This is a genomic window from Sorangium sp. So ce590 (assembly GCF_051521365.1).
In the GTDB taxonomy this organism is placed as follows: Bacteria; Myxococcota_A; Polyangia; order Polyangiales; family Polyangiaceae; genus Sorangium.
Map to the genome: position 1 here is coordinate 4413602 of NZ_CP150346.1, position 57179 is coordinate 4470780.

At 70.3% G+C, this 57179-nt stretch carries 48 protein-coding genes and 1 pseudogene (1 of these 49 cut by a window edge); 28 read left to right on the forward strand and 21 right to left on the reverse strand.

Annotated features, from left to right (window positions below):
- Positions 1-148: 148 nt before the first annotated feature.
- Positions 149-349: a hypothetical protein gene (locus tag WMF28_RS16540; protein WP_437603203.1), complete on the reverse strand. Its 201-nt coding sequence runs from the start codon at positions 347-349 to the stop codon at positions 149-151.
- Positions 350-518: 169 nt separating this feature from the next.
- Between WMF28_RS16540 and WMF28_RS16545 the strand changes: the two genes are divergently transcribed.
- From WMF28_RS16545 to WMF28_RS16575, 7 genes and pseudogenes are all read left to right on the forward strand, one after another.
- Positions 519-1481: a hypothetical protein gene (locus WMF28_RS16545; protein ID WP_437603204.1), complete on the forward strand. Its 963-nt coding sequence runs from the start codon at positions 519-521 to the stop codon at positions 1479-1481.
- A gap of 336 nt (positions 1482-1817) precedes the next feature.
- Entirely contained in the window at positions 1818-2738 is a 921-nt protein-coding gene (locus WMF28_RS16550) for a transposase (protein ID WP_437603205.1), read from the forward strand.
- Between the two features lie 500 nt (positions 2739-3238).
- Positions 3239-3635 (forward strand): annotated as a pseudogene (locus WMF28_RS16555) (OsmC family protein).
- Positions 3636-3651: 16 nt separating this feature from the next.
- Complete coding sequence (locus tag WMF28_RS16560; protein ID WP_437603206.1) at positions 3652-4572, forward strand: pirin family protein; 921 nt, start codon at positions 3652-3654, stop codon at positions 4570-4572.
- A 140-nt stretch (positions 4573-4712) separates the two neighbouring features.
- Positions 4713-5579 (forward strand): helix-turn-helix domain-containing protein, encoded by an 867-nt coding sequence (locus tag WMF28_RS16565; RefSeq protein ID WP_437603207.1) that lies wholly within the window; start codon positions 4713-4715, stop codon positions 5577-5579.
- A 253-nt stretch (positions 5580-5832) separates the two neighbouring features.
- A complete protein-coding gene (locus WMF28_RS16570; RefSeq protein ID WP_437603208.1) occupies positions 5833-6426 on the forward strand; it encodes a DUF1349 domain-containing protein in 594 nt (197 codons plus the stop codon).
- A gap of 422 nt (positions 6427-6848) precedes the next feature.
- Positions 6849-8327, forward strand: a complete 1479-nt coding sequence (locus WMF28_RS16575; protein WP_437603209.1) for a serine/threonine-protein kinase — start codon at positions 6849-6851, stop codon at positions 8325-8327.
- 296 nt (positions 8328-8623) lie between these two features.
- Here WMF28_RS16575 and WMF28_RS16580 read toward each other — a convergent pair whose 3' ends face one another.
- Positions 8624-9898, reverse strand: coding sequence for a glutathionylspermidine synthase family protein (locus WMF28_RS16580; protein WP_437603210.1), 1275 nt, complete (start codon positions 9896-9898; stop codon positions 8624-8626).
- Positions 9895-10746 carry a DUF350 domain-containing protein gene (locus tag WMF28_RS16585; RefSeq protein ID WP_437603211.1) on the reverse strand — a complete coding sequence of 284 codons (852 nt, stop codon included), beginning with the start codon at positions 10744-10746 and terminating at the stop codon, positions 9895-9897. The genes WMF28_RS16580 and WMF28_RS16585 overlap by 4 nt, the downstream gene beginning before the upstream one ends.
- Positions 10747-10909: 163 nt before the next feature.
- On the opposite strand from WMF28_RS16585, the gene WMF28_RS16590 reads away from it, so the two are divergent.
- From WMF28_RS16590 to WMF28_RS16600, 3 genes are read left to right on the forward strand one after another with little or no spacing between them, the layout of a single operon-like run.
- Complete coding sequence (locus tag WMF28_RS16590; protein ID WP_437603212.1) at positions 10910-11857, forward strand: hypothetical protein; 948 nt, start codon at positions 10910-10912, stop codon at positions 11855-11857.
- Positions 11854-13212 carry a hypothetical protein gene (locus WMF28_RS16595; protein WP_437603213.1) on the forward strand — a complete coding sequence of 453 codons (1359 nt, stop codon included), beginning with the start codon at positions 11854-11856 and terminating at the stop codon, positions 13210-13212. The genes WMF28_RS16590 and WMF28_RS16595 overlap by 4 nt, the downstream gene beginning before the upstream one ends.
- 2 nt (positions 13213-13214) lie before the next feature.
- Positions 13215-13787 carry a hypothetical protein gene (locus WMF28_RS16600; protein ID WP_437603214.1) on the forward strand — a complete coding sequence of 191 codons (573 nt, stop codon included), beginning with the start codon at positions 13215-13217 and terminating at the stop codon, positions 13785-13787.
- A gap of 153 nt (positions 13788-13940) precedes the next feature.
- Here WMF28_RS16600 and WMF28_RS16605 read toward each other — a convergent pair whose 3' ends face one another.
- Entirely contained in the window at positions 13941-14723 is a 783-nt protein-coding gene (locus WMF28_RS16605; RefSeq protein WP_437603215.1) for a hypothetical protein, read from the reverse strand.
- 173 nt (positions 14724-14896) lie between these two features.
- On the opposite strand from WMF28_RS16605, the gene minC reads away from it, so the two are divergent.
- The 3 genes from minC (at position 14897) to WMF28_RS16620 (ending at position 18704) form a co-directional block, all read left to right on the forward strand.
- Positions 14897-15715, forward strand: a complete 819-nt coding sequence (minC, locus tag WMF28_RS16610) for a septum site-determining protein MinC (protein WP_437603216.1) — start codon at positions 14897-14899, stop codon at positions 15713-15715.
- A 619-nt stretch (positions 15716-16334) separates the two neighbouring features.
- Positions 16335-16889 carry a hypothetical protein gene (locus WMF28_RS16615; protein ID WP_437603217.1) on the forward strand — a complete coding sequence of 185 codons (555 nt, stop codon included), beginning with the start codon at positions 16335-16337 and terminating at the stop codon, positions 16887-16889.
- Between the two features lie 225 nt (positions 16890-17114).
- Positions 17115-18704: an MSCRAMM family protein gene (locus WMF28_RS16620; RefSeq protein ID WP_437603218.1), complete on the forward strand. Its 1590-nt coding sequence runs from the start codon at positions 17115-17117 to the stop codon at positions 18702-18704.
- 28 nt (positions 18705-18732) lie between these two features.
- Here the strand turns inward: WMF28_RS16620 and WMF28_RS16625 are convergent, their stop codons facing one another.
- Positions 18733-20460: an ABC transporter substrate-binding protein gene (locus WMF28_RS16625; protein WP_437603219.1), complete on the reverse strand. Its 1728-nt coding sequence runs from the start codon at positions 20458-20460 to the stop codon at positions 18733-18735.
- A gap of 316 nt (positions 20461-20776) precedes the next feature.
- Here WMF28_RS16625 and WMF28_RS16630 point away from each other — a divergent pair, with 316 nt between their 5' ends.
- A complete protein-coding gene (locus WMF28_RS16630) occupies positions 20777-21448 on the forward strand; it encodes a cyclase family protein (RefSeq protein ID WP_437603220.1) in 672 nt (223 codons plus the stop codon).
- Between the two features lie 75 nt (positions 21449-21523).
- Here the strand turns inward: WMF28_RS16630 and WMF28_RS16635 are convergent, their stop codons facing one another.
- Complete coding sequence (locus WMF28_RS16635; protein WP_437603221.1) at positions 21524-22489, reverse strand: DUF4423 domain-containing protein; 966 nt, start codon at positions 22487-22489, stop codon at positions 21524-21526.
- 109 nt (positions 22490-22598) lie between these two features.
- Between WMF28_RS16635 and WMF28_RS16640 the strand changes: the two genes are divergently transcribed.
- Positions 22599-23288, forward strand: a complete 690-nt coding sequence (locus WMF28_RS16640) for a hypothetical protein (protein WP_437603222.1) — start codon at positions 22599-22601, stop codon at positions 23286-23288.
- 26 nt (positions 23289-23314) lie between these two features.
- On the opposite strand, the gene WMF28_RS16645 is transcribed toward WMF28_RS16640, so the two are convergent.
- On the reverse strand, positions 23315-23758 hold the full coding sequence (locus WMF28_RS16645) for an NADAR family protein (RefSeq protein WP_437603223.1): 444 nt from the start codon (positions 23756-23758) through the stop codon (positions 23315-23317).
- Between WMF28_RS16645 and WMF28_RS16650 the strand changes: the two genes are divergently transcribed.
- A complete protein-coding gene (locus WMF28_RS16650) occupies positions 23757-23921 on the forward strand; it encodes a hypothetical protein (protein ID WP_437603224.1) in 165 nt (54 codons plus the stop codon). The genes WMF28_RS16645 and WMF28_RS16650 overlap by 2 nt on opposite strands.
- Positions 23922-23958: 37 nt before the next feature.
- On the opposite strand, the gene WMF28_RS16655 is transcribed toward WMF28_RS16650, so the two are convergent.
- From WMF28_RS16655 to WMF28_RS16665, 3 genes are all read right to left on the reverse strand, one after another.
- The gene (locus tag WMF28_RS16655) at positions 23959-25089 is read right to left on the reverse strand and encodes a sugar ABC transporter substrate-binding protein (protein ID WP_437603225.1); all 1131 of its coding nucleotides are present in this window, start codon (positions 25087-25089) and stop codon (positions 23959-23961) included.
- Between the two features lie 230 nt (positions 25090-25319).
- The gene (locus tag WMF28_RS16660) at positions 25320-25700 is read right to left on the reverse strand and encodes a hypothetical protein (RefSeq protein WP_437603226.1); all 381 of its coding nucleotides are present in this window, start codon (positions 25698-25700) and stop codon (positions 25320-25322) included.
- The gene (locus WMF28_RS16665) at positions 25697-26197 is read right to left on the reverse strand and encodes a hypothetical protein (protein ID WP_437603227.1); all 501 of its coding nucleotides are present in this window, start codon (positions 26195-26197) and stop codon (positions 25697-25699) included. The genes WMF28_RS16660 and WMF28_RS16665 overlap by 4 nt, the downstream gene beginning before the upstream one ends.
- 772 nt (positions 26198-26969) lie before the next feature.
- Here WMF28_RS16665 and WMF28_RS16670 point away from each other — a divergent pair.
- From WMF28_RS16670 to minE, 5 genes are all read left to right on the forward strand, one after another.
- Complete coding sequence (locus WMF28_RS16670; protein WP_437603228.1) at positions 26970-27452, forward strand: hypothetical protein; 483 nt, start codon at positions 26970-26972, stop codon at positions 27450-27452.
- Positions 27449-29599, forward strand: coding sequence for an ATPase domain-containing protein (locus WMF28_RS16675; RefSeq protein WP_437603229.1), 2151 nt, complete (start codon positions 27449-27451; stop codon positions 29597-29599). Before WMF28_RS16670 ends, WMF28_RS16675 begins: the two co-directional genes overlap by 4 nt.
- Before the next feature lie 10 nt (positions 29600-29609).
- Entirely contained in the window at positions 29610-32375 is a 2766-nt protein-coding gene (locus tag WMF28_RS16680) for a sensor histidine kinase (RefSeq protein WP_437603230.1), read from the forward strand.
- Between the two features lie 238 nt (positions 32376-32613).
- Entirely contained in the window at positions 32614-33441 is an 828-nt protein-coding gene (minD, locus tag WMF28_RS16685; RefSeq protein WP_437603231.1) for a septum site-determining protein MinD, read from the forward strand.
- A gap of 11 nt (positions 33442-33452) precedes the next feature.
- Positions 33453-33767, forward strand: a complete 315-nt coding sequence (gene minE / locus WMF28_RS16690) for a cell division topological specificity factor MinE (RefSeq protein WP_437603232.1) — start codon at positions 33453-33455, stop codon at positions 33765-33767.
- A gap of 67 nt (positions 33768-33834) precedes the next feature.
- Here the strand turns inward: minE and WMF28_RS16695 are convergent, their stop codons facing one another.
- The 3 genes from WMF28_RS16695 to WMF28_RS16705 all read right to left on the reverse strand — a co-directional run bounded on the left by WMF28_RS16695 (position 33835) and on the right by WMF28_RS16705 (position 39704).
- Positions 33835-35241, reverse strand: coding sequence for a glucuronyl esterase domain-containing protein (locus WMF28_RS16695; protein ID WP_437603233.1), 1407 nt, complete (start codon positions 35239-35241; stop codon positions 33835-33837).
- A 375-nt stretch (positions 35242-35616) separates the two neighbouring features.
- Entirely contained in the window at positions 35617-36531 is a 915-nt protein-coding gene (locus tag WMF28_RS16700; protein WP_437603234.1) for an SWIM zinc finger family protein, read from the reverse strand.
- Positions 36528-39704, reverse strand: coding sequence for an SNF2-related protein (locus tag WMF28_RS16705; protein ID WP_437603235.1), 3177 nt, complete (start codon positions 39702-39704; stop codon positions 36528-36530). Before WMF28_RS16705 ends, WMF28_RS16700 begins: the two co-directional genes overlap by 4 nt.
- Before the next feature lie 641 nt (positions 39705-40345).
- Between WMF28_RS16705 and WMF28_RS16710 the strand changes: the two genes are divergently transcribed.
- The 4 genes from WMF28_RS16710 (at position 40346) to WMF28_RS16725 (ending at position 45737) form a co-directional block, all read left to right on the forward strand.
- Positions 40346-41479: a hypothetical protein gene (locus tag WMF28_RS16710; protein WP_437603236.1), complete on the forward strand. Its 1134-nt coding sequence runs from the start codon at positions 40346-40348 to the stop codon at positions 41477-41479.
- Positions 41480-41754: 275 nt separating this feature from the next.
- Positions 41755-42384: a hypothetical protein gene (locus WMF28_RS16715; protein ID WP_437603237.1), complete on the forward strand. Its 630-nt coding sequence runs from the start codon at positions 41755-41757 to the stop codon at positions 42382-42384.
- The gene (locus WMF28_RS16720) at positions 42381-42956 is read left to right on the forward strand and encodes a hypothetical protein (RefSeq protein WP_437603238.1); all 576 of its coding nucleotides are present in this window, start codon (positions 42381-42383) and stop codon (positions 42954-42956) included. Before WMF28_RS16715 ends, WMF28_RS16720 begins: the two co-directional genes overlap by 4 nt.
- A 633-nt stretch (positions 42957-43589) precedes the next feature.
- Entirely contained in the window at positions 43590-45737 is a 2148-nt protein-coding gene (locus WMF28_RS16725; RefSeq protein WP_437603239.1) for a cytochrome-c peroxidase, read from the forward strand.
- Between the two features lie 354 nt (positions 45738-46091).
- Here the strand turns inward: WMF28_RS16725 and WMF28_RS16730 are convergent, their stop codons facing one another.
- Positions 46092-46529 (reverse strand): OsmC family protein, encoded by a 438-nt coding sequence (locus WMF28_RS16730; protein WP_437603240.1) that lies wholly within the window; start codon positions 46527-46529, stop codon positions 46092-46094.
- A 408-nt stretch (positions 46530-46937) separates the two neighbouring features.
- Between WMF28_RS16730 and WMF28_RS16735 the strand changes: the two genes are divergently transcribed.
- A complete protein-coding gene (locus WMF28_RS16735; RefSeq protein WP_437603241.1) occupies positions 46938-47240 on the forward strand; it encodes a DsrE family protein in 303 nt (100 codons plus the stop codon).
- A gap of 69 nt (positions 47241-47309) precedes the next feature.
- Here the strand turns inward: WMF28_RS16735 and WMF28_RS16740 are convergent, their stop codons facing one another.
- The 5 genes from WMF28_RS16740 to WMF28_RS16760 form a co-directional block, all read right to left on the reverse strand.
- Positions 47310-47765, reverse strand: coding sequence for a nucleoside deaminase (locus WMF28_RS16740; RefSeq protein ID WP_437603242.1), 456 nt, complete (start codon positions 47763-47765; stop codon positions 47310-47312).
- Positions 47762-48760 carry an ABC transporter substrate-binding protein gene (locus tag WMF28_RS16745; protein WP_437603243.1) on the reverse strand — a complete coding sequence of 333 codons (999 nt, stop codon included), beginning with the start codon at positions 48758-48760 and terminating at the stop codon, positions 47762-47764. Before WMF28_RS16745 ends, WMF28_RS16740 begins: the two co-directional genes overlap by 4 nt.
- A gap of 56 nt (positions 48761-48816) precedes the next feature.
- Complete coding sequence (locus WMF28_RS16750) at positions 48817-49671, reverse strand: ABC transporter ATP-binding protein (protein WP_437603244.1); 855 nt, start codon at positions 49669-49671, stop codon at positions 48817-48819.
- On the reverse strand, positions 49668-50552 hold the full coding sequence (locus WMF28_RS16755) for an ABC transporter permease (protein ID WP_437603245.1): 885 nt from the start codon (positions 50550-50552) through the stop codon (positions 49668-49670). Before WMF28_RS16755 ends, WMF28_RS16750 begins: the two co-directional genes overlap by 4 nt.
- A gap of 352 nt (positions 50553-50904) precedes the next feature.
- The gene (locus WMF28_RS16760) at positions 50905-51891 is read right to left on the reverse strand and encodes a PAS domain-containing protein (RefSeq protein ID WP_437603246.1); all 987 of its coding nucleotides are present in this window, start codon (positions 51889-51891) and stop codon (positions 50905-50907) included.
- A gap of 443 nt (positions 51892-52334) precedes the next feature.
- Between WMF28_RS16760 and WMF28_RS16765 the strand changes: the two genes are divergently transcribed.
- Positions 52335-53627, forward strand: a complete 1293-nt coding sequence (locus WMF28_RS16765) for a serine hydrolase domain-containing protein (protein WP_437603247.1) — start codon at positions 52335-52337, stop codon at positions 53625-53627.
- 122 nt (positions 53628-53749) lie between these two features.
- Here WMF28_RS16765 and WMF28_RS16770 read toward each other — a convergent pair whose 3' ends face one another.
- Entirely contained in the window at positions 53750-54886 is a 1137-nt protein-coding gene (locus tag WMF28_RS16770; protein WP_437603248.1) for a pirin family protein, read from the reverse strand.
- A gap of 158 nt (positions 54887-55044) precedes the next feature.
- Here WMF28_RS16770 and WMF28_RS16775 point away from each other — a divergent pair, with 158 nt between their 5' ends.
- Positions 55045-56262: an MFS transporter gene (locus WMF28_RS16775; protein WP_437603249.1), complete on the forward strand. Its 1218-nt coding sequence runs from the start codon at positions 55045-55047 to the stop codon at positions 56260-56262.
- Positions 56263-56470: 208 nt separating this feature from the next.
- Here WMF28_RS16775 and pheT read toward each other — a convergent pair whose 3' ends face one another.
- On the reverse strand, positions 56471-57179 hold the final stretch of the coding sequence (gene pheT / locus WMF28_RS16780; protein WP_437603250.1) for a phenylalanine--tRNA ligase subunit beta. It continues 1748 nt past the right edge of the window; the window shows 709 of its 2457 coding nt (coding positions 1749-2457); the start codon falls outside the window, past its right edge; its stop codon occupies positions 56471-56473.

Genomic DNA, 57179 nt, shown 5'->3' on the forward strand with positions numbered 1-57179 from the left:
GGTTGACATCACCGAAATTGCGCGTGTTCGAGTGTTCATCATCGGCTCCGAACGGTGAGAGGGACACGCGGTCCCCTGGTCGACGCTCGCGCTGGGGCTTGACGCCCTGGCCCCTGATGGGCAGCGCTGAGCGACTATAGACCTACGGTCACAACGCGCCGTCGGTGAAGGCGACAATGTCGTCCGTCCACCCCTTCAAGAACACCGACCACTCCAGCCTCTCGGCTGCGGGCACGAGATAGCTGAACGCGCTGCTGCGCACCTCCCAGGCGTGGCAGTACCGACACTGGAAGGTGCTCCGGCCCCAGAGCTCACGGTACCCCGGAAGGGAGGGGAGCTCGTCGACCATTGCGTAGCTTCCGACGCCCGCCCTCGTAAGCGGCGGTCTTTCGGCGGGACGGGCGGTTCTTTCGACGCGCGACGGCACGGGGGGCGTGAGCGGGAAGCTGGTGCTTCTTCGGTGATGGCTCGGAATGTGCTTCCGGTCACAGTCCGCCGCCGTCACGCGATGGAGGGGCATGCCGTACCGCCGCTTGCCGCCCGGAACTCGTCACCTGCTCGCGCTCGCGCTCGCCGCGGCGCTCGCCGCGCCCGCTGCTCCCGCTCACGCCGAGACCTGCACCTCGACCGAGCGCAAGGCGCTTCCCGACGCGCTGCCGATGCGCGACTTCGCCATGCGCCTCGGCGCACGCATCGACGCGTGCGCCACGGAGGCGCGCCGCCCCGATGCGGAGCGCTTCTGCGCGGAGCACAGGATCGAGTGCAGCGCCGCGCGTGTCCGCGACTTCGTGCGCGTCCGGACGTTGTTCGAGATGACGCGCGACGGTGGCCCCTTTCGGTTGCGCTGGAGCATCACGGATCGCGACCCGACCGCCAGGCACATCTGGGCCGCGTGGAGGCAGGCGCCTCCGCTGGCGTCGTCAGATGCACCCTCGGCGACCGCGGAGTGCGACGAGCTCTCTGCGCTCTTCGCGGGGCTCGCGCGCCGGCTCGACGTCCGAGGCGTCGGCCTTTTCTGGCCGACGAGCAATCACACGATCGCCGCGTGGGACGTGACGCCGGCAGTGCGCGTGCTGGTCCCGACGTCGCAGATCTTTCTCGGGTGCGACGCGACGTTCGACCAAACCACGTTCTTGCCGTCGAAGCAGCGTGTCGTCTACGAGCTCCGCGCGACCGACGTGCCCGACGCAGTCCCCGTACCGCGAGCGTTGGCGACGTTCCTGCTCGATCAGATCGAGCACTACGCGGGCGCGTCGCTCGACATGCTCGCGATGCTCCGGACGCACCGGGCGCTGCGCTTCGACTCGAGCCTACCCGCAGCGTGCGGCGCCTACGCCGCCGCGGCGGCGAAGTCTCTTCGCGCGCGGCCGCTCTCCCCGCCAGACCGCCGGGCGCTCATGCGCTACGGGTCGACGGAGCTCGGGCTCGCCGGGCTCGCCGCACCATCGGTCGAGGAGACGCTCGAGCGGCTCGCGCGGTAGCACCTCGGACGGGTGCCGCGAACCCAACCTCGGTCGGTGCCGCGCAACCTCGCGCGAACCCAACCTCGGTTGCCCCCGAACGCAACCTCGGTCGGTGCCGCGCAACCTCGGTCGGTGCCCGGTGCCGCGGCGCGGCGAACTCAACCTCGGTCGGCGGAGTATACGTGCCCAGGTTGGCAGCGCAGCGCCGCAGGGCGGGTCGGGGCAGCACCGGGCACATAGGACGAGAGTGGCGGGCACTGGCGGAAATCGGCCGCCGCCACCCGCCGCGCGGGGCAAGTCCTTGAAATGACTTCCACTGATTCGCGGCACGGAGCTTGTTTCTGCGCTCCGGCCATGAGCCAGCCTCGTGAGATCGCTCCCGGCGCGACGTACCTGCTGACCCGTCGGGTCCTTCGGCGGCACTTTCTGTTGCGGCCCGATGTGGCCATCAACCAGCTGTTGATCTACGCCCTCGCAGTCTCGGCCCGCCGCTACGGCGTCGAAGTTCACGCGCTTTGCGCGATGTCGACGCATCTGCACCTCGTGGTAACCGATGTGCAGGGCGTGCTGCCGCGCTTCCTGCAGTTCTTTCATCGCCTGGTCGCGCTGGGCACGAAGGTGCTGCGCAAGTGGGAAGGGCCAGTATGGGACCACGAGGCCACGAGCGTGGTACGGCTCGCGACGCCGGCGGCGGTGGTGGAGAAGATGGCCTACGTGCTCGCGAACCCAGTGGCCGCTGGCCTGGTCCGGTATGCGAGGGAATGGCCGGGCGTCAAGGTGGACGTGGGGGAGCTCGGCCGTGGGGCGCTGCACGCGAGGCGTCCCTCGGCGTATCTCGACCCGGAGAATCCGCAGTGGGTCGAGGAAGCGACGCTGCCGCTGTCGCTGCCGCCAGGCATCGAACAGGAGAGCGCGGAGGGCTTTCGGCAGCAGGTCGCTGCCGAGCTCGAGCGTCAGGAAGCGCAGGCCCGTGCGGAGGTGGAGCGGCGAGGGCTCCGCGTCTTGGGCGCCGAACGGGTCAGCAAGGTCTCTCCCTACGACCGAGCGAAGAGCTCCGAGGGACTGCGCGAGCGCAATCCGACATTCGCCGTCGGCCATGAGCAGGGTGAGGCATGGCGAACCGCTGCGGCCGCTGTGCGAGCGTTTCGCGCGTCGTACCGCGCTGCGCTCGGACGATGGTGCGCCGGCGTGCGCAGCGTCTTTTTCCCGGCGGGGACGTGGTGGATGCGCACGTTTCATGGCGCCAGCGTGACGGATGTGGCGCTCGCAGCTTAGAGCGGCCCACGGGAGCGCGACAGCGAGGCGGACGGGAGCAGGCCACGGCTTCGACGCGTCGTTGGGAGGGAATGTGCGTTTGGATGTGGCGGAGCGAGCGGCGCATCCTTGCGGCAGGATGCGAGAATGAATGCGCATCCGTCGTGCCGCGCCGGGAGCGCATGAAGCGGCGCGAAGGTAAGGCCGTCGGAGGCGCTGCTGAGCCGACTGGGCCGGATAGAATTGTTCCGTATCGGATGACGGACGTGGATTGATGGGCCAGCCCGGATTCGGCGATCGGTCAACCGGGCGACCGGCCGATCGGTCAACCGGGCGACCGGCCAACCCGGGTTCGTTAATCTTTGATCTTGGGCTGCGACCAGCGCCATTGCTTTTCCAGTTAAAACGGAGCATATTCCTGGGGCTACGGGCCGACGCCAAGGCTCTCCCACTACGGCGCGGCAGCCGGTCGGTTCTCGAACCAGCCACAAGCGGCCGCACGCGGTGGAGCGGAGATTCCGATGACGATCCATTGCGAGATAGAGAATCCAGGCGAGCTCGTCCAGCTCCTTCGCGTCCGCGGGCACACCTCTCGTGCAGATGTCCCGGAGGCGGCCGGGGGGCGCGACTCTGCGCCGGGACCGCACGACTGCTTCGACGCGGCGCTCGCCGCGTGCAAGGCGCTGACGGCGACGTTGTACGCGGAGCGGAAGGGGATAGCGATGGCGCCGTGGGAAGTATGTGCTCAAGATGCGCCTCGCGTTTCACGGCCCGCTGACGGAGGCGGATCGCTCGCGGCTCCACACCGTGGTCGCTCGCTGTCCGATCCACAAGCTGATGACAACGGCCGACGTGGCGATCGTGACCGCACCCATCAAGGGCTCCTCTGGAGCCAACGTTGACTCGGACGAGCCGTGAGAACCAGGAGATCTCGATGAGCCGATACCCCGACAAAGAGCCGGAGTGCCTGTACGCAGACAGCTCGGTCATCGAGCTCGTGATCGAGTCGCGCCCGCGGGATCTGGGCGGCTTCGCGGTGCGACGCACGCTCCCATCGACGCAGCGAAGGCAGCTCGGGCCGTTTCTTTTCTTCGATCACATGGGGCCGGTCGATTTCGCGCCAGGTCAGGGGATCGACGTTCGACCGCACCCGCACATCGCGCTCGCGACCATCACCTATCTCCTTGACGGGGAGTTCGTGCATCGCGACAGCGTCGGCTCGAAGCAGCCGATCCGGCCGGGCGACGTGAACTGGATGGTCGCGGGACGCGGCGTGGTCCACTCGGAGCGGACGGCGCCCGAGATGCGGGCGCGCGGCGCACGGTTGCACGGGATCCAGACGTGGGTCGCGCTCCCGCAGCGTGACGAGGAGATCGAGCCGCGCTTCGAACATCACCCGCGCCTGACGATGCCCGTCGTGAGCCGCCACGGCGCGGAGCTGCACGTCATCGCCGGGACCGCGTACGGCGCGGAGGCGCCCACAGGGGTCCTGTCGCCGACGCTCTACGTGCATGCGCAGCTCGACGCCAGCGCGACGCTGCCGATCGACGACGAGCACGAGGAGCGCGCCATCTACGTGATTGACGGGAGCATCGACTGCGACGGCAAGCGCTTCGGCGAGGGCGCGATGGTCGTGATCCGTCCGCGCGCGCACGTCGCCGTGCAGGCCATCAGCAAGACGAACCTCATGCTCATCGGCGGCGCGCCGCTCGACGGACCGCGCCACATCTACTGGAATTTTGTGGCGAGCTCCAAGGAGCGCATCGAGCGAGCGAAGGCCGACTGGCGCGAGGGCCGTTTCCCCAAGATCCCCGGCGATGACACCGAGTTCATCCCCCTCCCGGAGGGCGGCTGACGTGGGCATGCGGCCGGCTCCGGGATCACGGGGATACGAGCTGGTGGCGTCCTTGGCCGCCTTTTCGATGGCCTTGGCCTCGTTTCGGTCGCCGCATCACTCGCGCAGCCAGGCCCACGAAGAGGTGGTACGCTCTGCCGATGAGCCACGACGATCTCGGCCCCATGCCGATCCGGTTCATGCGGCATGCGGGCTCCGGCGACGCCATGCGACCGATGCGGAGCCCAGCGGTTCACACCTACGTCGCCCTCGCCCTGCACGTCGGAGGCCGTATGCGGGTCGAGCATCGCGGCGAATTTGAGCTGCGGGCCGGGCATCTCCACCTCATTCCCGCAGGCGACGCGCACCGCGTCCTGTCGGCGAGCCGCCCGGATGTGTGGGGGATCGGCTTCTGCCGGACGTGTCTCGACCCGGCGCGCTACGGCGACCTGCTCGCCCCGCTCGACCGCGTCCGCCACGGGGCATCTCCTGTGGTCGAGTTGCCGGGGGCGCGGCAGGCGTATGTGCTCGATCTGCTCAGGGAGCTCGAGCGCGAGCAGCAAGCTGTGGGCGTGCTGCCGGTCGTCGCCGAGAGCCTGCTCGCCCTGGTGCTCGCGGAGGTCGTGCGCGCGAGCGGCACTGCCCGGGCCGCCCCGATGCCGCGTCCTTCGATCGTGGGCGAGGCTCTGGCCGTGATCGAGGCCCGGTGCCTCGGGCCGCTCTCCTTGAAGGAGGTCGCGGCGGCGGTGCGCCGGACGCCTGCCCACGTCACGACCGCGGTCAAGCAGGCCACTGGGCGCACGGTGGTCGCGTGGATCGTGGAGGGACGTCTGGCCGAGGCGCGGCGCAGGCTCCTCGCGACCGACGAGTATGTCGACGTGATCTCCGAGCGCGTCGGCTATGCCGACCCGAGCCACTTCGTGCGGCTGTTCCGGCGCCACCACGGCGTCACCCCCGCCGCCTGGCGTGCCCAGCACCGCCGATCTCAGCTGACCCGGGTTGAGCGAGCCAGCGACGCACCCGGGTAGCAATCCGACCCAGGTTCGGGTTGCTCCCAACCTCGGGTTGCTCCCAACCTCGGTCGGCAGGGTCCCCAACCTGGGTCGGGTCGCACCAACCTGGGTCGGGTCGCACCAACCTGGGTCGGGTCGCACCAACCTGGGTCGGGTCGCACCAACCTGGGTCGGGTCGGCGCAGAGCGGGTCGGCGCAGAGCGAGGTGGACGCAGATCCTGGTAACATCTGCTCAATGCAAGAAGAGAGAAAGGAAGCAGGTGAGCCCATGCATCTCGCGCCTTTGCCGATGTCGCTCCTCTGGGAGCCGCCGCCGAAGAGCTGCAGCGCCGGGGACGGATCGAGCCTGACGATCACGGCAGGCAGCAAGACCGACCTGTTTATCGATCCGGAAGGCACGGCCGAGGCGCTGACCGCGCCGCGCTTGCTCGGCACCCCGCAGGGGGACTTCATCGTCAGCGCGCGGGTGACCGTCGGCTTTTCGGCGGTCTACGACGCCGGCGTGCTGCTCCTCTGGGTGCACGAGCGCGCGTGGGCCAAGCTCTGCTTCGAGCTCTCGCCGCAGCGCGAGCCGACGATCGTCTCCGTCGTCACACGCGGCCTGTCGGACGACTGCAACGCGTTCGTCGTCGACAGCGACCACGTCTGGTTGCGCGTGGCGCGGCTCGGTCGAGCCTACGCGTTTCACGCCTCCGTCGACGGGACGGCGTGGCGGCTCATCCGCTATTTCGCCTTCGACAGCGCCGGGGACGCCGCTGTCGGCTTCTCGGCGCAGTCACCGACGGGCGATGAATGTACGGCGGTCTTCGAGGATATCCGCTTCGCGCCGCGGAGGCTCGGCGATCTCCGCAGCGGAGAGTGATGCCGGGAGCGCCGGCGCCATGGCCGCTGGTCAGTCCGCCGTCGATCGGCTTTCGCATGCCGCTCGCGTACAGGTCGTCAGCGGCGCACCACGCGCTGGCGCGCGCGGCTTCCCCACATCCGCGGAGGACCGGGGCGCAAGAGGGAGGGGTACCGCGTCGTCGGCGCAGCGCGCGGCGGCCCTCACCGGGCCGTGAGCGCCAGCCATCGGCAGCCATCGGCGCGTGCTGCAAACGTGCACCTCGCGACGCTGTACGCGTGGGCTTGCAGGTACGCATGCGCGGCGGAGCCCGGGTGTTCGCGATTCAAAGGCCACCGCGTTCGCGATACGCTGCGGACATGTCCCGGCCTCTCGCCTCAGGTCGTCCCCCTTTGGGCACACTCACCGGTCTGGGACACGGGGGCGGTACGAAGGTCACGGGCGTGCTGCAGCCGCCCGCTCTGGGTCAACAGCCCGATGCCCCGGCGAAGGACGTCGCGCGCGACGCTGACACGCTCAGTGAGCAGGCGGTGCCGTCGTCGCAGCTGCGCCCCGCCGCTCCGCGTGGCGCCGGACAGGACGAGATCCGAGCGGCGCTCCTGCCAGACCGCATCGTCGCCGGACGGTACAGGCTCGTGCATCCGCTCGGCCACGGCGCCATGGGCGAGGTCTGGCGCGCACACGACCGCGTCCGACGCTTCGATGTCGCGCTCAAATTCCTCGTGCTTCCTCGCCAGAACCAGGCCATCGACTTCATGGAGCGCTTCCGCTTCGAGGCGCAGGTCGCGGCGCAGCTCGGGCGGAAGACCGACCTCATTGTCACCGTGCACGACGCCGGCGAGGATCCTGAGACAGGCCCGTATCTCGTCATGGAGTACGTGCGCGGCCGGTCCCTCCGGCAGCTGATCCGGGAGCGAGGGCCGGTGCCGGCGGTCGAGCTCGCTGCGCTCCTTTGCCAGATCGGAGAGGCCCTCTCGGTGGCGCACGGCCTCGGGATCGTGCATCGCGACATCAAGCCGTCGAACATCCTGCTCCGCGACGGACGCGACGGCCGCCTGCGGGCCAAGGTCGCCGACTTCGGGATCGCCAAGTGGATCCGCCAGGATCTGGCGGCCGACTTCCCCCGCCAGACCGCGGAGGGCGTGGTGCTGGGCACGCCGGCCTACCTCAGCCCCGAGCACACGTGCGACGGGCACGCGGATCCGCAGCTCGACATGTGGGCCCTCGCGGTTGTCGCGCACGTGGCGCTCACCGGTCAGCAGCCCTTCGCTGGCCGCAACATCGCCGATGTGCTCGCTTCCATCCTCTCCAGCGGGCGACCCCCGCTGTCGACGCTGTCCCCGGGGGCGCCGCCGGAGCTGGAGAGCTGGTTCGCGCGCGCCTTCGCCCTGGATCCTGCAGAGCGATTCCCGTGCATCAAGCCGATGATCGCCGCCTTCGTGGCCGCGGTCGGGGCGCCGGACGCGCCCGGCACGCCGGCGCTTGCTGCGTCGACGCTCGCTGCGCCGCCGCGGCGGACCAAGGTGCACCTCGCGGCGGCTGGCCTCTTCGTGGCGCTCGGGCTGGGGATGGCGATCGCGGCCGCGCTGCCCCGGCACCGGCCAGAGGGCACCTCCGCCGCGCTGCGGGCGACCGGCGACGAGGTGCGCGCCGTGGTCCGCCACGCTGCCGCGGCGCAGACGCCGAGGGCGCTCCAGGCGAGCGTGCGCTCGACGGTCCCGACGGCCGGACCCACGGCAGCGCCGCTCGTGACGGCGGCGCCCCTGACAGCACCGCTCCCCGCCACGACGCCGCTGGAGCCTGCGCCGCGACCTGCCGCGGCGCGCCCCGTCCGCGCGTCCGAGGCGCCGCGGAGCACGGGGGGAGCGCCTCCGCGACAGCGCTCGACCGACGCAGGTGGGCGGAAGAGCGCGATCTTCTGAGCAGCGACGGCGAGCCATCCCGCTCGTCGACCTGAAGTCGAGCGCGCCCGAGGTGCTGGTATCGACGTGCTCGAAAGATACGTTCCTGCCGCACAACATGCCGCAAAAGATACGTTCCTGCCGCACAACATGCCGACAACATGCCGCAACCCGGGTCGGGTCATCGCCAACCTGGGTCGGGTCATCCGGGGTCGGGCCGTCCCCAACCTGGGTCGGCTGTCCACCCCGCTCAACCTGGGTCGGCTGTCCACCCCGTTCCCCGCTCAACCTGGGTCGGCTATCCCACGTTGGGTCGGCTATCCCACGTTGGGGCCGGCCACGGTTTGGCCCACGACGAGCGCCGGTGCGCTCAGCGCGGCCGCGTCCGTCATGCCGGCCTGGACGCGCGCGTAGATGCCGCACGCCTCGCCGGCGACGACGTAGACGCCGTAATTGACCGACTCCCGCCGCCCGTTCTCCAGGGCCGCGAAATACCGCTGCGCGATCCACCGGCCCTCGCGGGCCTTGGCCAGAGAAGCACGCCAGACGTCGTCGGACGTGTGGCGCCCGAGGATCACCTCTTCCCCCTCGGCGCCGTAATCGCTCTTCAGGACCCAGTCCTCGCGCTGCGCGCGGAGCAGCTCGGGGTGCACCGTCTCCAGCCGCGACGTCACCGGCACGTGGCGCTGGATCACCGACTGCGCCTGCGGCGAGAAGCGGTGGAGGTGCTCCCACATGAACGCCATCGACCGCTTGTTCTGCGGCAGCACCGCGCCGAGCGGGTTCAGGATCGCGGCGCGCCCGTCGGCCGCCGCCGAGAGTACGGCGCCGAGCGGGCCGGCGAGCGGCTCGGCGTCGGGGATCTGCTCGTCGGTCCACACGCTCGAGCGCTCCCCCCACCAGTCCGTCTTGTAATGGCGGAGCAGGATCGAGAACGGGACGTCGAACAGGGACAGGCCCCGATCGTCGTGACCGAGGTTGTACGGCGAGCCGAGGAACACCGCGTAACCGCGCTCCTCGATCCAGCGCCGGTAAAGGCGGATCACCGCGAGATCCTCGGTGAACTCCGTGGGATAGACGAAGCCGAGGCGCCGCGTCGCGGCCTCGCCGAGGAGCGCACGGGCGACCTCGTCCACCATCGCGCAGAACCGGGCGCCGAGCTCGCGGTTGGGGTCGAGCGCGCCCGGGTGGTCCGCCGCCGCGAGGGCGCTCAGCACGACCGCCTCCGCCTCGCCCGTCGGCGTGTCGCAGTTCAGCTCGGCGATCGCGGGGCCCTCGTCCGTCAGGAAGACGTCGGCGCGCGCGATGCCGTGCCACAGCGGCTGCGACGAGAGCCACATCGCCTTCTGGCAGGGCGTCAGACAGAAGAAGTCGTCGAGCAGCGACGGCTCGTCCGCGACGAGCAGGCACAGCTCGTCGTACACCGCCGCGACCTCCTCGGCGGTCCGGTACAGGGCGCGCTGCTCCGCCGCCGTGACGAGCACCGGCTCCTCGCGGAAGCGCGGCGCGCCGTCGATCCAGGGATCGGTGATGAGGCCCGTCTCGACGATCCTGGCGGCGAAGGCGTCGTAAGCCCGGACAGCGTCGCTCATAGGAGGCGCGCGATGGCGATAGAGGTCGCCAGGTAGGTCGCCGCCTCGAGGGCGCCCATGCCCTCGTTGCGGTCGGCCGCGATGCCCGCGTCGAGGCGGCCGCCGCGCAGCGCGAGCGGCGCGCCGAGCAGCAGGCTCTGCACGAGGAGCTGCCGGACAGGGTAGAGCGCGAACAGATAGAGCAGCACGCCGCCATAGCCCTTCAACGAGACGAAGAGCCCCTCGAAGTCGCCCTCGAGCGCCCGCGCGATGATGATCGCCACGGCGATCGAGGCGCCGGCGTAGCTCAGCGCGGCGGCGAGGTTCTCGCCCTGGATCTGCTCGGCGTCGTCGTAGGTGGTGAGCGCCCGGAAGAGCGTGATGAACACGTGCAGCGTGATCTGCGCGAGCAGGAAGAAGCCGAGGGAGATCGCGAGATCGCCGAGATCCTTGCCCGCGATCGCGCGCGAGGTGATGAGCCCGGTCGCCACGTAATGCGCGCCCGCCGCGAGCCCCGCCGCCGCGTTGCCGCGCTCGATCTCGGCCGGGAGCCGCGCATTGAGCAGGAGCCGGATCCCGAGCTGGCCGGTCGCGATCACGAGGAGCAGGCCCACGACCGCGAACGCGCTCACCCAGAGCAGATCGCGCGCGAAGCCCGACCCGTCGAGGCAGTTCTTGACGGCGCTCGCGGCGACGAGGAACACCGCGAGGACCTGGCCCACCGTGAGCAGCCGGCGCGCGACGTTGCTCTCCGTGAGATCGCGGGCGACCGTGTGCGCCGGCGAGAAGATCCTCTGCCCGATGCGCAGGAGGGCGAGCAGAGCGAGCGTCGTGCCCAGCCCGAACCCCATCACGTAGGACAGATCCATGGGACGCACGCTACAGAACGCGCAGCGCCGTCACAAGCCCCAGCGCGCGCCGCGAAAGGCCCGCGCGCGGCGCGTTCCGGCTCGTGGGTTTGCGGGGCGAGCCGCCCTTTGTGATATGGGTAAGGTCCACCGGCCGGCGACGGCCCGGCCTCCGCGACGGACCATGGTCGAACCTCCTTGCGACTCCGGCACTCAGGGCATCCAGGGCATCTTCGCGCGGCCCTATATCGACCTCGAGCCGTACCTCGATCTCGCGCCGCTCGGCGAGATCCACGAGGAGATCTGCCTCGGGCTCACGCAGGTGCCGATCGATTACACAGGCGGCAGCCACCGCACGATGGGCATCATGCCGCCGTCGCGCCTCGGCGAGGCGCTCGGGGACTACGGCGAGGTGATCCGCGGCCTCGAGGACGAGGAGTTCGCCACGTTCCAGCGCCTCTCGGACGACCCCTCGGCGATCGACCGCTCGGCGCGCGACGCGCTCGAGTTCGGCGAGGAGCGCGACATCCCGCTCTCGCGGCGGCAGATGCTCTGGCTCAAGTTCCGCCATGGGGTCTACTTCCCCTGGAAGGTCTATGTCGAGCTGATCCCGAACCGCTTCTGGAGCGACAAGAGCCGGAGCGAAGGCAAGGACTTCACCCGGCTCGCGCGGTCGTTCTTCCCGAAAACGATCGACTACGTGAAGCGCTTGCCCTTCTCGTCGATCGGGCGCTGCAACATCATGGGTCTCGAGGCGAACGATCACGGCACGGTCCACCGCGACGGAGACGGCGTGGCAGGGGAGGGGGCGGCAGGGGAGGGGGGGAGAAGCATCGAGCGCGAGCCCGATCACTTCATCACCCTCTGTCCCGCGGGCAACAAGCGCCTGTTCCTGTGGAACGAGCGGGCGCGGCGGAGGACGCCTGTCGTCGGCCGGGCTTACTGGTTCAACGATCACGATTACCACGGTGTCGAGGCGGATCCGTTCTTCAGGTACTCGGTGCGCATCGACGGCACGTTCACCCCGGAGCTCATCGAGGCGCTCCGGCGCGACAACGGCCGGGCGACGGGGGCCGCCGCGCGGGCGGCTGACGCGGGCGCGCCTCGCGACGCCGGGGAGGCCACCGCGTGAGCCGGCTGGACGAGCCGTTCGAGCGGGCCGAGGTGCTCGACAAGCCGGGGATCGTCGGCGCGCGCTGGTGGCACAAGGGCCTCACCGAGGCGCCGAAGGACGCCTCGCGGCGGAGCGCCATCATGGTCGCGCTCGGCGCGGTCGGGCTCGCCGGGTTCGCGGCGGCGATCGCCGTGGCCGCCGACGGGTGCTCCGACGACGAGCACGAGGTCCAGAGGAAGCGGGCGCTCGACATGCAGCGGACCTTCGGCTGGAGCTTCGGCGCCGCGCAGGAGAGCGTGACGTTCGACGGCGAGTCGAAGAAGCCGTTCGACAAGGCGGCGATCGCGAGGATGGCGACGGACCTCAGGCCCGGAGACGAGGCCCTGCGCGCCTACTACGTGCCCGCGCTGTTCGAGTCGCCCTCCGCCGTGCCCACGCTCGTCGCCCAGGGGGATCCGGCGCCCATCGCGCCGCTCGGCAACGTGCTCCGGCCGATCTTCACGTCGGCGATGGAGCGCGCCTACCGGAGCGGCAAGGCGCTCGCGTCGCTGCTCCTCGCCGCCCGGACGGCCAGCGGCCTGCGCCGGGACATCGCGGTCATCGCGGATCTGGACGGCCCCGAGTCGGTGGCCTTCGCCGCCGGCGCGGCGGAGGCGTTCGATCCGGTGTTCACCTTCGACAACTGGCCGCACCCGCGCGGCGTCGTCAAGGCGCACCAGACGCTCGCCGCGGCGGCGTACTATCAGCCGCTCTTCGCCCGCCCGCACCCCGGCCCGCGCGCGACGATGTTCGTCCTCGATCGCCAGCGGCTCTCGCCGTACTCGGACGACGCGACGCAGTTCGACAACCGGCATGTCGCGCGGCTGCCGTCCGCCGACGCGCTCTGGGACCGCGGGGTCCGACATGTGCTGTACGTCGTGCCCACGGAGGCGAATACGACCGAGTCCGACGATCTCAACGACGATCTCGTGGCCTACCGGATGCGCCAGCTCCGCGTGGGCATGATGGCCGCGAGCGTCTTCGCGCCTGACCTGACGGAGGCGAAGCCCGCGGACGCCACCGAGGACTGGCCTCCGTATTACTACGGTGGCAGCGCAACGTCGCACGGCTGGTTCTGGGTGGACTATCCGTGGGGGCCGCCCCCCAAGCCGGCGCCGGTCGAGCCCGCCGTGCGGCGGCCGGGCAGGAGCTATGCCCCGGCGGCGCGCGCGACGCCGTTCTCGACCAGCAGCGCCGCAGGCGCGACGCCGCCGAGCCCGGCCGGCTTCGGGACGGTGCCCGTCGTCGTGGCGCTCGGCACCGGCGCGATCCTCGGGGCGGCGCTCAGCCGGAGCGGCTCGTGGAACCGGGCCTCGGGCGGGTACGGAGGCTAGGCGTGGAGCACGCGATCTTCGCGATGGAGGTGTGCGCGCGCCTGGACCCCGGGAGCGCCCTGCAGCGCACGCTGCACGAGTCCATCCAGGGCCATTGCGAGACGATGAGCCTGAACCAGAAGTGGCACCAGTACCGCCGCGCGCAGGTGGCGCTGCTGTCCAACCTGCCTGTCCTCGAGAAGGGGTGCTGGGACTATTTCGACGACGACTCCCGCGCGCTCAACGACTACGGCATGTGGGCCCGCGGCATGATCACCGAGGAGGGGGCGCGCAAGGGGCCGTCGGGGACGGCGGACCCGTACCGCGGCCAGCCGCGCTACCTGACCTTCACGATGGCGTTCCTCCTGCTCCACGGCTCGCCCACCGATCGGATGATCCGCACCGTCTGCGACGTCCCCAAGGACCGCCTCTGGCGCCGCGACGTGTTCGGCCACATCCTCCGGAGCCTCGGGCACGTGAGCTTCGCCAGCGTCAAGTCGGACGTCATCTACCTGATCCCGCGCGACGAGGGCTGGGGGCTCACCGCCGAGGATCTGACCGATCCCAAGTTCCACTACCTGCGGAAGATCGTATAGAGCGGCGCTCGCCCGCGCCTGGCGGATAAGAAGACCGCCAAGGACGCCGAGGACGCCGAGGACGCCGGGGATGCGAGGGGGGCAGAGGACAGAGGATCTTATCCTGGCGTCTTGCTTTTTATATAAATTTATACATCGCGGTGAAGCGGCGCCTCAAAACCACGTTTCCCACCGGTCGCGGTCGATCTCTGCGGCATGCACCGTCGCGGAGATGCGGTCTCGATCGCCGGGAAACGGCTGTATCTGGTGCAGGCGATAGCTGTCGATGACGAGCGCGCCGCCGGGGCTGTAGCCGGCGATGAGGCTCCGCGCGGAGCGCGCCTCGTCGCCCGGGTCGTCTCGCCCGTCGTAGAGGACGTCCCACAGCTTGAGCCCGCCGTCCGCGTCGGGGAGATCCAGCATCACGACCACGGTGATCGCGCGGAGCCGCCGGGAAAGGTGGTAGTCGGAGAGCCCCTCCGTGTCGAAGTGGACGACGCCGCCCTCGCGCGCGACCTTCTCCCCCGCGGGGAAGATGTGCACCCCGGGCCCGCAGAAGCCGCGCCGGGGCTGCGCGAGCCCGCCCGTGAGCGCCGCGACGAGCTCGCGCATCCGGCGCTGGAGCCCGGGGAGGCGGCGCTCGACGCGGGCGTCGGAGGCGGCCGCGTCGGCGAAGTACAGCCGGGAGCGCCCCTGCTCCAGGTGCGTGTAGAAGGCGCGCCCCAGCGAGAACTGCTCGCCGTCGAAGTCGGCAGTCCACTCGTCGCGGGCGGCGTGGACCCCCGCGACGAGCGCCGCGCGCTCCGCCTCGGAGAACACCCGGGGTAGCTCCAGGGCGAAGTGGCGCTCGAGGGCGTCGACGGGCGGATCCCCCGCGCGCGGGTAGGAGGAGGACGAGGCCGGCGAGCCGAGATGAGGATCGAGCCGCCGTACGGAGGCGCGGCGCGCGGTGGGCATGGCCAAACCACCGTTAGCATCGTCCGCGGCGACCAGCCAACCGCCGGCCCGCCGGCCCGCCGGCCGTGACGCCCGACTGACGGCCGGAGCGCTCGCCGGTTTTTCCGGCGCGCGCCGCCGGATCCGGGGTACAGTGCCGCGGCGGAAGCACCTTTTTGCGAGCGAGGACAGCGATGGTGTCGGGCAGGCGAGGGGAGAAGCGGCAGGAGCAGCAGGCATTCGCGCTCAAGGGCACGATGCCCGCGATGACGATGCTCTGTCTGCGGACGGCGGATGTCTCGGCCATCGAGCGTCAACTGGCCGACCACATCTCGCAGATGCCGCACTTCTTCCTGCACCTGCCGATCCTGCTCGACCTCGACGCCCTCGGCGACGAGCCCGTCGACCTCGGGGCCCTCGCCGGGCTGCTGCGCAAGCACAACCTCGTGCCCATCGCCGTGCGCAACCCGACGGACGCCCAGCGCGAGCGGGCCGTCGCCGCCGGCCTCGGCGTGCTGCGGACGCCGCTCACGCGCTCGCCGCGAAGGGACGCAGCGGGCGAGGGGAACACCCCCACGCCGGGGCCCGTGGCGGTAGGGCCTGCGGGGGCGGACCGCGGCACGGCTGGGCCCGCCCGGCGCCCGAGGGACGCCGCGCCGGCGCCGGACGTGGCCGGCGAGCCGCCGCCCGCGGGCCTCACCGTGCGGCAGCCGGTGCGCAGCGGGCAGGTCATCTATGTCCCCCACGGCGATCTCGTGGTCCTCTCGCCGGTCAGCTCGGGCGCGGAGCTCATCGCCAACGACAACATCCACGTCTACGCGCCGCTCCGCGGCCGCGCCATGGCCGGCGCCCACAACAACGCGGACGCGAGCATCTTCTGCATGAGCCTCGAGGCGGAGTTCGTCTCGATCGCCGGCCGCTACCTCATGGCCGACGAGATCCCCGACGAGCACCGCGGCAAGCCCGCACGCATCTCGGTGCAGAACGACGGGCTCGTGATCACGCGGCTCTAGCGCTCAGGCGCCCTCCGGCGGGGATCCCAGCGCCGACGGCGTTCCGTCGAGCCCGTCGAGCCGTTCGGGACGCCCCGGCTGGCCACCCGGGGCGAACTGCCCGCCGGGGGCCTCGCCGTCATGGGCTCCCGAGCCTCCTCCACGGAGGACCACCCGGGACGAGCGCGTTCGTACTGGCAGCTTTCGCCGCAGATCCGCCGCTCACGCATGGCAGCTGACGTTCGGCTCGAACGCCCTCTGCCGGACCAGAGACGGTCGACATCTCGCGTCCGGACCACCGCGGAGACACCGGTGACAGATCTGGATAGGCGCGATGGTGCGAGGACGAACCCCGTGTTCCCGCAAGCTGGCGACGCTGGAAGAAACAGTTATCGTCCAGCGCGACTACCCTGAAACAAAACCACCAGCTGAAAAAGCTCTTGCACCGGCGCAGTCGTGGAATAGCTTACCGCTCGCTGTCACGCAGAGCTCGACGGAGCGCGTGACCGCCTTCGGGCCCGCAAGAGGCAGGTGAGCTGGCGCCAGACGTCGCCGAACCACAGGCCGATGCGGAGCTGTGCGCCGGGAGCGATGCCCCGGCGTGGGATAATTGATCTGTGGTCATAATGGGAGGGTTTCCATGAAGAAGTCGCTTATCTCGCTCGTTGTCCTTTCCGCCGCGACGCTCTCCACCAGCGCGATGGCGATCGACATCGACAAGGAACTGAAGATCGAAATCGACTTTGCCTTCGGCGTCTCCGCTGCAAACACGGCGAAGTGCGATCCTTCTTTTCTCCAGGACGACGATGAAGGGAGAATCCTCGGTTACCCGGCGGAGTTCTGTGCGCACTCCTGCAAGGTGAAGTTCACCGGGGATTTGCTGGACAGCACCAACTTCTACCTCTTCGAGAAGATGACGACCGGCCACTACGATTGTGAGCAGTTCGACGAGGATCCGGTCGTTACCTTCGTCACCATCGATCCCGACAGGGTGAGCAAGCTCTTCTTCAAGAATGCGAAGCGGAAGCTGCGGGCGTTTTCGGGTGGCGAGGACGCCATGGGCAACCTCTGGGGCGCGTGCAGCTTCAAGGAGCTCGGCTTCGTCAACTACAGCTGCAATTTTCTGAGCCAGGACGATGACGCGACGGAGGTGGAGCCGGAGGAGGAAGTGGAGGAGGGGACCGGCGAGGAGTAGCCGACGGACGGCTGATCCTCGACGCACGATCCGGAGGGCCGCAGATCGGCGGCCGGCCGGAGCTCCCGGGGTGCACACGGGAGCTCCGGTGACCGACGACAGCGCGCGCTCCGGTCTCTGACGGGAAGGGAGTCGCCGGCTTTCGCCGGCGGCTCTCCCTTTTTGTGCAAGGCGTCTGCCGCACGGTCGCGCGCTCGCCGGGGTACGCCACATGGAGACACGACGATGCAACAGCACAGCTCGCGAACAAGCACACTTCACCGGTTCTCTGGCAGGCTCCTCCTGCTCGCCCTGCTCGCCATCGCGATCGCGGCCGCGGTGCTGTTGCTCGCGCGCCCCTGGGCCGAAGAGACCCTCTCTGCGAGCAGCGAGGAGGCCGGAGGCGAGACACGGAGGAGGCCGCCCACCTACAGGAACCGGGCCATCCTGAGATCCCCCGCGCCGTCCCAGCCGCGCGAGCCCGAGAGCCCGCGGATCGTCGGCGACGTCTATGACACGGACGGCAACACGCTCGCGGGCGCGACCGTCGCCGCGACGACCTTCGAAGTCGCGGGCAACATCCCCTCGACCGCGCGCGCCGTGAAGAGCGATGAGCGCGGGCGCTTCGAGCTCATCCTGCCGGACGGGACGTACCAGCTCAAGGTCGATCTGGCCGGCTACGGCCCCACCACCGCGGTCGCGCACAGCGGCGACACCGTGAGCCTCGTGCTCCCGCGGAGCGGCGTCATCACCGGGCGCGTCCTCGACGAGCGCAAGGAGCCGGTGCGCCGCTTCACCATCGATGTCCTCTCCGCCGTTCCCGAGGACGTGCCGGCCCCGCCGCCGATGTATTCGAGGACGTTCGACAGCCCCGATGGGACCTTCCGCATCGACCAGATTCCCGCCTGGGACGTGATCCTCAAGGCCACGGCCGAGGAGCACGCGCCGGCGTTCTCCGACTCGCTCTCCGTGGAGCGCGGCGACACGGGCACGGTGGAGCTCGCGCTCTCCCGCGGGTGCGCCCTCTCGGGGAGGGTGGAGGACCCGCAGGGCACGCCGCTGCCCGGCGTGTTCGTCGACGCCGAGTCGCGCCTCGGCACCGGCTCCCTGAGCGAGCAGACCCTCCGGTCCTCGGCCGACGTGCAGCAGACGCAGACCGAGGACGACGGCACCTTCCGGCTCGACCATGTGCCCACGGGGGAGGTCCACGTGCGCGCCTACGACGGGAGCCACGCGGTGACCCTGCTGGCCATGAGCATCGCCGACTGTGGCAAGGTGGAGCCGGTCAAGGTGGTCATGTCCCCCGGCGGGAGCATCCGCGGCGTGGCGCGCCGGGAAGACGGCTCGCCGATCCCCCACGCAAAGCTCACGCTCCTCGCCCGCTCGGTCGGCTTCGTGAGCGTGTTGGCCGATGAAGAGGGGCGCTATCGCATCGGCGACCTGCCCGCCGGGAGGGTGCGTGTCGAGCTGCGCGAGGGGAGCCGGGCGACCATGGTGTCCGTGAACGTTACGGAGGGGAAGACGGTGAAGCGCGATATCTCCCTCTTCGGCGAGGGGACCGGGGAGCTCCGCGGACGCGTCACCGCCGGCGACAAGCCCCTCGCCGGGATCCGCCTCCTCATCGCCGCGAACCGCGGCCGCAAGCCGGGCTTCGAGCGCCACACGCCGGTGACCGACAAGGACGGCACCTTCCGTGTGCCCTCCCTCGCCGCGGGGAACTATGTGATCACCGTCATGACCACCCCGGTGGGCCAGGGCATCCGCGTCGAGGAGGGCGGCGTCACCACCGTGAACCTCGACGTGACCCCGAGGCCCGCCGCCGAGGACACGAACTGAGCCGCCGCCCCCGGCCCGGCCGGGGCCTTCACCTCGGCCGGAGCTCGGTCAGGACGAGCAGGTACTCCGGCGGGTTGTTCGGCGTCAGCTTGGCGTACGGGTTCTCCGTGGTGGGAAAGCCGGTGAACCGCTTCGTGCTGTACTCGCCCCAGGACGGGTTCTTGAAGAGCGGGATCACCGGCGCGGCCTGCACGAAGATCATCTGCAGCGCGTCCAGGATGCGCTTCTGGTCGGCAGGGTCCGTCGCGTACTCGAACGCATGGAAGAGCCCGTCAGCCTCCCTGGCGCCGAACCGGTGCCAGTTGCGCGCCGAGATCTCGCCGACCGGCTTCACGAGCTCCGCGCTCATCAGGTCGCGGTAGAAGTTGTACGGCGTCGGCTCGACCGTTGTCCACCCCATCGACATGTCGAACATGCCCTTCTGCAGCGCCGCGAAGAACGCGCTGAAGTCGAGCGTCTTCATCGACGCCTCGATACCTAGGCTCTGCAGGTTCTGCGTGATGATCTGCACCGCGCGGACCCAGTCCGACCAGCCGCTGACCACGTTGATCTCGAAGCGCAGCGGCTTGCCGTTCCTCGTCCGGATCCCGTCGGCGCCCCGCGGGTAGCCCGCCTCGTCGAGGATCTGGTTCGCCCGCTGCGGGTCGAGCTTCACCCAGTCGCCCGCCGCCACCGCCTTCTCGTTCCGGAACCGCTCGTACGAGTCGTCGAGCCCCGTCGCGTCCGCGCCGTGCGTGTAGTTGTCAGCCGCGAGCTTGACGATCTGGTCCCGGTCGATGGCCATGCTGATCGCCTTGCGCACGCGCACGTCGTCGAACGGCTTCCTCGTCGCGTTCGGGTACAGCGTGGCCGTGCCGCCGACGAGCGGGAACCAGTAATGATGGTGCGCCGGATCCTTGGCGACGAAGACCCGCTCGATGTCGGGCACGAACGCGCCCGCCCAGTCGATCTCGCCGTTGACGAGCGCCAGGGTGACCTGATCGTTGCCCGGGTACGCCGGGAAGCGCAGCCCGTCGACCGCCGGCTTGCCCTCCTGCCAGTAGTGCGGGTTCTTGCCGAGCTCGTACACCTGGTTCTGGAAGACCTTCACCTCGGTGAAGGGCCCTGTCGCCACGGGGCTCTCGTTCGCGAACGTGACCGGGTCGGCGACGTCCTTCCAGATGTGCTCCGGCACGATCGGCTGGTGGCCGATGTAGCTGAGCCCGGGGACATACGACCGCCTCAGGACGAACTCGACGGTGGTCTCGTCCTCCGCGGTCACCGCGCCGAGGAACCTCCATACACCCGAGAGATCGAGCGCCGGATGCTTCTTGATCAGCGCGAACGTGAACGAGACGTCCTTCGCCGAGAAGGGCTTTCCGTCCGACCACTTGACGCCGGAGCGGGTCGTGAACGTGAGCTTCCTGTTCCCGTCGCTCCACGCATACCTGGTCGCGAGCCACGGCGTGTAGTCGGTCCTCATCGTGTTGTAGACGAGCAGCGGCTCGTAGATGCCGGCGACCGTCGGAAAGCGCACGTTCCCCTCGGCGAGCAGGGGGTTGAAGTTGCGCACCCAGGTGGCCTGCTGCTCCCGCGCGATCGTGACCATCGCCGCGCCCTTCGCGGGCTTCGGCGTGGGCGCCGCCGGCGCCGACGCCGGCGTCGCCGCCTGCTCCGGAGCGGCGGAGGTGTTCTGCGTTCCTCCCTTGGAGCGACAGCCCGCCGTGGCACCACCCGACAGGACCAGCGCCGACAGGATGAAAGCATGGCGCGGCATGGCTCGACTCATCCCAGGCATCAAGTTCTCCACGCGGGCGACCTCGGTCTCCCTGCGACGCTCCATTTCAATGACAGCACCCGATCCCGCGCCCGATGAGGCGCCGCGACATCACGCTCGCCCGAGGACCCCCGGGGCAGTGCGCGACGTCCCGGTGGTCACACTCTATCGGTGCGTGTGGGCACGCGTCAACTTACCGGCCTTGCCTGATTTCTGGATCTCCTCGCGTCCTTTCGCGAAACTGGCGGCGGCTCGGGGACCCGACCGGGCGGACAGGAGGCTCCGTACGCGTGGAGGCCCTTCCAAGGAGCGGACCGTGACCACCCCCATCTCGCGACTCTTCGTCGACCTGAGCCACGCCGTCGAGCACGGCATGATCACGTACAAGGGCGTGCCGGCGCCCGTCCTCTGCGATTTCCTCTCGCGCGAGCAGTCGCGCGGCGTCTACGCGGAAGGCGTCGAATTCCACATCGGCCGCATCGACATGGTCGCGAACACGGGCACCTACTTGGACAGCCCGTTCCATCGCTATGCAGAGGGCAAGGACCTCGCCGGCCTGCCGCTCGAATCGCTGGCCGATCTGGAGAGCGTGGTCATCGAGGCGCGCGGCCGGTCCGGGCGCGCCATCGACGCCGACGCCTTCGAGGGGCTCGATCTCGCCGGGAAGGCCGTCCTCGTGCGCACGGGGTGGAGCGCCCACTGGCGCACCGACCGCTATTTCGAGGGGCACCCGTTCCTCACGCGGGACGCGGCGCAGCTCCTCGCCGGCGCCGGCGTCGCGTTCGTGGGCGTCGACACCTACAACATCGATGACACGGCCGATCCCGCGCGGCCGGTCCACTCCGTCCTGCTCGGCGCGGACATCCCGATCTGCGAGCACATGACCGGGCTCGAAGCGCTCCCCGCCGCCGGGGCCCGCTTCTTCGCCGTTCCGGTGAAGGTCCGCGCCCTCGGTACGTTCCCGGTGCGCGCGTTCGCCATCGTGTGAATCGCACCGGCCGCGCGCGCCGTGCGGCCGACTGCGACGGACGCACGGCGCGCCGCGGAGGCGGCCGTGAGCGGCTCAGTCGCCGTCGAGCGGGAAGAGCTGCAGGTTCACGACGACCACGCGCTCGGGCGGCCGTGACTCGGCGATCACCGCGCGCATGTTCTGGAAATAGCTCACGTGGAGCTCGGAGAGCTTCACGAGGTCGGCCGCGGAGACGGTGAAGACGTTGAACGAGAAGCGCCCCTCGGCCTTGCGCGTGAGCCGCGAGAGCCCGACGCCGGCCCAGAAGGACTTGAGCCGGTGCTCTGCGTCCGGGTCGGGGCGCGTGTCCACCGTCCGGATCGGCGCGACGGTCCACCGCCCGCGGCTCTTCCGGATCTGGCCGGCCTCGGCGAGCCGTTCGAGGCAGCGCGCCTCGTCCTCGACGGGGAACCCGAGCCGCCGCGCGATCCAGCCCGGCTCGTGGCGCGGCAGCGCGCGGTACGACGGCATCTCCAGGGCGAGCAGAACGGCGGGGAGCAGCGGCTCCTCGTAGACGGCGCGGCGCTGGGCCTCGAGCGTGCGCCACGCCGCGCTCGCGGCCGGGAGCGCCGCCGGATCGGCGAAGAGCGCCACGAAGTCGAGCAGGCGCAGCGAGCAGGCCTCGACCATCCGCAGGAAGTCCGGGAGCCGCGGCTCGGCCTCGCCCGAGAGCCAGCGCGCGACCGCATAGCGGCTCCTGTCGGCGCGCCGCGCCACGTCGACGATGGGCGACATCGAGCGCATCTCCGAGAGGAGCGCCGCGACGCCCTCGGCGGACGCCGGGTCGGTGTGCGCGAGCCAGGCGGGCGTCGAGGGAAAGAAGCGCCCCACCGCCCCCGCGACGTCGAGGCCCGCGCGCCGCGCCGCCACGAGGAACGTGGCCGCGGTCGGCCAGCGCCTGCCGGACTCCCACGTGTAGACGACGTTGGTGCGGAAGCCGAGCCGGCGGCTGAAGGCGGGCTGCGAGCGCCGTCCGCGGAGCGCGCGGATCAGCTCTTTTGCGAGGGATTCATGGTCCACATAGCGCAGATTCGCACATCTGAAGGCCTGTTTGCGGTATGAAATGTGCGAAGCTGAGCTGGCGTCTCCTCGAGAGCGAACGCAAGGTAGGCCGCAGGAGGTCATGAACATGAGCGAGCGGCGTTGGCTTTCTTTGGCTCTTGCGGCGGCGACGGGCGTCGGGCTCCTCGGGTGCGTCGACGGCGCGGGCGGCGGCCCCCAGGGCGGCCAGATCGGCGGAGTCCAGGTCGAGGAGGGCGGGTGTGACGAGGAGAAGGAGGACATCGGCGCAGACGACGTCTCCCCGCTGGGCTTCTCGGCGCGAGAGGCGCTGTCGGCCATCTCCGGAGAGCGCTCCGCCCCGCTCACGTGGGCGAAGGGCGGAAGCACGACGGCGACCGTCTCCGTGGGCGAGCTCGCCGCCTCGCGCTTCGTGCGATCCACGCTGGCGGACAGCGAACCGGGCGGCGCCGAGCCGGCGCTCGCCGTGGACTGCTCGGATCACCTGCAGATCGACGTCCCGCTGGCCTTCTCGACCGAGGACGGCGCGTTCGACGAGTCGTTCGCGGTCACGCTCAGGATCTCGCAGATCGACGACGTCAGCTTCTATCACAAGATCGATCTGGCCGCGCTCCAGGGCTCGTACGAGGTCACCGAGGTCGATCCCGCGGAGTTCAGGGAGGTCGTCGTGTACCTGAGCGGCACGCTGAGCAGCAGCGTCGTCTCCGGCATGATCAGCGGGCTCGCCGAGAGCCACCCGACCGGGAGCGGACCGGACTCGACGATCTCGGCGCGGCCGTTCAGCGTGGCGGAGTTCTGAGCGCCGCGCCGCGCCCGGGCCCCGCGTCACGCGGAGCGGCGCAGCTGCTCGCGGATCTCCATCAGGATCTTTCCCAGCATGTTCCGCCCGCTCCCGTCGCCGCCGTCGGCCCAGTAGGCGTCGTTCTTCGTGTGCTCGACCAGCTCGGCGTCCCCGGTGTCGAGCAGGGCGCGCCGGAGATCCTCGTGCTGGGTGAACTTCGCCAGCACCACCTCGCGCATGATGTCGTCCTTCACCTGCTCCCAGTCGGGGCGCAGCGGGCGGCTCCGCTGGCGGCCCATGCGGGCGGCCTCGCCGGGGCCGGGGGCGTTGCGGATCACCTCCTCGTGGTCCGTGCCGGCGAACTTCTGGGCCTGGAAGTAGTGCTCGGTCGTGGGCCACACCTTGCCTTGCAGCGAGACCGGGTGGCGCGAGAAGTTGGAGAAGGCCCCGTGGGCGTCGCCGGCGCGATAGAAGCGGATGACCGTCATGGCCCCAGTCTATCCCACGGCGCCCGCGACGCCGGGCGGGAACCGCGCGGGGCGGCTCCTGCCCGGCGGGCTGCGCGAGCCGCCCGCGGGTCGCGAGGTCGCCCCCTGCGCCACCTCGGCGCTGCCGGGTCGGACCCAGGATCCTCGGGCTTCGAGCTGCTGACGGCGCCGCACGAGGCCTTTCGCGCGCTGCGACCCCGCTACTGAATCACGCCAATCGTGTGGAGGAAGTCGTTGTAGGCGTCGATCTTGTCCGACGGGACCACGTCGAAGCCGATGTTGACTTTATTCCCGTCGACCATCAGCGGCGAGAGGATCTCCTTGGTGGCGTCGAGGCCGATGGTCTTGATGCCGTAGAGGATATAGGGCACGAGGTAACCCTCGTAGTACTGCCGCTGGGCGTGTGTGGCCCTGATGCGCTTCTGGCGCATGTAGTCGACGGTCTTCGGGTCGTAGTCGAACGCGACGATGGGGACACCCGGTATGCCCGCGGCGTCCGCGGCCAGCACGCACCGGTACGAGATGTTGAACAGGCCGAGGAGCCCGATGACGGGCGGATCCGCGGTCTCGATCCGGGACTTCATCCCGTCAACGTCGAAGGCCTCGTTGTCGGCGCCGAAGCTGGCCTGGCTCACGACGAACGTGTAGCCGGCATCCCCGATCACCTCCTGCGCCGACAGCGTCCGTTCGTATCCGTCGATCCAATCCGTGCCGGTGCTGCCGTGGATCAACACCGTGCCTGGAGGCTCGGGCAGCATCGTGAGCAGGGTCGTCGCGGCCATGGCGCCGGCAGACTTGTTGAGCGAGCCGACGTAGAGCGAGCGCTTCGAGGCGGCCATATCGGTGTCGAGCGTCACCACGTGGACCCCGTTCGCGACCGCCTTGTCGATGGCGGCTGCGTTGATGTCGCCGAAGGGCGAGACGGCGATCCCCCCGGCGCCGTCCGCCACCGCCAGCTCGATCTGCTGGTTCTGGAGGTCCTGCGTTGTCGAAGCATCGTCCGACTGGTCAATGGGCCCGAGCACATTCCCTGTGACCTCGAGCTCCCCCATGGCTCGGTTCGCCCCCGTGGCGATCGGCTCGAAGAAGTCGGAGAGGCTCTTCAGCAGGACCACCATCTGCATCGGCTCGAGCGAGCTCTTATTGAGCTCGGCGATGAGGCTGTCGACGGTCGCCTCGAGCTCCACGGGAGTGAACTCGTTGTCTGGCGCCTGCGCTCGGGTGATGGGCGTGGTGTCCGTGCCCTGGTCGGCGAGATCGCTCGAACCGCACGCCGCCGTGGTCAGCGTCAACCCGAAAGCCGCCATCCAGCATCGTCCAATCGTCGTCATGAGATCCCTCCTCCTCGTCCGTGGGCTCGCTCGGTCGCGGGCGGTGTCCCAGCGTGCCTGCTCGATCTTTCTTGCTACGACGTCTGGGAACGGGCCGTCAAGTGGCATGAAACCGATCGGCGAGGAATGGGATGGGGATCGCAGTCAAGCTCAAGCCATTGATGTAGTCCGGAGCACGATGGCCGGCGTCCATCCTCGGAAATCGCGCTCATGTCGCGCTCATATTGCGCTCATATTGCGCTCATTGTCCGTGGATCGCGGTTGTTAGGCCGAAATGTGAGCATCGGCGCGAGAGGAGAGGGACCCCTGGGCAGCCGGCGAGGCGGCGCGATCTCGCGCACCTTCTCGGCGCGCAGAGCCATGGTCTCCCAGGCTCGTCCCTGGACCCGTGCCCACGTCAGGCCCCCAGGCGCCAGCGGCTCCGACGTCTGCTGGAGGTGCGTGCGGGTGAGCTGCATCCGCGACTCGGTGAGGTACTGCATGGCGGGTTCACCGACTTGCCGGCCGCCTGGTTGCCGGTCGCGACCATAGAAATCGTTCAGGTTCCCGCCGTTGAGCGCGAACCAGAACACATCGACGCGGAACACATCGGCGCCGTAAGAGGGGCTCATCCAGAAGTCGCTCTTCCTCGCGGCGTAGAGCTCGCACGAGAACGAGCCGGTGTGCTGGTACGCCGTCGCTGCGTCGCCGCCCCCGTCATACCACGTCTTGAGACCTCCGCCGTCTTCTCCACGGGGATCCAGAGCTCCGTGAACCACGTGGGCCAGAGCTGGTCGTCCATCTGGTTGTCCATCGGCAGGCCGCACATCCACGTATCCCAGAACTCTTGCGTTCCGATCGGGACAAATGCGCTCAGGATGTCCTTGATGAGATACGGCATCTCCCGCTCGAGGAAGCTCGCGAGGATCTGCGCCTGCTGCGAGCCGAGCGCCCCGTTCAGGAGCAGCGCCACGAGCTCCGTGATGATGCCGGCGATGACGTCATGAAGCAGGCCCCCTTCCTTGCGCTCGACCGAGCCGAGCAGCGCGCGCGTGTGCTCCTGGCCCTCCAGCGACCTGGACCGCTTGGCGAGCGCATCCCTGAGAACGCCGCCGAGATAGCCGAGCACCTCCGCCTGCGTGATCTTGCGGGTGTGCGTCTTCTCGGGCGTGGGCCCTGTCGAGCATCACGTCCATGGTGCCGTCTGAAAGGATTGCTGCCGCCACGAAAATGATGCCTTTTCTCATGATAAGCTCCGCTTGGTTGTTGAGCTGAGCGAGAGGGGTCCAGGAATGGGCGTGAGCTGCCCCGAGAGCTCCCCGAGGACCGTAATATGACGCTCCCCCGGCAATCACGGCGGCCTCGGTTCTCGAGGCTCGGCTGGATCCTGCGCCGCCGCTCGATCGTTACCTGGTGGATGCCGGCGACCGCGGTCGTCCTTCGCTCGAATCGCACAGACGGTTTTTCTCTGCGGTGCGCATCACGACGATCCTATCGATCGGAAGCGCGGGGCGCCCTGGATGCACGATTGCACGATGACGGAGGTCGCCCCGCGCGACGGCGCGGCTCAGCGGGACGGCTGCGCGCCCTGCTCCCCCAGCCACGCGCGGGCGAGCGCGAGCGTGCGGGCGTTCTCGGGCCCGTTCGCGGGCGTCGCGAGCACGCAGGGCGCCAGCGGGGGACCGCGCTCTGGCACGGCGAGACGCGAGGCGGACGCGTGCACAGAGGCCTCGCGACACCGCCGTGGACGGACGCACGCGGAGCCGGGCCATCATCGAGCAGACGAGCACCTTACGAGCGGCCACATGCGACGGTGACCTTGACGCTCGTCGCGAAGCACGCTCATACTCGGCCGTGCTTCGCTCCGGTGCTCAGCGATCCCCAGACGCGATGTAGCGCCCATGCGTGACGCGAACGAGCACAGCGCCTGCGTCGATGCATGGATGCAGCGGACCACCGAGGGCTTACCAGCCGAGCGCCTCGTCCAGGTCTTCGAACGCGCCTTCGCCTCCCTGTGGCGGCGCGCCCTGGTCACCCTCGGAGAGGTCACGCTCGGCGCCATCCTGAGTCGCGTGCTCCACAACGCCTCCGAGCGATACACGATGCTCTCGTCCCTCCGTGTGGAGTCGACCGGGCTCTGTTGCGAGAAGCTCCACGATCGCGCGGGCGGCCTGCGCCGCGACCAGCTCGCGGAGGGGATCCGGTTCATCATGATCGAGTTCCTCGTCGTCCTCGGAAACCTGACGGCGGAGATCCTCACGCCGGCGCTTCACGCGGAGCTCTCGAATTTCGCGCGGCAGGAGGAGGCGGGCGGGACCGAGCGAGGCACGGCGAGCGCGCCCGGGTCCCACGAGGGCGAGGACGGCGAGGGAGCTGAGTCATGACGAAGAAGACGGCCATCGCGCGCATCGAGACGGGGGTGCGAAATCTGGATGCGCTGCTTGACGGTGGGCTGCCGAAGGGCTCGGTCATCGTGATCGCCGGCCCGCCGGGCGCGGGCAAGACGATCCTCACCCAGCAGATCTGCTTCCACAACGCCTCGGCCACGGCGCGGGTCCTCTACTTCAACACGCTCTCGGAGCCCACGGCGAAGACGCTGCGCTTCCTGAGCCAGTTCGACTTCTTCGACGCCAAGCAGCTCGACGAGGCCATCCAGTTCGTGGACCTCGGCGCCATCTTTCGGACGAAGGGCCTCGACGGGACCTCGGCGCTCATTATGGAGCACGTCAAGAAGGTCAAGCCGGCCATGGTCGTCATCGACAGCTTCAAGGTCTTCGACGATCTCGCGGGGTCGAAGGAAGAGCTCCGGAAGTTCGGCTACGAGCTCGCGATCAGCCTCATGGCGTGGGAGACCACCACGTTCCTCCTCGGAGAGTTCGGGCAGAGCGAGATCGAGACGAACCCCCTGTTCTCGATCGTCGACGGGCTGATCCTGGCCCGCCAGCGCGAGGAGTCCGGCGAGCAGCGGCGGGTCCTCCAGATCGTCAAGATGCGCGGCACCGACCACAGCCGTGACGAGCACGCGTTCATCATCACGCAGGCCGGCATCGACGTGTTCGCGCCTCGCCTCACCATCCACCGGGAGGACGTCGGGGGCAACGAGCCGCGCCTCAAGACCGGCATCTCGCGGCTCGACGACCTCCTCGGAGACGGGATCCCGCGCGGCTCCAGCCTCCTCATCGCCGGCGTGGCGGGGACCGGCAAGACGGTGCTCTCGCTCGAGTTCATCTACAGGGGCGCGAAGGCCGGCGAGAGAGGGATCTACTTCTCCTTCGAGGAGAGCGAGGCGCGGCTGCTCGCGACCGCCCGCGGCCTCGGCTGGGACATCGACGCCGAGATCGAGCGCGGGATGATCGAGATCGTGTTCATCCCGCAGCCCAACATCATGGTGGAGGGGCACCTGCTCATGATGAACGAGCGGATCCTCGGTATGAAGGCGAGGCGCGTGGCGGTCGATTCGGTCTCGGTCTTCCTGCACAAGGTCAAGGACCCGCAGATCGACCGGGAGAAGATCTTCCAGCTCGCGAGCGTCGTCCACAACGCGCAGGCGGTCGGCTTCTTCGCCACCGACATCCCCTACGGCGCCAACCAGATCAGCCGCTTCGGCGTCGAGGAGACCGTGGTCGACGGGGTCGTCCTCCTCTCCTCGACGGAGGAAGGGCTCGAGCGCCAGCGCTACATCGAGATTTACAAGCTGAGGAACACCGCCCACCTCAAGGGTCGACACAGCATCATGATCGGCCCGACCGGGATCATCATTTATCCCCGATACAGCGCGGATGCGGCGTTCGCCGAGCCGCCGCTACCCCTGGAGACGGAGCTGCGCCTGCCCTCCGGGGTACCCGGGTTCGACGCGCTGCTCGGCGGAGGGCTGCTCGCGCGCAGCGTCACCCTCCTCTCCGGGAGCGCGGGCATCGGGAAGAGCACCCTGTCGCTGCAGTTCATCCTCGAAGGCTGCAAGCGCGGGGAGCCGGGGCTCTACGTGGCGCTCGAGGAGGGGCCCGCACAGATCATCCGTGCCGCGGGCGCCCTGGGGCTGCCCCTCCAGGAGGCGACCGAGCAGGGGCTCGCCGAGGTCATCTATCTCTCGCGGGAGCGTGTCCGCCCGAGTCAGCTCCTCTCGCTCCTGACCGACAAGATCCGCGCGCAGAAGACGCGTAGGTTCGTCCTCGACAGCGTGAGCCAGCTCGAGACCGAGGGCATCGCGGAGGATGAGCTGCGGCAACTCCTCTACGCGCTGGTCACGCGGTTCAAGGCGCTCGACGTGACCAGCCTGCTCACGCTCGAGTCGAGCGCGATGTACTCCAGCGAGACCGTCACCGACCGCCAGTTCTCTCCGGTGGCCGACAATCTCGTCGTGCTCCGGTATACGCGCCTGCCAGGAGAGATCCGGCCGACCCTGGTGGTCGTGAAGACGCGCGGCAGCGAGCACGACTTCGGCGCCTACTACTTCTCCGTCGGGAAGGGAGGCGTCCGGATCGGAGAGCGCGCCGGCGAGTCCTCCCTTTTGCCCGCGAAGAACAAGGCCTAGGGGGGCGGGGATGAGCGCCGAGCGTCGGACGAACGAGCCGCCAAGTTCTCCCCAGGAGGAGCCGAGGCGCGGCGACCAGCGCACGGAGGAGCAGCCGGAGCGGCGCGGCGACGACAGCTCGGCCTCCGGAGGTCTCGAGCGCGCGTATCTTCGCGTCCAGTACCTCTACGAGATCAGCAAGCAGCTCACGCAATTCGAAGGCGTCCGACGGACCGTCCCGGCGATCCTCGCGATCGTCGCGCGGGCGCTCCCCCTCCGCACCGCGCTCCTCATCCTGGAGATCCCAGGCCGCCTTCAGCCAGAGACCATCGTCTGGAACGCCGAAGAGGTCAGCGCCGATCGACTCGACGCCGCGAGGTCTCATGCCAGGACCTCGTACGCCTATCTCGCCGGATCGGACGCCGCGCGGTCGGCCGACCTGGAGGGCGAGCCGACCACGACGACCGTGCCTTCCGGAGAGCCTGCCAGGGGCCAGCGGGCGGAGGCAGAGGCGCGCGGGTACTTCGTCCTCCTCCCTCTCGTCGTCGAGCGGCGGCCGATCTTCGGCGCTCTCCAAGTCGAGGGAGCTGCCCGTCTGGAGGAGCCAGATCTCGTGTTCGTGAACGCGGTGGTCAACCAGCTCGCGATCGCGCTCGATCGCCAGGCGGCCATCGACGCCAAGCAGGCGGCCGCGGAGGCGGGGCGTGAGCTCGCCCAGCGGAGACAGGCCGAGTCCGACAGGCACCGGGCCGCCGCCGAGGCGTTGCGGCAGCGCTACGAGGCGCTGGTGGACAACCTCGATCGCTCGTTCGTGTGGGAGGCCGACGCGCGCACGTTTCAGCTCTCCTATGTGAGCGCGCGGGCCGAGGAGCTCCTCGGCTATCCGCGCGGGCGGTGGCTCGCGGAGCCCGACTTCTGGAGCCGCTGCGTCCACCCGGACGATCGCGGCGCGCTCGAGCAGACGTTTCGAAGGACGCTGGCCTCCGAGCAGGATCAGCGCTGCGACCATCGCTGTCGGACGGCGGACAGCGGCGTGCTCTGGCTCCACACCCGCGTGCACATGGAGAAGGACGGCGCCGGCGGGCCTCGGCTTCAAGGCGTCTCGATGGATGTCACCGCCGCGAGGGTGGCGGAGGAGCGGGTCCGTGACCAGCTCGAGTTCACGCGCGCGGTGACCGGCAGCATCGGCGAGGGCGTGCTCGCGATCGATCTCGAAGGGCGGATCACCTTCTTCAACCCCGCCGCCGAGCGCCTGCTCGGCTGGACAGCGGAGGAGGTCCTGGGGCGAGGCGTTCAGGAGGTCATCCGGATTCAACACGCGACCGGGACGTCCATACCTGACGAAGAGCACCCCGCGCTGCGAGCGATCCGGACGGGCGAGCCGGCCCGGGACGACGATGACCTGTTCGTACGCCGGGATCGAGCGGCCTTCCACGTCAGCTGCACGTTCGCCCCTCTGAAGCGAGAAGGGCAGGTGTCGGGGGCGGTGCTCGTCTTCCAGAACATCATGGAGGTGAGGCGCGCCGAGAAGGCGCAGCGATTGTTCGCGGAGGTCAGCTCGGTCCTCGCCTCGTCGCTCGACTACGCAGAGACGGTCGCCGCGATATCGCGTCTGTTCGTGCCCGCCCTCTCCGATCTCTACTTCGTCGATCTGATCGAGGAGGACGGCCGCGTCGAGCGCCTCCAGCAGACCTCCGTCGATCCCGCGAAGCAGGGGATGACCGAACGGATGGAGCAGATCGCCGGACGGCCGGGCCGGGAGACGCCGCAGGCAAGGGTGCTGCGGACGGGCGAGCCGCTCCTCATCCTCTCCGCGAGCACCGAGTTCGCCCTGAAGCGCATCGCCGACGACCAGGGCCATCAGGAGGCCCTGCACGCAGGAAGCTCGGGAACCGTCATGGTGGTGCCGCTCCTGGCCCGCGGGCGGACCATCGGCGCGCTCACGTTCGTGGGGACGGAGACGGGCCGCCGCTACTCCATCGCCGATCTGGCGGTGGCCGAAGAGGTGGCGCGCCGGACCGCCGTGGCCCTGGAGAACGCGCGCCTGTACCAGCAGGCGCGGCGGGCCATTCGCACGCGGAACGATCTCCTCGCCATCGTCTCTCACGACCTGAGAAACCCGTTGAGCACCGTCCTGGTGGCCTCGGCTCTCCTCATGCAGACGTTGCCAGCCGGCGAGTCGGGAGCGCAAGGCAGGAAGAAGGCCGAGATCATTCGCGCCGCTGCGCAGCACATGCTCCGGCTGATCGGCGACCTGCTCGACGTCGCCGCCATCGAGGCGGGTCGGCTGTCGATGGTGACGCAGAGGCACGCGACGGACGCTCTCGTCCACGACGCTCTCGCGATGCAGCAGACGCTGGCGACGGAGAAGCACGTGGTGCTCGAGGGCGAGCTCCCGGGCGGGGGCAGCTTCGAGGTGCTGTGCGATCGCGAGAGGGTCCTCCAGGTCCTGGCGAACCTGATCGGCAATGCGATCAAGTTCACGAGGGCGGGAGGGATCATCACCGTTCGAGCGGAGCCACGCGGTAACGAGGCGCTCTTCGCCGTGGCGGACACAGGGTCGGGGATTCCTCCGGATCAGCTCCTTCACGTCTTCGACGAGTTCTGGCAGGCGAAGGAGACGGCGCGTCTGGGGACCGGGCTGGGGCTCACGATCGCGAAGGGCTTCGTGGAGGCCCACGGCGGGAGGATCTGGGCGGAGAGTCGGCCCGGAGTTGGCACCACGTTCTTCTTCACGCTCCCGCTCGCCCCGCCGGAGGGAGCAGATCCGCGGGATTTATCGCGTGCCTACATGTAGGGAATTTGGATCCAGGTTGCCGGTCGGGGTACGCTGCAAGTTTCGCCGCAAAAAAGTTGTTCGTTCGGCGCGCCATGACGTACCCAGTCGAGCGCGCCCCCGGCCTCCATGGAATCGGGTGGGCGTCGAGCTCTCACCACGTCGACGGCGCCTCCTCAGCGCCGGAGAGATGGGCATCCGAGCGGGCTCGGCCGTCGGACAGCCACGTCTTTCGAACTATTATTCAAGGAGGTTTCTGGTGTCAAAGGTAGTCGTCGTCACCTCGGGCAAGGGCGGAGTCGGCAAGACCACCACGACCGCAAACCTCGCGTCCGGTATCGCGGCTCTCGGTTACAAGACGATTGCCATCGATTTCGATGTGGGGTTGCGCAACCTCGACCTCGTGATGGGGTGCGAGCGCCGCGTGGTCTACGATCTCGTCAACGCGATCCGCGGCGAGGCGACGCTCCGCCAGGCCGTGATCAAGGACAAGCGGATCGAGACCCTCTACGTGCTCCCCGCCTCGCAGACGCGGGACAAGGACGCCCTCACGCTCGACGGCGTCGGGCGCATCCTGGACGAGCTGCGCGCCGCGGGCTTCGAGTACATCTTCTGCGACTCGCCGGCGGGCATCGAGTGGGGCGCCCAGATGGCGATGTATTTCGCCGACGAGGCGATCGTGGTGACGAACCCCGAGGTCTCCTCGGTGCGCGACTCGGACCGCGTGCTCGGCCTGCTCGACGCGAAGACGCGCAGGGCGGAGCTCGGCGAGGAGGCGATCAAGACGCACCTCCTGCTCACGCGGTACGCGCCGGAGCGCGTCGCCAAGGGCGAGATGCTGGCGCACCAGGACGTGCTGGAGCTCCTCGGCATCCCGCTGCTCGGCGTGATCCCGGAGTCGACGGCGGTGCTCCAGGCGTCGAACGCCGGGACGCCCGTGGTGCTCGATCCGACGAGCGACGCGGCGCAGGCCTACCTCGACGTGGTCCAGCGCTTCCTCGGCGAGGAGCGCCCGCACCGCTTCCTGGAGCCGGCCAAGAAGGGGTTCTTCAGCCGAATTTTCGGCGGCCAGGCGGCGACCGCCTAGGGGGATCTACCATGTCGATCATGGATTATTTCCGGAGGACGCAGCCGAAGTCGGCGACCCTGGCGAAGGAACGTCTGCAGATCATCGTGGCGCGCGAGCGCGTGCGCACGACGGGCGAGCCGGACTACCTGCCACGGCTCAAGCAGGAGCTGCTCCAGGTCATCTCGAAGTACGAGCGGATCGATCTGGATCAGGTGAGCGTGAACGTGGAGCGGAGCGGTGATTGCGACGTGCTCGAGCTGAACGTCGTGCTCTCCGAGTCGGAGCGGGCCGCCGTGCGCGCCGCAGCGTCCCGCGGGGGCGCCCCCGCCTCGCGGAACTGCTGACGCGAGGCGCGCGAGGCGCGCCTCGATCCGGCTCCGGCGCTCCACGAAGGATCGGCGAATAGCGCCATCATTTCAGCGTCGGAGCTTCCCAGTCTACCCAGTCCGACATGCTGAGCGAGCCGCCCGACCCGACGACGAACTCTCCGGGGGCCTCGCCCTCGTGCTTCAGGAACCTTGCGATATTACGGACGAGAAGGTCGGTGTATTCGCTCTTGTACGAGCAATGCGCCGTGTCGGCGACCTTCGAGTGGTAGCTGATATTCTTCTCCACGCCGAGCGCCTTGTAGACCTCTGCTCCGGCCACCGTGGCTGTATGACCCGCCGGGGCGCCCATCTGAGCCTGATGCGGGTTCTCGAGGACGAGCAGGCCGCGCGGCGCGATCATGGCGATCAGCGCATGCGTGTCGATGGGGAGCTTGACGGCGTTCGAGACGTTGTTCTTGAAGACAAATGGATCGAAGTTGTTGCTGAGCCAGTTTAGCCCGAAGTAGTTGTGGTCCGTCCGCTCCCTACCCAGCGCGTCGGCGATGCGGTAGGCCGGAACCCCGGCGGTGCTCGTCTCGTGGGGGATCGTCAGGGCGATTCGATCGTCGAGGACGCCTATGGCAAATGCCCCCTTGCCGTTGCGCGAGCATCCCGTGACACCCACGCCGGTTGGATCGATGATGTCGCCCCCCGACATCTGTAGGACGTCGAGGATTCGACTGGCGCCCCAGGCCCATGCCATCAGGAGGCCTGCGGAGTGGTCGCCGCCGTAGATGTCATAGAACTTCCCCGGGTTGGGTTTGCCTCTGGATTGCTCCGGGGTGCCCTCCCTGCCGAGCTCATTGTGGTTGTAGTAGATGACGGCGACGCCTTGATCCAGGACGCGGCCTTCGCCTAGCGTGATGCCGCCGAACCCGCCTTTCGCGCCCACGTTGATGATCGCGGGGAAGGGGGCTTGTCCCTTCGAGGGCAACACGATGTCGGCGCTGAAGTCGATCTCCTTGCCCTGGGCCTCGACGTGTACAGAGACTTTGCTCTCGGTGACGGTGCCGGTCACCACGTCGGGCGTCGGCTTCTCGCCGTAGATATACTTCTCGGCTTGCTTGCGTATCTCCTGCCTTCGGCAGCGCCATTCTGCTCTGGTGGATATGCGATCTCCGTCGAGCTTCGTGAACGGGTCGGGCAATTTGGGAATCTGATTCAGCGCGCTCGCTTCCGGCAGGGCAGCGACTTCGCAATCGGCGCTCTCATTCTCGACAGCGGTTTCGCCCGAGCCCGAGCTGGAGCCCGAGCTGTAGCTGGAGCTCGACGTCATGTCGCCTCCCGAGCCGGAGCTCGACGTCATGTCGCCGCCGCTTGTCGCGCTCTCGCCGCCCGAGCCGCCCGCACCGCCTTGCCCGGGCGGGTTCGATCCGGACTGCCCGCAGGCAGCGGCTGTGAGGCAAAGACCGAGGGCAACGCGGGTGGTTCGAAGGGCAAACATTCGCATGGATGGACCTTCTGGAGTGGGCATCATCAATGTTCATCGGCTGGACTTGCACTCACCGGAACGGCGGCAAGCATCGCTGCGCGATACGACATTCAAACGTGTTTCGATGTCAAGCACAACGTGGTGCCTTCATTCGGCTCACGGCGCGACGGAACGACCGTCGTGCGATCCTGAACGGTGAGTCCCGGTCGAATGACAGCGCCGGAAGATTCAGTGAGAATGGCTAACTTCAGTCCAGATACAGCGCCGCGTCGCCTGAGTTCGTCCCTGGTTGCACGCGGGCGTGCGGTGCCTGTCATGGGGGGACACCATGGCGACGGACACGGCGACGACAGAGGCGAACGAGGCGCCGCAGCAGGCGTGGGTACGCCCAGATCACTCGGTGATTTCTCTGCCCTCCGCCATCGCGATCTCCCGCGCCCTCTCGGACGCCGCCCGGATCAGCGGGCCGAGGAGCTCCGCCGGCGATCGCTCCTCGGTCCAGCCCGGCGGCGCGCCGAGCTGGGTCAGGAGCGCCGCATGCGCGGAAGGCGGCGCGAGCGTCACGTCGAGCGCCGGCGGCGCCTCGCGCCAGGCGTCGAAGTCTTTCGCCTCCATGGGGCCGAGCGTCACTGTCGCCACGGGCGGCGCCTCGGCGACGCAGGGAGCGCCCTTTCGGCCCCCACGCGCTCTCTTGCCGCCCGGCGCGCTGCCCCGCGCGGCGCGGAGCGCCTCGATCACCTGCTCGCGCGTGCGCCCGCGGAGCTCGAACAACAGGAACGGGTCCCTGTCGAGGGCCTCCCCGAGCACGTAGTGGGTCGCGGCGACGTGCTTGCAGGGGTTCGCCCAGTCGGGGCACGAGCAGGCGGTGCTGAGGTCCTCGGGTCGCTCCGGGAACAGGCTCGCCCCGGCGCTCCGGAACGCCTCGTCGATCTCCTCCGGCATCCGGCCCGCGAGCAGGTCCGCCGCGAACTTCGCCCGCTCGGCCATGGCGTCGATCGCCTTCGCCCACGTGGCGTCGTCGAGCCGCGCGAGCGTGAGGATCACCTTGTACGGCTGCGGCCGCGAGCCGGTCACGCGCGCGGTCACGAGGCCCGGCTTCACCGTGAGGTCGTGCGTCCGCCCGGCGCGCGCGTACGTGCGCCCGCGCGCGAGGCGGGCCGCGTCGTCCGGCGACATCCGCTCGAGCGCCTCGACCCAGCGCTTGCCCCACCAGGTCGTGCCGGCCCGCTTCATCCGGATGCCCCGCGCAGGCGGCGGCTTCGGGCCGGCCTCGCGATGGAACGGCACCCAGCGCGCCGGCGGGCTCATGTCTGCGCTTCTCCTCGCGCACGCGGCACGCGGCGCCCGGCACCCCGCCCCCCGCGTGGCCCGCGCCGCTGCTCCGGCTCGCCGCCCGGGGTATCGTCGTCGCCTCGCTCGCCTCGCTCGCCCCGCTCGCCCTCCGGCTCGTCGCGGTCGTCCAGCTCGCCCGCGATCGCCACGGCGTCCCGCGACAGCGCGAACAGCTCGCGCAGCGACGCGTTGTCGAGCTCGGTGATCCACGCCTCGCCCTGGCCCACGACCTGCGCCGCCAGATCGCGCTTCTGCTCCAGCATCCGGTCGACCTTCTCCTCCACGGTGCCCGCGCACACGAGCTTGTGGACCTGCACCGCGCTCCGCTGCCCGATCCGGTGCGCGCGATCCGTCGCCTGGTCCTCCACCGCGGGGTTCCACCAGCGATCGAAGTGGAACACGTGGCTCGCCGCCGTCAGGTTGAGCCCCGTGCCGCCGGCCTTGACCGAGAGGACGAAGACGCGCGGCCCCCGCGGATCGCCCTGGAACCGCCGCACCATCTCGTCGCGCGCGAGCCTCGGCGTGCCGCCGTGCAGGAAGAGGACCTCCGTGTCGAGCGATGACGCGAGGTGCCGGACCAGCCGGTCGCCCATCTCGCGGAACTGCGTGAACACGAGCGCGCGATCCCCTCCCGCGAGCGCCTCCTCGAGCATCTCCGTGAGGCGCGCGAGCTTGCCCGACCGTCCCGCGAGCGGCCCCGCTTCCCCGAGGCACTGCGCGGGGTGGTTGCAGATCTGCTTGAGCATCGTCAGGAGCGCGAGCACGAGCCCGCGCCGGGCGATGCCCTCGGCCTCCTCGATGCGGCGCATCGCCTCGTCGAGCGCCGCCTGGTAGAGGGTCACCTGCTCGCGCGTGAGCGTGCAGAAGACCCGCGCCTCGATCTTCGGCGGGAGGTCCGGAACCACGGCCGGATCGTTCTTGACGCGACGCAGTAAGAACGGCCCGACGATGCGCCGGAGCCGCTCTGCGGCCTCCCGGTTGCCGTAGCGCTCGATGGGCACCGCGTAGGTGCGCCGGAATGCCTCGAGCGGGCCGAGCAGGCCGGGGTTCGCGAACTCGAGGATCGACCAGAGCTCGGCGAGGCGGTTCTCGACGGGCGTGCCGGTCAGCGCGACGCGGTGCGGGGCGCGGAGCGCGCGCGCGGCGCGGGCCGTGCGCGAGGCGGCGTTCTTGATGTTCTGCGCCTCGTCCAGCACGACCGCGGCCCAGTCCACGCCGGCGAGCATCGCGGCGTCCCTGCGGAGGAGGCCGTACGTGGTCACGACGAGCCCGCCGCCCGTGTTGCGGGCGCCCTGAGCGCCGCCCGCGCGCAGCGCGCCATCTGCGCCGGAGGCCGCGTCGGAGGCCCGCGCCGCGAGCTCCTCGGCGGAGCGGGCGCGCCCCTCGCCGTAGTGGCGCACGAGGGGCAGGGCAGGGGCGAAGCGCGCCGCCTCCCGCTCCCAGTTGCCCACCACCGACGTCGGCGCGACGAGCAGCGTCGGGCGCGCGTCCTCCGGCGCCGCCGCCCGCCGGCCCGCCAGGAACGCGAGCAGCTGGACCGTCTTGCCGAGGCCCATGTCGTCGGCCAGGCAGGCGCCCAGGCCGAGGCTCGCCATCGTCTGCAGCCAGGCGACGCCGCGCGCCTGGTAGGGGCGCAGCGTCCCCGCGAACCCCTCCGGCGGCGCGGCGGCGCGCTCCGCGCCCGAGCGCAGCCGCGCGATCGCCTGCGCGAGCGCCCCCTCGGCGACCACGGACACCGAGAGGCCGTCGACCTGGGCCTCGCCCGCGAGCGCGACCTCGAGCGCCTCGCGCGTCGAGAGGCGCCCGCCGCCGGCCTCGAGGCGCCGCTTGATCTCGGCGAGCTCCTCGGGCACCACGACGACCCAGGCCCCGCGATGCCGGACGAGCGGCGACTTCTGCCGCGCGAGCGCGGCGAGCTCGCGCGCCGAGAGCGGCTCGTCGCCGAGCGCCGCCTCCCACGCGAAATCGAGCGCCTCGTCGAGGCCGAGCCCGGCGCTGCCCGCGACCACGCCGGCCGTGCGGCCCGTCGCGCCGACGCGCATGCGGAGGCGCAGGCGGCGCTGCCCCGAGGCGAGGAGCTCGCCCGGCACGACCACGCCGAAGCCGGCCTCGCCCAGCGCCGGGGCGGCCTGCGCGAGGAACGCCCATGCCTCCGCGGGATCGAGGGCCACGCGCTCCGGCCGTGCCTCGCCGAGGGCCCGCGCGATCGGCGCGAACAGCCGCGCTGCGGCGCCGAGCGCGCCGAGGAGCGCCTCCTGCGGATCGGAGAACGCGCGCCCGAGCGCCTTCAGCGTGCGCCCCCGGGCCTTCCACACGTCGGCGGCGGGGACGAGCAGGCTCGGATCGTCGGTGGCCTGCAGCAGGAAGCGGAGCAGGAAGCCGCGGTCGCCCTCGGGCAGCTCCAGCCGGAAGCAGGCGCGCAGCGCGTCGCAGTCCCCGAGCGCGGGCCGGACCCAGGCGTCGAGGTCGGCGACGAGCGCGCGCTCGGCGAGCCCCTCCGTGGCGAGGGCGGGCTGCGCGCCCGTCAGGGCGAGGACCAGCCGGTGCTCCCAGGGCGCGTGCGCCCGCCGCGGCGGCGCCTTCGGGCGGTTCGTCGCGCTGCCGCGCGCGAGCGCGTCCGCCACGGCGTCCAGGAAGGCGCGCAGCAGCGCCTCGGCGGACCAGACCTCCGCGGCGGCGGCCGCGCGGGGGCGCCCGCGGCCTTCGCGAGCGACCGCGGCCTGCGCGCCCGCCGGCACCGCGTGCGCCGCCGGCGGCATGGCGCGGGCGAGCGCCGCGACGCGCGCGGCGTCCTCCGGGGCCGCGAGCGACGCCGCCCAGCGGGCCTCCGCGCTGCCGCCGGTGGGCGTGACGCGGGGCACGACTCGCTCGCGCACCACGAGGTCGAGCGCGAGCTTGCTCGCCAGGCTCCACGCGGCGACGGACGGCGGCGCTCGGCCGAGGTCGTCCTGGGCCATGCGGGCGAGGGCGGACACGCCGTCGAGGAGCGACGCGGCCTCTCCGGCCTTCCTCACGGCGCGGCCCGCCTCGGAGACCACGGCCGCCTCCGCCGGGGTCGTCGCGCCGAGCGACCGGGCCGCGAGCCGCTCAGGGGCCGTGTCGTCCCACAGGAAGAAGCGGAGATCGTCGGGCAGAAAGACGAGCGGCATCGACGCGCAGATTCATTGCACAACCGGGCAGGACGAAAAGGGCCCTCGCGCGTCGCGAGGTGAAAAAAAGCGGCTGGCCGGGCGGGAGCGCACCCGCTGAAGCACGGGTAGCGACCATTCCGTCGTGAGCCAGTGAATTGCCAGAATTTGTTTGGAGCCTCCGATTCGCGGGCTCGGAGAGCCCATTATGGGAAAAGATCATGCCTTGATGGAATGAGCGCCGCGGCGCGCCCGGGTGGATGCATGACGAGCTCGATCGGCTGGCAGGCGAGGCGCGCGGCGTCACGCGGCTCGCCTCCGGCGCCCGCGCCCCCGGCCGTTCCTCTCGCGCCGACTTCTTTCACCCACACCATACGTGTGCGTCTCTGCGCCCAGGGCGCCGCGCGGGCCGAGCGCCATGCTCGTGGCGCTGCCTACGCATGTCTGGCCGGCAGAGGATGGGGCAGCGCTCACGCCGGAGCTGTCGCGCCCGGGGGGGCGCGGCGGGGATCGAGGAGCCCGTGGCGCCTGCGGCCTGTAGCGCCTGCGGCCTGTAGCGCCTGCGGCCTGTAGCGCCTGCGGCCTGTAGCGCCTGCGGGGGGAGAGCTTCCTCAGCATTTTAGACCTCGAACGAGGCGCGGGGAGTGATAGTCTCATGGATCATGACAAGACATCATTTCGCGACTCGCTTCTGCGCTGTGCTCGCATCCTTCTGGCTGCCCGTCATCGCTTGTTCGGCGAGCGGCGGTGGCGGCGAGGGCAACACCGCGGGAAATGGCGCGGGCGGCCAGAGCACGAGCGGCGCCGGCAGCAGCAGCAGCACCGGCAGCGACGATTTCGACGACGATTTCGGCGGCGATTTCGGGCTGACGACCTCGGGCTCCGGCGGCCCGTCACAGGCTGATGCCGGTCACCAGACGACCTGCGATGACGCAGGCAACTGCACCTGCATCAACATCGCGTCGATCGGTCACGAAGGTGTCTGGGGTCCGTGCAGCAGTGACAGCACCACGGCGCTTCAGAACTGGTTGAACACGCAGAGCACGGCCCAGGTCGACAACTACAACATGGAGAAGCCCACGCTCACGCCGGAGTTCCTCGCCAAGTACGACGTGATACTCCTTCAGTGGATGGTGACGAAGGGCGTACAGAACGACGACGGGGCGCCCTGGCAGTTCACGGCTGACGAGGTGAACGCGCTCAAGGACTGGGTCAACAACGGCGGTGGTCTCATCGCGCTGAGCGGTTATCAGTGCAATGGACAGGGATGCACCGTCCACGACGTCACGGCGACAAACCAGCTCCTCTCGTTCACGGACATCCAGTTCAACGCCGACGGCGTGCTGGATCCTGCGCAGAACGGCTGCCCGAACTGCAACTGCTGGGGCGGCCCGGTGCCGGTCGGCGGCCCGCTCCCCGGGAGCGTGGGCACCTGGAACCAGGACACACCGATCGGCAAGGACATCCAGAGCGTGGGCGCGTACGTCGCGCGCTCGATCAAGTCGACGACCGCGATCGTCGATTGCACCGACGGCAGGAACAACTTCGCGGTGCACGAGGAGGTCGGCAAGGGCCGTGTCGTCGCGTATGGCGACGAGTGGGTGACCTATTCGGGCCAATGGCTCGGGACGGCGTCGTGCCTCAACCCCCAGATGTTCACGGACCCGAACAGCCCCTGCTATCAGAGATCAGCGGCGCAGGTCTTTCAGATCCCGCAGTTCTGGTACAACGCGGTAAAATACGCGGCGTCGTCGGTCGAGTGTTTCACGATCGAGGACCCGGCCATCGTCAAGTAATCTATCAGCGAGAGTCGTCTCGCCTGCGGCTTCGCCTCCCAACTCCATGGGGCAGGGCATGAAGAACGCCGCGGAGGACAGGAGACGCCAGGGCTCTCGCTCCTGTCAAGCATGGCCTGCCCGTGGGACCTCGGGGCGACTGCCCCCGGGCGATGGAATTCGAGGCCAGGGCGCCCTTCGACGGCTATCGCGCCGCAGGCGGCAACAGAATCCTGGTGCATGGGGGTCCCAAATCTCTTGCGTCGCGCGTGGCTCGCCTCTACGCAGGCGCGACTTTGGGTGCTCTCCGCGGCAAGCTCACCTTCTCCCGGTTCTTCGTGCTCGGCGATCCGCCCGACAATCTCGCCGGCTCGTCGATGAAGCGCGTCCGCGCCGCCGCCTCGCAGCCGCTCGTCCCGGAGGAGGACGAGAGCGAGCGCTACGGGTGGTGCTCGATCGAGGACCCGATGGATGTGGACCTCGACCACGAGAAGGTCTTCTTCAACGAGTACGTCTGCCTCGGCCTGCGCGTCGACCGCTGGGTCGTGCCCAAGCCGCTGCTGCAGGCCCACCTCCGGGACGCGGAGGCGGCGCTGCTCGAGAGAAAGGGCCTGGAGCGGCTCGGGAAGAAGGCGCGCGCCGATCTCAAGCTCTTCGTGCTGAAGAAGCTCCGGCGGCAGCTCATCCCGGTCACCAGGAGCACCGACTTCGTCTGGAACACGGGGACCGGCATGGCGCGCTTCTTCAGCCAGTCGCCGCGCGTGCACCTCCTCGTCCAGGAGCTCTTCGAGAAGACGTTCCGCCTCAAGCTGGTCCCGGAGAGCCCCGGCACCGCGGCGGAACGGCGCCAGCTGGACGCGCGCGCGGAGAAGCTCTGGGAGGCGCTCGAGCCGACCTCGCTCGCGCGGCCCGGAGACGCGGCGTGACGGATCTCGTCGAGCGCATCGAGCGCAATCGCTTCGTCGGGCGCGAGTTTCTGCTCTGGCTCTGGTTCGAGAGCATGCTCTTCGAGACGAACCTCGCTCCGACGGGCGAGCCAGCGTGCGCGCTCTGGCTGGAGGCGCGCCTCACGCTCGCCTTCGAGAAGGATGAGAGCGTGCTCAAGACCGCGGCGCCGGGCGCGGCGCCCGAGGCGAAGGAGGCGCTGCGCCAGGGCAAGCTCCCGCGCGAGGCGCGCCTGCGGCTGGTGTCCGGCGAGCGCGAGTATGCGTGGCTCTTCAAGGGGGACACGCTCGGTCTCGCGAACCTGTCGATCCCGGCGGAGCTCACGAAGAAGGACGACGAGGTCCACGAGGTGCTCTACGAGCGGATGCGCCTGGTCGAGGCGCTCGAGGCGACGCTCGACGCGCTCTTCAGCGACTTCCTCGCGCTCCGCCTCGCGGGGGCGTGGGAGGCCGCGGTCGTGCCCGCGCTGGTCCGCTTCGCGCACGACGAGGCGGTCGACGAGGCGTCGTACCTGAAGGCGAAGCAGCGCGCGCTCGGGAAGCGCTCGCGCTGATCGAGCGCGCGGTCTGGCTGGCCCCAACCTGGGTCGCTGGCCCCAACCCGGGACGGGTAGCGCCGTCGCGAATGTAGGCGGCGGCGCTCCTTCCGCATTCTTCCCGTTCCTTCAAGGCTTTCTCGAAGAGCCCAGTCCAGCCATCTCGCCTTGCCCTCGATCGCCAGGCGCTCCGCGCTCGGGTCGCTCCTGCCTGCGATGCGGCATCGACTACATTGCCGCGCGCCGGTGGATGGGTCAGGGTTTCGGCGGCGCGCGTGGCTGACCCTGCTCGGCGCGGCGCCGGCACGATGAGGGGATACGTGCTGCCCCCTTGTCCCTCCTCGCCCGGTCCTCGACAGAGGCCGTCCTGTCCCTCGAATCCATCGCGCGGGCTGGTGCGCTCGCGACGAGAGGAGATCGCCGTGACGAGAGGAGACGTAGATGCGCGCCCTGGACACGCGGTGTCTTTCTGAGGCTCGGATGGACTGAAGAAGCTCGAACGACGGGGGCGGAGCGTCGCCGACACGTTGACGCTCGCGAGATCCGGTCGTCGCAGGACGGACGAACAGGCCCGCGACTCGCGCTGTCCCGCGAGGGGGCCGGCTCGCGCCGCCTGTCATTCACTCGCGCAGCAGCGAAGGAGGTTTCCTCGTGATCGCTAGAGATTTTCCTGGCGGCCCGCGCTCATGCGGGCTCGGGGCGGTGATCGCCGGCGTCCTTGTAGGCCTGTCGGCGACCGCCGGCTGCTCGGACGGGGAATACGGGCCTCAGGGCTCGGGTGGATACGAGCCGCTGGGCTCTGGAGGTGCAGATCCCGGACCGGGGTCGTCGCTCGCGGCGGGCGGATCATCGCCTGTCGCGCCCGGGGGCAGCGAGCCGCCGACGTCGTATTCGCCGGACGACGGCGCGACGCCCGCGCCGGGCGATCCGCCGCCGACCATCGGCTCGCTCCGGGGCGTCCGGGTCCCGGAGCCGGACAACCTGTCTCGGTACGTCAAGAGCAGGGAGAAGGCCGTCGCGCTCGGGAAGGCGTTGTTCTGGGACATGCAGGCGGGCAGCGACGGCGTGGCCTGCGCGACATGCCACTTCCACGCCGGCGCCGACCATCGCAAGAGAAACCAGCTCAGCCCCGGGCTCAGCAACCAGGACCCCGAGCGGCGCGAGCGGTTCGACCCCACGGGGGCGGGCGCGAGAGGCGGACCGAACCACGCGCTCCAGGCGAGCAACTGGCCGCTCTTTCGCCTCGCCGACCCGGGTGACCGCGCGTCGGACATCCTCTTCGAGACCGACGATATCGTCTCCTCGCAAGGGGTGTTCCACGCCCGTTTCAACGCCATCGTGCCCGGGAGCGAGAAGGACGACTGCACGCTGCTGCCGGACATCTTCCAGGTGCAAGGGGCGAACGTGCGGCGCGTCGAGCCGCGGCACACGCCCACCGTCATCAACGCGGCGTTCAACTTCCGCAATTTCTGGGACGGGCGCGCGAACAACCATTTCAACGGAGTGAACCCCTTCGGCAGGCGCGACCCGGACGCCGCCGTCCACGCCGTGCGCGACGGCGCGCTGGTCCGCGAGCAGGTCGACCTGGACAACTCGAGCCTCGCGTCGCAGGCGGTCGGCCCGCCGCTCAGCCCCTTCGAGATGTCGTGCGAGGGCAGGACGTTCCCAGACATCGGCAGGAAGCTCCTGAAGCTGAGGCCGCTCGCAGGCCAGGGCGTGGACCCGACCGACAGCGTGCTCGGCGCGCTCCGCCATCCGAGCGGACAGGGGCTCGCGCCGTCGTATCGGGACCTCATCGAGGGGGCCTTCGAGGACCCGTACTGGCGCTCGGACCAGCGCGTCGACGACCGGCCCCTCGTGGAGGCGAACTTCTCGCTGTTCTGGGGCATCGCCATCCAGCTCTACGAGGCCACGCTCGTGTCCGACGACACCCCGTTCGATCGCTTCGCCGAAGGGGACAGCGCCGCGCTGAGCGACAAGGAGCGCGCGGGGCTCGCGATCTTCGAGGGCAAGGGCAAGTGCATCAACTGCCATCGTGGCCCCGAGCTCACGGGCGCCGCCACCCACCTGCAGGACGAGGCCGAGGAAGGCGGGCTGATCGAGCGGATGCTGATGGGGGACGGCCGCCCCGCGCTCTACGACAACGGCTTCTACAACATCGGCGTCCGGCCGACCGAGGAGGACGTGGGCGCCGGAGGCCTCGACCCCTTCGGCAATCCGCTCTCGTTCACGCGGCAAGGGGGGCTCCTCGCCGCAGGCCAGGACGTCCCGGATCCCCTCCGCATCGACCCGGCGTCGTTCGAGGTCCATCCGGGAACGCCGATCGATCCGCGCGAGCGCGACGCGGTCGACGGCGCCTTCAAGGTCCCGACCCTCCGGAACATCGCGCTCACAGGCCCCTATTTCCACAACGGCGGCGCGCTGACGCTCGCGCAGGTTGTTGAATTTTACAACCGAGGCGGCAACCGGCGCGACAGGGAGGACGGCGACACGACGGGGTTCGGGCCGAATCGGACGAACCTCGATCCGGACATCGAGCCGCTCGGGCTGACGGACGGCGAGCAGGAGGCGCTGGTGGCGTTCCTGGAGGCGCTCACGGACGAGCGGGTCCGGTTCGAGCAGGCGCCGTTCGATCACCCGCAGCTCTTCGTCGCCGACGGCCACTACTGGAACGAGTGGACAGCGATCGACGACGGCACCGGCCGTGCGCGCGAGAAGATCAAGGAGATCCCGGCGATCGGCGCCGAGGGGCGCAGGGCGAAGGATCTGCCCCCGCTCGAGCCGTTCAACCCGCTCTGAGCACCGCGCACGCCCGCGGTCGACGCGCCAGCGCGCGCGGCGTCGCTTCCGTCGCCGTCTACAGGGGAGATGCGCGGGCGGCGCGCGTACAGGGCCAACGTTGGCCCGGAGAACGGCAACGGCGCGCCGCGCGGGGCCAACTCCGGTAGCCGTGCGGGCGCGCCGTTGACGTTCGGCAGGCACGATCTCCGCACCTGCTACATGGGATCGCTGGCGATGCCGCGGCTCCTCACGTTCCGCGCGCCCGTCGCGGGGCTCCCGCTCGCGCACCTGCGGTGATCCCCCCCGACGTGATCTGGATGCGCCCGCTCGACCTCAGGATGCCGAGCGCGAAGACCGATGGAGGAGGAGGAATCACGGCTCAGCCGTGACCTCCGCGGTCAGCGTCGGGCGGAGCGCCAGCGAATTGGTGACCAGGCACGCCGCCTCGGCCTTTTCGAGGAGGCGCCGCGCACGGTCCGCATCCTCGGCGGTGGGCAGCACGAGGCGGGCGCGCAGGTGCAGCGCGGTGAACCGGACGACCCCCTCGGCGCGATCCAGAATGCCTTCGGCGTCACAGTCGAGGCGTCGCCAGGCCAGCTTCGACGCCGCCGCGATCGCTCGGAAGGTGAGGACGAAGCAGTCGGCCGCGGCCGCCACGAGCAGGGTCTCTGGGGACCACTGGTCTCCTGGGCCTCCGAACTGCGGCGGCGGCGCCGTCGGGAGTGCCGGGAGGCCATCGGAGTGGATGAGGACGCTCCCCGCGGTCTCCCCTGCGGCGCGGACGGCATAATGATGCGGATACGCTTGCACGGCTGCTCCCTCCTCTGGGCGGGCGTTACGCGAGATATCCCGTCCACAATGTCGCCGGCGATGTCTCCGCGCAAGCGGCGGGTTCGCGCGCTACGGCCCTGCGCGGAAATGCCGTGGCACAGACGATGCCGTTCACCGTTCGTCAACCGGGGAGGAAGGAATGTCGTGCACATCGCCGGAGACGGCGACGAGTGGCCCGCGCCGTCCACTCGGGGACCAAGGAGGAGCACGATGTCGATTCGAACGACTCTTCGCGGTTGGACGGCGGGCGTCATGGTCTCCGCCGCGGCTGTGGCCGGCGTGGGCTGTGCGTCGGCTCCGGAGCGAACCGCGAGCGCAACGGAGAGCCCGAAACCGGGCCTCCTCATCAACCTGACGAGCGGAAAAGAAGATCCCCACGCTGCCACCATGGCGCTCATGCTCGCGACCCGATCGCAGCAGGCCGGTCGGCCGGCCGTCCTCTTCCTCAACGTCCACGCACCTCCGCTCGCGGCGCGAGACCTTCCCGACGCCGTGGCACTTCCGGGCGAGGCGCCCGTGAAGAAGCTGCTCGCCGACTTCATCCGTTCGGGTGGCCGGGTGGTCGTCTGCTCGCACTGCCTCGCTGTGGCCGGCCTGAAGAGCGAAGACCTCGTCGCCGGAGCGCAGCCGATCGACGGTGAACGGCTCCTTGAGCAGCTCGATCGCGGCACGATCGCGCTGTCCTATTGACCGCGCGCCGCGATAGACCGCCATGGGGCCGCCTTTCGCCGTGGGGCGAGCCCGCCGCTAGAGGGCGCGCTACGCTCGGCCGAACAGCGCGAGGCACTGATCGTCGAGGACGCCGCCGACCAGATCGACGGGCGCGCCGGAGTTCTCGTTCATCCAGCGCGCCGGGACGGCCAGCTCGCGCTGCGCGCCGCCGGTCGCCTCCGTGACCTCCCGCATCGTGCAGCCGAAGACGACGCGGCTGATCCGGGCGAGCCAGGCCGCGGTGAAGCACATCGGGCAGGGCTCCACGGTCGTGTACAGCGTGTATCCCTGCAAGTCCGGCCCGACGGCCGCGCACGCGCGGCGAACGGCGCCCACCTCGGCGTGGTACGTGAGGTCGCGCTGGCCGTTCACCTCGTCGGTCGCCTCCGCCACGATCGTGCCGTCCGGGGCGACCACCAGGGCGCCGAACGGCGGCTCGCCCGCGCGCTGCGCGCCGCGCGCGAGCTCCAGCGCCCGCGCCATGAGCTCCTCGTCGCGGCTCATCGGACGAGCCTCGGGTCGAGCAGCGACTCCGGCGCCGGCGCCTTCTTGACGAGCTTGGACTGGACGGTGAAGTCGACAACGGACTTCACCGATGCATAGACGGGGCCGGCCTTGTCCGCGGTGCCGAAGAGCTGCTTGTTGTCGGCCAGGTCGTAGATCTTGTCGCCGCTCAGCATGCCCTTCACGTCCTCGGGCGGGGCGTTCAAGTACTTGCCGATGATGGGATATGCCTTGTCGGGCTCGCTCCGCAGCGCCCGGACCCCCTGATCGATGGCGCCGAGCAGCCGGGTGTAGGCCTCGCTCCCCGACGCGAGCTTGGACCTCTGCACGGCCACAGAGTTCGTGATCGTGTCGGGCATGCTGGCGCTCGTGAAGATCACGTGACCTCCGTTCTTGGTCGCCTTGGTGATCCACGGCTCCCAGGTGACCGCGGCGTCGACCTTCCCGGCGACGAACGCGGCGCCGGCGTCGTCGGCGCTCATGCTCGTGATCTTCACGTCGCCGGGGCCGATCCCGCTCTTCTCGAGGCCGAAGAGGAACAGCATGTGGTTGACCTCGCCGAGCGTGAGGGCGACCGTCTTGCCCTTGAGATCGGCCATGGTCGCGATGCCCTCCTTCGCCACCACGGCGTCCGCGCCGTTCGAGCTGTCGACCAGGGCGATGGCCACGACGTCGGTCTCGCTGTTGCCGTTCAGCACCGCGAGGTTCTGCAGGGTGGTGAGGCCGACGTCGAGCTGGCCCGAGGCCAGCGCCGCGAGCGTGTCGCCGGGGTTCGAGAACGGCTTGAGCTCGACGCTCAACCCGGCCTTCTTGAAGAGCTCGAGCTCGTTCGCGAGGAAGACGCCCGAGTAGCCGATCCACAGGTCGTGACCGACGGTGAGCTTGATCGGCGTGGGAGGCGGCGTGGGAGGCGGCGCGGCGGCCCCGGCGCGCGCGCTCGACCCGGCGGCGGCGCCCGGGTCGCTCGGCGCCGCGTCCTTGTTCGAGCAGCCCACGGACAGGACGAAGCAGGCCAGCGCTGCCCCGAGCTCTTGTAAAACGGTCCTTCGTTTCATGATCCCCCTTCTCCCTGTTCCAGTTGCGTGTTGGTGAGCCCGAACAGCAGGCGGTCGCGCTGTGTCTCGGATCGAGGGCGCCCGCGCAGCAACGCCATGATCTCCCGCTTCTGGTGCAGGAAGGCCTCGTCGAGCTTGAGCTCCGACGAGCGGGCCGCGCGCGCGAAGGTCACGTCGAGCGTGGCCAGGACGCGGCCTGGCCGCTCGGAGAAGACGACGACGCGATCGGCGAGGAGCAGGGCCTCGTCCACGTCGTGCGTGACGAACAGCGTCGTGATGCGGTGGTGCTGGATGAGGTGGAGCAAGAGCTCCTGCATCTGCTCGCGCGTCTGGGCGTCGAGCGCGCCGAACGGCTCGTCCATCAGCAGCACCTCGGGCTGCACGACGAGCGCCCGCGCGAGGGCGGTGCGCTGCTGCATGCCGCCGCTCAGCTCCGTGGGGTAGCCGTCGCGGAAGTCCCAGAGCCCCACCAGGCGCAGCAGGCTCTCGACCCGGGCCGCCTGCCGATCGCGAGCGCCCGCAACCGCGCGCGCGCGGTTGCGGGCGAGGGTCAGGGGAAAGCGGACGTTCTCCCGCACGCTCAGCCAGGGGAACAGCGTCTGCTGCTGGAACATGAGGCCGATCTCGGCGCCGGGGCCGAGGACGCGCTCGCCGTCGAGCTCGACGGCGCCGGCGGTCGCCGGCTCGAGCCCGGCGACGATGTGCAGGAGCGTCGATTTGCCGCACCCGGAGGGGCCCACCAGGCTGATGAACTCGCCCTCGCGGACGTCCATGTCGAGCGGCGCGAGGGCGTTCGTCTCGCCGCGGCGACCGGAGTACGATTTGCCGACGCCGCGCAGCGACAGCTTCATGCCCCGCCTCCCGTCGTCCAGCGGAAGAGACGGCGCGAGGTCGCGCGGAACACCCAGTCGAGCCCGAGGCCGAGGAGCCCCAGCACCAGCAGGTAGGCGTAGATGCCCGGCGTCTGAAGGAAGCGATAGAAGCGCAGGATGCGAAAGCCGAGGCCCTCGGTCGCCGCCACGAGCTCGGCGACGACGACGTAGCTCCACGCCCAGCCGTTGCACATGCGCAGCGCGCTCCAGATCCCGGGGAGGGCGGCGGGGGTCAGGACGCGCCAGACGATCTCGCGCCGGCTCGCTCCCAGGCTCCGGCTGACGTGGAGCAGGGGCGCCGGGACCCGCCGCACCTCGTCGGCGGTCATAAGCAGCAGCTGAAAGAAGGTGCCCAGAAACACAAGGAGGACCTTCGCGCCCTCGCCGATGCCCGCCACGATCATGACCAGCGGGATCAGCGCCGGCACCGGGACGTAGCGGAGAAACTCGGTCGGCGGCTCGAGCAGCGCGGCGATCGACCGGAACGCGCCGGCGAGCACGCCGAGGGGGACCGCGAGGATCGCGGCGGCGGCGAACCCGGCCGTGACGCGCAGGAAGCTGTGCTGGACGTCGACCCAGAGCTCCTTCGTGACGAGCGCGTCGGCCGTGGCGCGCCCGATGCTCGCGAGCGTCGGCACGATGGCGGCTCTCGCCCCGTCGCGATCCGGGAGCCAGGCGTAGACCGCGATCATCAGCAGAAAGCCCGCCGCACCGAGCGGCAGGCGAGCCCGGCCCGGGAGAGCGCGGCCCAGCGCGAGCCAGCGGGGCGGCGCCTGTCCGCACTGTCGCGACGGCGCGCGCAGCTTCGGGTCGACAAGCATCCTCGTGGAGGCCTCCGTGCCTCCCATCGTGACGTTCATTCGAGGCAGATCGAGCCCAGGCAAGAGGCGATTCCGCCCCGAAGACGAGCTCTGGTCCGGGCCTGTGCGCCAGGCGATCAACCGAACTTTCAACCGACCTTCGTAAGGATGATCCCGAAGCGATGTCACCAGTCCGGCGGCAGACCGTCAAGTGGTATCTGGCGCATCGACGCGTCGTTGAGCCACGCAGCCGCGCCGCGGCGTGGGCTCGCGCCCAAGGTCGCGCACGCTGGGTGGAGGTGCGAGGAAAGAGGATGAGTCCCACCGAAGGCCGCCCGACGAGCGGCGAGCGGTGAGGGAGAGCAGGTGAGCGGCGAGGGAGAGCAGGTGAGCGGGGCGGCGGGCTCGCCGTTCACCGGTGCATCATCGGAGGGTGGTGGGCCATGGCCCTCCGCCGCGCCATCGCGTAGCGCACGCCGGCCCGGAGGTCTCTCAGGAGGATGAGCTCGTCGAGCGCCTCGCCGGTCTGCACGAGCGAGCCGGCGGTGCTCGCGGACATGCCGACTACGACGCACTGCGCGCCGAGCAGGTACACGGCCTGCGCCGCGCGCAGGAGGTGATCCGCGACGTCGCTGTCGATGAGCGGAACGCCGGTGAGATCGAGGATCACGAGCTCGGCGTCATGGCGCTCCACGCCTTGCAGCAGCGCTGTCATGAGCTGGCGGCACCGCGCCCTGTCGAGGTGGCCGACGAGCGGCAGGACGAGGACACCCTCGTCGATCGGCAGGAGCGGCGTCGAGAGGGCGGCTATCGTCTCGAGGAGCCGCGACTGGCTGGCGAGGAGGTCGGACTCGATCTGCCGCAGCGCCTCTTCCGTCCTCTTTCGCGCGGTCACGTCGACCACGACCCCGACCATCCCGATCACGCGGCCGCTGGCGTCGCGGAAGGGAACGTTGTTCTCCAGCGTCCAGCCGTCGCTCCCGTCCTCGAGCTTCCACCGGAGCTCCACGTTCAGCCGCGGGACTCCGTCCGACATGATGATCTCGTCGTTCTCGCGGTAGCTGCGCGCGACCTCCGGGACGAAGATCTCCTCGTCGCGCTTCCCGACGATCTTCGCGGCCGAGAGGCGATAGTGATCGGCGTAGGCCTTGTTGACGGCGAGGTAGCGGTGCTCTCGATCCTTGAAGAACACCATCGCCGGGATCGCGTCGAGAAGCGCGGCGTGGCCGGAGCCGTCCACCGAGAAGAACTGGGCCAGCAGCCCATGCTGCTGCTCGGAAGGCCTCTGCGCGCGCGGCCGTCGCGCCTCGGCCAGCTCCTCCTCCAGCTCCGCGACGCGCCTCCGAAGCGCGGCTACCTGTTCGTCAAGCGCCGTATCGTTGTCTGGCTCGGACTGCATTCAGGGTACCACGTGCTGACCGTCACATTTAGCGCATGATTGTCTGGAGCGCAACGCCTGTCAAGCGTGGTCGATGTTCCGTGTCGGCTCTCCGTCGGCTCTTTATCATCGTCGGAGCGCATCGCCGGAGCGCATCGCCGGAGCGCATCGTCGGAGCGCATCGCCGGAGCGCATCGCCGGAGCGGGTGGGCGGAAGCTGTGGATCTCGACCAAGACGCTCCTCGCCCTCGTGGAGATCCGGCCCTCGCGGTGCGCGATGTTCAAGCTGTACCTTGAGCACGTCGACAAGAGCCGGAACCGCGGAGTACTACGGCTATCGTTTCACGGAGCCCGTGAGATCCAGAGCGGCGCTCAGAAGATAAGGAGATGAGCCACGGCGAAAGCGACGCCAACGAGAGGCGTTGGCTGGGTCAGCCCGGTGCTGGTAGCCTCACGCCCCGCTCATGCGCCGCGCCTCCGTCCTGTCGCTCCTCCTCACCTTGGCCGGCTGTGCCGCAAGCGAGCGCCTGCCCACCGCGCCCCCGACCCCGACCCCGGGGCCGGTCCTCCATGCGGCGGCGCCGGCGGCGCCCGCGCCGGCCGACGCGCCGCTCCTCGTCGCGGAGGAGCCGCCCGCGTGGGTCGACGACCCCGAGCGCCGGACGAAGCTCCTGGCCGTCGTGCCGCAGATCGAGGCCCACCTCGTCGTCGAGCTCGATCGGCAGAGGCTCCCGGGGTTCTCGATCGGCATCGTCGTCGACGGCGACCTCGCGTACTCCCGGGGCTTCGGCCTGAGCGATCCGGCGATCTCGACGGCTCCGGATGCCGATACCGTCTACCGCGTCGGCTCGATCACCAAGACGATCACCGCGACCGCGGTGCTGCAGCTCCGGGACCAGGGCAAGCTCTCGCTCGACGACCCCGCGTCGCGCTACTTCCCGGAGCTCGCGAAGGTGGTTTATCCAACCGCCGACTCGCCGCGGATCACACTGCGGCACCTGCTCACCCATTCTTCGGGGCTGCCGCGGCTCGGTCGGTTCGATTACTCGGATTCGACGCGCGAGGTCACCGCCGCCGAGGTGCGCGCGGCGGTGCCCGGCGCGGTCCTCGAGTACGTCCCCGGGACGAAGGAGGTCTATTCGAACTTCGGGTTCTCGCTCCTCGGGCTCGTCGTCGAGCGCGCCTCCGGGCGCCGCTACCGCGATTACGTGAGCGAAAAAATCCTCGCGCCGCTCGGCATGTCGTCCTCGGTCTGGGACGAGAGCGCCGTCCCGCCGGGGCGCCTCGCGACAGGGCACGTCAGGAAGAACGGCCAGCTGAAGCCGGAGCCCCACTGGCGGTTCGGCGCGTCGGAGGCGGCCGGAGGGCTCTACGCGTCGCTGCGCGATCTGGCGCGTTACGCCGCGTTCCAGCTCTCGGCCTATCCGCCGCGCAGCGGCGAGGAGACAGGGCCCCTCCGGCGGAGCTCGGTCCGCGAGGCGCACTCGGCGGCGCGGCCTGCGCACCTGTCGGTCGAGCCGGCGAGCGCCGAGGGGCGCTATGCGGTCGACGCGAGGGCGAGCTGGATCGGGCTCGCCTGGCACGCTCACGAGAGCTGCGAGGAGGAAGAGGTCGTCCGGCACAGCGGGGCGGTCGACGGATACTCCGCCTGGGTGGAGCTCTACCCGCGGGCCGGCGTGGGGCTCGTGCTGCTCTCGAGCTCGAACGACACGGACAGGGAGGCGCTGCTCGACAAGGTGCGCGCGGCGCTCCCATGACGAGGGCGCGTGGTCGAGGTGCTGCCGGGCTCTGCCCTCGCGGTGAGCGCCTCGACCACGCGCGGCGCCCGCTCCGGACGGCGTTCAGGGAGCGCCGCCGGTGGGGCTCGCGCCGCGAGGGGTCATCCAGCCTTGTCGACGCGCCCGTCGGGGTACCGCGCGAACCGGCCGTCCGCGCGCGCGTGGACAGGGTCGTCGCTCGGCCACGGCCACCCGCCGAAGCCGGTCCGCCGGTAGTCGATGAAGGCCTGCTGGACCTCGGCCATCGAGGTCATCACGAAGGGGCCTTGCTGCGCGACGGGCTCGCCGATGGGTCGGCCCTGGAGGAGCAGGATCTCGGTCTCGTCGGGGCCGTTCTCGAGGAGCGCGGAGACGCCGTCGCGGAGCGTGATCCTGTGGCCCGCGGGGACGCGGCGGGCGCCGACGCGCAGCTCGGTGCCGCGGAAGAAGTAGAGCGCGCGCTTCGTGCCGGGCGAGGCGGCCGGCAGCGTGAACCGCGCGCCCGGCGCCATCGTGAGCGTCCAGATCGCGACGTCGGCGTCCGCGCGCGCCGCCCACGACCTCGGCGGCGGCGCCGGCGGGCGGAGCTCGCCGAAGTTGCCGGCGACGACGGTGATCTCGGTCGCCCTGCCCGCGGCGTCGCGCACGAGCTGCTTCGGGATCGTGTCGCCCCACATCATCACGAACTGCGGGTCGGCGAGCTTGTCGGCGCGCGGGAGGTTGAGCCAGATCTGGAAGAGCTCGAGCGGGTTGGGCCCGTCCTTCTCGACGAGCGGGAACATCTCCGCGTGGACGACGCCGCTCCCCGCCGTGAGCCACTGGACGTCGCCGCGGCCGTAGCGCGCGGCCGCGCCGAGCGAGTCCGAGTGATCGACGAGCCCGCGCCGCACGACCGTCACCGTCTCGAAGCCGCGGTGCGGGTGCTGCGGGAAGCCGGGGACCACGCCGCCGTGGTACATGCGCCAGCCGTCCTTGCCCGCGAAATCGCGGCCGATGGCGCGGCCCGCGAGCGAGGCGGCCGGCCCCATCCGCTCGTCGCCGGCCGGGTACGCGTCGTCGTGGTGGACGCAGAACAGGAACGGGTCGAGCGTCTCCCAGGGGGACCCGAGCCCGAGCGGCGCAACGTCGCGGACCGCGTCCTCCGCGGCGAGCGCGGCTTCATCGGTGCGGCTGGGCGAGGGCTCCGTGCGGGCGCACGCGGCCAGGACAGGCGTTGCGGCGAGGGCACCGAGGGCAGTGCGGCGATCCATGGCGGCCATCGTAGAGCGCTCCCCGGGGAGGGACAACGGTGCGCGCGCGCAACCCGGCGTTGCCCCGGGGGCAACCACCGGCGCCGCCCGCGCCCCGAACGATCCTGGCGCCTCGGCGGCTCGTATCCCCTCGTCCGAGCATCGCTCTGACGTTAGAGTGGCTCCTTGTGTCCACACGTCGCTCCGAGCGGAGCATCATCTTCCTTGTCGCTGCGGTCCAGTTCATCAACGTCCTCGACTTCGTGATGGTGATGCCGCTCGGGCCCGACTTCGCGGTCGCCCTCGGCATCTCGATGTCGGAGCTCGGCCTCATCGGCGGTAGCTACACGGCGGCGGCCGCGCTCTCGGGCCTCGCGGGCGCGTTCTTCCTCGACCGGTTCGACCGGCGCAGCGCGCTCGCGGTGGCGATGCTGGGCCTCGTCGTCGGCACCGCGGCCGGCGGCTTCGCGACCGGGCTGCCGAGCCTCATGGCGGCGCGCGTGCTCGCCGGGGCGTTCGGCGGGCCCGCGACCTCCGTCGCGTTCTCCATCGTCGCCGACGTCATCCCGCCCGAGCGGCGCGGCAAGGCGATGGGCGTCGTGATGGGCTCGTTCTCGGTCGCCTCGGTGCTCGGCATCCCGGCCGGGCTGGAGCTCGCCCGGCGCGGCGGCTTCCCGCTGCCGTTCTTCGCCGTCGCGGCGCTCGGGCTGCTCGTCGCCGGGCTCGCGATCTTCCTGCTGCCCTCGATGCGAGAGCACCTCGCCGGCGAGCGGTCGTCGGACAGCGCCCCGAGCGAGCTCCGCGCCCTCCTCGGCCGGCCGCTCGTGATGCTCTCGTACGCGACGACGGCGACCGTGACGATGGCGTCGTTCCTGGTGATCCCCAACATCTCTGCCTACGTGCAGTACAACCTCGGGTATCCGCGCGAGCGGCTCGGGCTGCTCTACTTCGCGGGGGGCCTGGTCAGCTTCGTCGCGATGCGCGCCGTGGGCCCGCTTGTCGATCGCTTCGGCGCGTTCCAGACGGGCTCCGTGGGAGCGGCGGTGCTCGTCGGTATCCTGTACGCCGGGTTCCTCTCGTACGTGCCGGGGCTGCCGGTGCTCGGCATCTTCATCGTCTTCATGCTCGGCATGACGTTCCGCAACGTCTCGTACAACACGCTCACGTCGAAGGTGCCGCGCCCCGCCGAGCGGGCGCGCTTCACCTCGATGCAGTCGGCCGTGCAGCACATGGCGGCCGCGATCGCGGCGTTCTGGTCGGCCAGGTTGCTCCACGAGCTTCCGGACAGGCGCCTCGACGGCATGCCGGTCGTCGCCGCCCTCTCGATCGCGTTCACGCTCGCGATCCCGCTCCTGTTCTTCGGGATCGAGCGGCGCGTCGCCATCGCCGCCGCCCAGCGCACGTAGCCCTGCCGCCGCGTCCCCCGGCGCCCGGCGGCGGCGCGCCGGGGGTGGGCTCGGGGCGCGGGCGTCAGCGGGCGGGGTTCATCTGCGAGAAGCGATAAGCCCCCACGGTGGCGGCGAGGGACGAGAGGACGAGGAGCGCGAGCGCCAGCGCGACGTTGTTGGGCAGGTCCGAGCTCGGCAGGCCTGAGCTCGGACCCCCACGCCCGCCTCAGCGCTGCTGCGCCCCGAACCGCGCCTTCGCCGCGTCCACCGCGGCCTTCGTCCACCGATCGACCTCGTCGTCGGTCAGCGTCCGCTCCGGCGACCTGAACCACAGCGCGAACCCCAGCGAGTGGGTCCCCGCCGGCAGCTCGCTGCCGCGGTACCGGTCGAACAGCTCGACCTTCTCGCAGCGCTCCCCGGCGGTCGTCCGCAGCAGCTCGAGCACCTGGCCAGCCGGCGCGTCGAGCGGCAGCAGCAGCGCCACGTCGTGCCGCATCGCCGGGAACCGGCTCGGCTTCGCGGCCGCCGGCGCCTTGTACGCCGCCGCCACCGCCGCGAGGTCGAGCTCCGCCACGACGGCCCCGGTCGTGATCTCCAGCGCGTCGCGGACGTCGGGGTGGAGCTCCGCCACGTACCCGACGGCGCGGCCGTCGAGCGTGACGCGGGCGCCCTTGCGCGGGTGCGCCCACGGCGGGGGCTCGCCCTCGAGGTCGAACTCGGGCGCCACGCTGCCCGCGAGCTCCGCCAGCACCGCCTCGACCACGCCCTTGCCGTCGTAGAAGTCGACGTCCTCGGGCCGCGTGAGGTAGCTGTCGCGCGGCCCCGCGAGGAGCATCGTCAGCCGGGTCGGCTCGTCGACCGGCGGGCGCTCGACCCGCGCCGGCTGGCCCGCGCCGTCTCCAACGCCTGCTTCGCCCTGGCGCGGCAGGAACACC

Excerpts from the sequence above, each read along its gene's own strand:
- WMF28_RS16605 (WP_437603215.1), bottom strand. The coding sequence starts at position 14,723 with ATGCCCACCGCGCGCCGCGCCTCCGTACGGCGGCTCGATCCTCATCTC.
- WMF28_RS16770 (WP_437603248.1), bottom strand. The coding sequence starts at position 54,886 with ATGGCCGCCATGGATCGCCGCACTGCCCTCGGTGCCCTCGCCGCAACG.
- WMF28_RS16655 (WP_437603225.1), bottom strand. The coding sequence starts at position 25,089 with ATGACGACGATTGGACGATGCTGGATGGCGGCTTTCGGGTTGACGCTG.
- WMF28_RS16705 (WP_437603235.1), bottom strand. The coding sequence starts at position 39,704 with ATGCCGCTCGTCTTTCTGCCCGACGATCTCCGCTTCTTCCTGTGGGAC.
- WMF28_RS16660 (WP_437603226.1), bottom strand. The coding sequence starts at position 25,700 with ATGAGCCCCTCTTACGGCGCCGATGTGTTCCGCGTCGATGTGTTCTGG.
- WMF28_RS16650 (WP_437603224.1), top strand. The coding sequence starts at position 23,757 with ATGGCCCCAGTCTATCCCACGGCGCCCGCGACGCCGGGCGGGAACCGC.
- WMF28_RS16585 (WP_437603211.1), bottom strand. The coding sequence starts at position 10,746 with ATGGATCTGTCCTACGTGATGGGGTTCGGGCTGGGCACGACGCTCGCT.
- WMF28_RS16710 (WP_437603236.1), top strand. The coding sequence starts at position 40,346 with ATGACAAGACATCATTTCGCGACTCGCTTCTGCGCTGTGCTCGCATCC.
- WMF28_RS16760 (WP_437603246.1), bottom strand. The coding sequence starts at position 51,891 with ATGCAGTCCGAGCCAGACAACGATACGGCGCTTGACGAACAGGTAGCC.
- WMF28_RS16695 (WP_437603233.1), bottom strand. The coding sequence starts at position 35,241 with ATGCGAATGTTTGCCCTTCGAACCACCCGCGTTGCCCTCGGTCTTTGC.
- WMF28_RS16645 (WP_437603223.1), bottom strand. The coding sequence starts at position 23,758 with ATGACGGTCATCCGCTTCTATCGCGCCGGCGACGCCCACGGGGCCTTC.
- WMF28_RS16640 (WP_437603222.1), top strand. The coding sequence starts at position 22,599 with ATGAGCGAGCGGCGTTGGCTTTCTTTGGCTCTTGCGGCGGCGACGGGC.
- WMF28_RS16765 (WP_437603247.1), top strand. The coding sequence starts at position 52,335 with ATGCGCCGCGCCTCCGTCCTGTCGCTCCTCCTCACCTTGGCCGGCTGT.
- WMF28_RS16550 (WP_437603205.1), top strand. The coding sequence starts at position 1,818 with ATGAGCCAGCCTCGTGAGATCGCTCCCGGCGCGACGTACCTGCTGACC.
- WMF28_RS16625 (WP_437603219.1), bottom strand. The coding sequence starts at position 20,460 with ATGCCGCGCCATGCTTTCATCCTGTCGGCGCTGGTCCTGTCGGGTGGT.
- WMF28_RS16740 (WP_437603242.1), bottom strand. The coding sequence starts at position 47,765 with ATGAGCCGCGACGAGGAGCTCATGGCGCGGGCGCTGGAGCTCGCGCGC.
- WMF28_RS16590 (WP_437603212.1), top strand. The coding sequence starts at position 10,910 with ATGGTCGAACCTCCTTGCGACTCCGGCACTCAGGGCATCCAGGGCATC.
- WMF28_RS16755 (WP_437603245.1), bottom strand. The coding sequence starts at position 50,552 with ATGAACGTCACGATGGGAGGCACGGAGGCCTCCACGAGGATGCTTGTC.
- WMF28_RS16560 (WP_437603206.1), top strand. The coding sequence starts at position 3,652 with ATGAGCCGATACCCCGACAAAGAGCCGGAGTGCCTGTACGCAGACAGC.
- minC (WP_437603216.1), top strand. The coding sequence starts at position 14,897 with ATGGTGTCGGGCAGGCGAGGGGAGAAGCGGCAGGAGCAGCAGGCATTC.
- WMF28_RS16750 (WP_437603244.1), bottom strand. The coding sequence starts at position 49,671 with ATGAAGCTGTCGCTGCGCGGCGTCGGCAAATCGTACTCCGGTCGCCGC.
- WMF28_RS16670 (WP_437603228.1), top strand. The coding sequence starts at position 26,970 with ATGCGTGACGCGAACGAGCACAGCGCCTGCGTCGATGCATGGATGCAG.
- WMF28_RS16620 (WP_437603218.1), top strand. The coding sequence starts at position 17,115 with ATGCAACAGCACAGCTCGCGAACAAGCACACTTCACCGGTTCTCTGGC.
- WMF28_RS16565 (WP_437603207.1), top strand. The coding sequence starts at position 4,713 with ATGAGCCACGACGATCTCGGCCCCATGCCGATCCGGTTCATGCGGCAT.
- WMF28_RS16615 (WP_437603217.1), top strand. The coding sequence starts at position 16,335 with ATGAAGAAGTCGCTTATCTCGCTCGTTGTCCTTTCCGCCGCGACGCTC.
- WMF28_RS16580 (WP_437603210.1), bottom strand. The coding sequence starts at position 9,898 with ATGAGCGACGCTGTCCGGGCTTACGACGCCTTCGCCGCCAGGATCGTC.
- WMF28_RS16570 (WP_437603208.1), top strand. The coding sequence starts at position 5,833 with ATGCATCTCGCGCCTTTGCCGATGTCGCTCCTCTGGGAGCCGCCGCCG.
- WMF28_RS16680 (WP_437603230.1), top strand. The coding sequence starts at position 29,610 with ATGAGCGCCGAGCGTCGGACGAACGAGCCGCCAAGTTCTCCCCAGGAG.
- WMF28_RS16675 (WP_437603229.1), top strand. The coding sequence starts at position 27,449 with ATGACGAAGAAGACGGCCATCGCGCGCATCGAGACGGGGGTGCGAAAT.
- WMF28_RS16735 (WP_437603241.1), top strand. The coding sequence starts at position 46,938 with ATGGCGCTCATGCTCGCGACCCGATCGCAGCAGGCCGGTCGGCCGGCC.
- WMF28_RS16545 (WP_437603204.1), top strand. The coding sequence starts at position 519 with ATGCCGTACCGCCGCTTGCCGCCCGGAACTCGTCACCTGCTCGCGCTC.
- WMF28_RS16700 (WP_437603234.1), bottom strand. The coding sequence starts at position 36,531 with ATGAGCCCGCCGGCGCGCTGGGTGCCGTTCCATCGCGAGGCCGGCCCG.
- minE (WP_437603232.1), top strand. The coding sequence starts at position 33,453 with ATGTCGATCATGGATTATTTCCGGAGGACGCAGCCGAAGTCGGCGACC.
- WMF28_RS16540 (WP_437603203.1), bottom strand. The coding sequence starts at position 349 with ATGGTCGACGAGCTCCCCTCCCTTCCGGGGTACCGTGAGCTCTGGGGC.